Consider the following 57,292-nt stretch of genomic DNA (forward strand, 5'->3'; position numbering starts at 1 on the left):
AGTGTAACATGTTCATTTTGAACTTTTCATTGAAAAATGTTGACAAACTATTAGCTGGTTTAACTGGAACGACTATAGAATGAAATGGATATACAACAAAATAAATTACAATAAATCAGGAAGAGATGCATTTTTAAGAGAAGTGTATGGGGAAGGGGATACATTCTTGTATCTGCCACTGTATGTCGGGCTTCCGGTCTTCCCTCATGGACTTCATATCAAAAATCATGAAGTGGAATGGCAATACTATTTGTGGAAAGACAGTTTGAAAAGGGGGAGTTCAATTTCAGAGGAGAGTATGACTCTAGGATTGAATAGAAGGCTTGCTGCAGGTCACATTGAGCTACGTATCCTACCATTTGTGAAAAAAGATGAACTGATAAGGGATATTGTTAGGGAATATTTAAGAATCCTTGAAAAAGTGAAAGTGATTGACAGGGTAGGTGAAAATCAGTTCAAGCTTACGGGACCTTGGAGCTGCCCCGACCACTTCGGAGCTTTTGAACTGCATCGAGATGATTTTTTTTCAAAGTGGAAGCATATATTAAATCATGTGTAACTAAGATTGGATTGTTGCAGGAAATTCTTAGATAAGAGAGAATGTAACTATAAGGAATTTTCTGTAGATTTAGAATGGAGGATGTATATGACAAAAGATACAGCTGTGAAAAGTCTGCCTGGCAGAAAAGATGTAGAGGAAAAGTTAACGTGGAGACTGGAAGATATTTTTGAAAGTGATGATGCGTGGGAAAAGGAATATAAAGAAATAAAAGACTTATCAAAGAAGGCAGATGAATTTAAAGGTACATTGGGTGATAGTGCGGATCAACTTTACAATGCATTCGCGTTCCAGGATGAAATAATGGAACGGATGGGCAAGGTGTATACATATTCTCATATGCGCTATGACCAGGATACGACCAATTCGTATTATCAGGGACTAGATGATCGTGCCAAAAGTCTATATACCCAATTGGGGAGCAAGTTCGCATACCTGGTGCCTGAAGTGCTGACGATTGACGAGAACAAGCTTAATGGCTTCATGGAGGAAAAAGAGGAGCTGAAGAAGTATAGGCATGCATTAGAAGAAATCAATCTCCAGCGTCCCCATGTCCTTTCAGCTGAAGAAGAAGCGTTACTCGCCCAAGCGTCCGAAGTGTTCAGTGCTTCGAGTAATACATTTGGGATGTTGAATAATGCCAATCTTGAGTTTCCGAGCATTAAAGACGAAAATGGGGAAGAAGTGGATATTACCCATGGCCGTTTTATCCGATTCCTTGAGAGCAGTGACCGTAGTGTCCGAAAAGAAGCCTTTACAAAGGTATATGAGACGTATGGGAAATTCGAAAATACATTTGCCTCAACGTTAAGCGGTGCGGTGAAGAAAGATAATTTTATTGCGAACGTGAGACATTATGATTCTGCCAGACATGCGGCACTGTCCAACAATAATATTCCAGAAGAAGTATATGATAATCTTGTTGATACAGTCAGTAAGAATCTTCACCTGCTACAGCGTTATGTGAAGCTTCGTAAGAAAGTACTTGGCCTTGACGAGGTTCATATGTATGACCTGTATACGCCGCTTGTGAAGGAAGTCAAAATGGATATAAGCTATGATGAAGCTAAAGACATGATCCTTGATGGATTAAAGCCCCTTGGTGAGGAATATGCAAACGTCCTTAAAGAAGGCTTTGATAACCGCTGGGTGGATGTTGTCGAAAATAAAGGAAAAAGAAGCGGTGCGTACTCATCCGGGGCATATGGCACGAACCCGTATATCCTGATGAACTGGCAGGATAATGTCAACAATCTGTTTACACTTGCCCATGAATTCGGACACAGTGTCCATAGCTACTATACACGTAAGTCTCAGCCATATACGTATGGTCATTATTCCATCTTTGTTGCTGAAGTGGCATCCACTTGCAATGAAGCTTTATTAAATGATTATCTGTTGAATACAATCGAAGATGAGAAAAAGCGATTGTATCTCTTGAATCATTATCTTGAAGGTTTCAGAGGAACCGTATTCCGCCAAACGATGTTCGCAGAATTTGAGCATCTCATTCATAAGAAGGCACAAGAAGGCGAAGCGCTGACTTCGGAGTTTTTGACAAAAGAGTATTATGAATTGAATAAGAAATATTTTGGGGAAGATATTTCAATTGATGAAGAGATCGGATTGGAATGGGCCCGTATCCCTCACTTCTATTACAATTACTATGTTTATCAATATGCTACAGGATTCTCTGCAGCAACTGCCCTTAGTCAACAGATCCTCGAAGAAGGGAAGCCCGCAGTGGAGAGGTACATCGACTTCCTTAAGTCAGGAAGCTCCGATTATCCGATAGAAGTGTTGAAGAAAGCAGGAGTGGATGTGACAACATCCAAACCAGTAGAGGATGCATGTAAGGTCTTTGAAGAAAAACTGAATGAAATGGAAGAACTGCTTGATAAATTGCAATAAACAGGCGATATTGCCTAAAGAAACACCCCGCATGAAGGGCCAGCCCTTCATGCGGGGTGTTAGTCATTCTTGAAAGTTAACACGAGAGGTCCGTCCCTCATTTCATCGATTTGAACCCCCTGAAGCGATTGCGGTTTCCAAGGGAATGGATGAAGAGGAGGAGTGAGAGAAAGAGGATCGGTGATGTGATATAGATTGGAACCAGGTGCATGAGGCCAAGGATATTGATGAAGAAGCTGATCAGGATCAAGAGGATGAGGATTCCGAATTTCATCTTTACGTACATACCAATTCCCTCCGTACATTATCTTAATACCATGTATATGAAGGGGAAGAAGAGAACATGAATTGATTTTGACAATATTGTGAAATACCATACAAACAACTTGCCAATACAAGTGGATACGTGATATATTATCAGTGTGAAGTTGATCACAAGCAAACATATACCCCTTTGTTTGACCGTGAAAAATTTCTCCCATCCCCTTTGTTCGTATTGAAAAACCGATGTTGGAAACAACATCGGCTTTTCTTGTATTGGAGTGAATTTATTATATTGACATAATTAGTTGTTGATATATTTCCAAAAGGTCCCGTGCTTTGCAGGGATCTTTTTTACTTTTTGCTGAAGTGTCCATTTCTTCATTTGCTTTTCCACTTCTTCTATTGTTAGATCGTATACAACGGCTATTTCTTTGGATGCGACCACGCGATAATACTTCATGAAAACGTCCAGTGGAGGCAAGGGTTGCTTTTCGGGCTTTGATGCCAGCATCTCTTCTATAATATGAACATATACCTCATAAGAATATAAACCCGTGATCTTTAATCCTTCATCCTCAATATTCTCATTGAAAAAGACCAAGGTGGGGATCTCATCCACTTCCATCTCTGAAGTAATCTTGACATCGCATTGAAATGCCTTGGACGCCGAGGAAGAGTTTATATCGTTCATGAATTCATTGAGGTCGAGCTTCGCTGCCGCGGCACATTCCTTCAATACGTCAATATTCGAAATATCCTGCTTTTGAAGAAATAATCGCTCTTGTAAAAAACGTAAGAAGCGAATCCCCGAGTGCTTTCCTTGGAGCTCGGCTGCTTTGATCGCAAACGAAGCGATATAGGGTGAATCAATCGGATTATCGATCCACAGGCTCCCGTCACATGACATTCCGGAACGGCTTGCCGTTTTATCCCATTGCTGAGCCAGGTCTTCCTGTTTTCTCTTGGTTGCAAGATTTAAGGATGCAAGCTGACCGCTGAGAATATAGCGTATCCGAAAGTATTGTCCATACTCAATATGCAATTTCTTTAAGATTGGTTCAAGTGCCCAGCATTCCGGGCAAAGAGGGTCAACGAACATGTATATTTCCAGAGGTTTCTTCTCACGACCGCACCCTTTAAGGTGATGCCAGCTCGTTGTTCTAGTCAATGGCAGAACCCTTGGGTGTATCAGTATTCACCATATGATGGGCGGTTAATACAAGTCTGTGGAAAAAGTCATCTCTTACTGGACCCTCTAGATTGACCTCATCCATTGCTTCATGCATACATCCTAACCAAGCTTTAGCCCGGTCCTCTGTAATAGGAAAAGGGAGGTGCCTTGCACGCAGCATCGGGTGTCCATGTTCCTCAGTGTAAAGAGCAGGACCACCTAAATATTGAGTTAAAAATTGTTTTTGTTTACGGGATGTCTCGGTTAAATCATCCGGAAAGATCGGTGCAAGCTCAGGATGATTTGATACTCTTTCATAAAAAGCTTCAACGAGCATGGAGAGTTTCTTTTCGCCGATAAGATTATAGGGCATTTGTGGTTTCTCGACCATAAGAATGACTCCTTTTTACTTAGATTGTATGTTCATTCTAGCAAGCATTCATCCATATCTCAAACAAATCGCCTTACATCTGCCTTTTATTCCTAAATTAGTGTAGCCTGCTTTTATCTTCTTATCCTGGGATATGAGAAAAAGTGTTGTATGAAAGTAGTGGGTCTATTGGTTTGTTAGGCTTGCATTAAAAAGGTTGTTTTCGCAAAGATTGTTACTATCATATACAGACTAAGATTTGCGAATGCTCTGTCAATTAGGTTGTGGTGCAGGAGGGTGAAGGGAACAGTCCCGCTTTCCACGGACGTTCGGCCAAGCCTCCTCAGCAAAAACCGCTTCCGGGGTCTCGGCACGCCCGTTTTCCGTAGGAGTCTACGCAGTTCCCTTCACCCTCTAATGTAGTAAGTGGTTGACAGAGCAAACTGGTTTGTCAACCATCCGTTTAAAAAGAGTAGAGGACTATTAAATAAAATCAGTCACTGCAACGAATGAAAAATCAGTGACATACGAAATCTCCACATTTTCTTTGTGATAGTCCAACTTTACGTCAGTTGATTGGAGCGGAAGGTGCTCGACTCCTGCGGGAAACGCTGGACAGGTGAGACCCCGCAGGCGCAGCCGAGGAGGCTCACCGCCAGCCCCGCGGAAAGCGAGCACCTGTAGCGGAAATCAACCGCCACTCGCTACATCTAAAAGCAACAATGTATATGAAAATAGCCAATAAAAAAGACAAAACCAGCCTCGGGTAGGGAGACCGGTCTTGTCCGTCTTAAGAAATGTTAAGCAAAATAACGATCCGTTACTTTTTTTACATATGCTGTGGTTTCTTTGAACGGCGGGATGCCGTTGTATTTATCAACGTTTCCTGGCCCAGCGTTATAAGCTGCCAGGGCAAGGTGGACATCTCCATTGTATTTATCGAGCATTTGCTTTAAGTACTTGGTGCCCGCAAATACATTTTCTTCAGGATCAAAGATGTTGGTGACTCCGAGGCCCCTGGCAGTACTCGGCATGAGCTGCATTAATCCAGTGGCTCCTGCAGGGCTGACGGCAGACGGGTTGAAATTGGACTCCTGTTTAATGACCGATTGAATCAGTTTTTTTGGGAGGCCATAGTGATCAGATGCCCGGGTGATGATCTCATCGATATCCTGAGGAGCTGTTAAGTTTGGCTTGTTCACAGTCGAAAGCTGATGGAGGCTTGTAGTCAGGGATAAAGCTGGATTTGATTGTAGTACCCCATTGACTGCCCCCAGCGTATTTACTGGAGATACGTTTGTATGAATGGCCTGAGTTAAAAGTTGTTGAAACAGATCACTTGATCCACCGGTTCCATTTTTAATAGAAGAAACTGAACCTAAGCTGTTCAGGGCTTGTAGCTCCATCATCGTTTTCAATGCTTGAACATTCATGTATAGGACTCCTTATTGCTTAAACTGATATTCTTGTAGTATATCGGTCAAGACTCATCTTGTTTTAATTTTTCCGTGTAAAAACGTTGTATTTTATTTTCTGTCACACGGAATGGAATTTGGTGCTGCTCCAGAAGGTCAAGGAATATGGCTTCACCTGAAGTGCGCTCTTTCACTTCATATTCGAGCTCGTAATCCTCTTTTTGTAAGTAAGAGCTTTTATCGAAAACAAGAAGTCCATCCCGATAGTCAATTTCAGCCCGAGTGGTTGATAGTGTCCCGAAGTGTTTTAACGAAATAGGTGAGATGGAAAGAGCATTTAAAGCTTCTTTGACCTCTCCTTCGGGAAATATTCCCTCTTGCAAAAGAGAATGTGTTTGATTTTTTGATAGGGGTTGGTTCGTTTCTAATAGATCTTCTTTTAAGGGGGTTTTTAATGTTAATGTGTACACTCCGCTTTTCTCCCGGATTCTGAGGGCGGATCTTTTCTCTTTTAATCCATAATCAGGTGTATCGAAATAATGGTTGTCCTGGGTGATGAAGTTCTCCTCTTCTATCTGAAAGTATGATGTTAAGCGTGTGAATTCCTCCAGAGTAAGGAGATTCTTGAATTCTATTTCTATTTCCTGTGACATGACAAGCATCCTTTCTTATCAATCTCACTCTATTATCTCGTTAATAATAGGGAACTTCAATGTTTAGATGAAATGGTTGTCTTATGTTAAAATGATACTGATTGTTTAATGGAAGGATGAAGAAACGCATGAGGAAAATTGTTCAAATTCAACACACAACATATGAAAACGGTACATTACACTTACATACTGATCAGGAGGAGCTTATTCAAGGTACAACTGCAGCGGGTCAAATCATAGCAGACTCCGATCGCTATGCATTCGTATACTTAGTGGAAAATGCAGAGGAATATGTCTACTTATATTTGGAAGAGTCCATCTGGCCGGAATTGAAAAAGGCTCTCCATGAAAACGCGGAAGTGGTGGTGAAAAGTGAAAATACTTCCCTGGAATTAGATCGATTCGTTGAAGAACTTGACTATCTTGTAGGTAATATAGAAGGAAACGGGAACTACGGTGACGAAATGGTTAAAAAGGTAGAGAACGTATTTCTTGAAAAGTAGGCGCAAGAGAGGTGAGGGAAATGAATCACTGGGAACAATTTTTAGCTCCATACAAGCAAGCGGTTGATGAATTAAAGATTAAGCTTAAGGGGATGAGGGGAGAATATGAACTTCATAATACTCATTCTCCCATTGAGTTTGTGACAGGCAGAGTGAAGCCTATCGCAAGTATTCTTGATAAAGCCAATCAAAAAGGAATCAAACTATCTCATATTGAAACAGAAATGCAGGATATAGCAGGACTCAGAATGATGTGTCAATTCGTTGAGGATATCCATATTGTTGTGGAAAAACTACGCAGCCGCAATGACTTTAAAATCATTGAAGAAAGAGATTACGTAACCCACAAAAAACCTAGCGGGTATCGGTCCTATCATGTTGTCATTGATTATCCCGTCCAAACCATCCAGGGTGAAAAAAACATCCTGGTAGAAATTCAAATCAGGACGCTTTCTATGAATTTCTGGGCGACGATTGAGCACTCTTTGAACTATAAGTATAGTGGTCAAATTCCTGAACAAGTGCGTCTCCGGATCCAACGGGCTGCTGAAGCCGCCTTTAGGCTGGATGAGGAAATGAGCTTGATTCGGGAGGAGATTCAGGAAGCACAAGTCATTTTCACGAACAAAAAGGAGAAGGATCAGCGTAGGGGAAATTCTGAAGCAAAACAATCATGACAAGAAGGGGGTAAACGAATGAAGTTCGCGATTACATCAAAAGGTGATTCAAAATCCAATACGTTAATGCATAAAATGAGAACCTATCTACAAGATTTCAACTTAATTTATGATGATGATCAACCGGATATTGTCATTTCCGTCGGTGGGGATGGCACGCTTCTCTATGCATTCCACCGTTACAGATCGAGGCTTGATAAAACGGCTTTTGTCGGTGTACATACGGGTCACCTCGGCTTTTATGCCGACTGGGTGCCCGAGGAGATCGAGAAACTCGTCATTGCGATTGCTAAGACTCCCTATCAGATCATTGAATACCCGCTGCTGGAAACGATCATCCGTTATCAGCATGGCGGAAAGGAAACACGCTATCTTGCTTTGAATGAGTCGACCGTCAAGAGCGTCGAAGGAACCCTTGTCATGGATGTGGAAATCAGAGGGCAGCATTTTGAACGATTCAGGGGAGATGGTCTTTGTCTTTCGACTCCATCAGGCAGTACAGCTTATAATAAGGCTCTTGGAGGTGCGATCATACACCCGTCTTTACCCGCCATCCAATTCGCTGAAATGGCGTCGATTAATAATCGGGTTTTCCGAACCATCGGATCACCTCTTATTTTACCAGCGCATCATACATGCATGTTAAAGCCCGTGAATGGGCCGGATTTCCTCGTGACAATCGATCACCTTTCACTTCTTCATAAAGATGTAAAGAGCATTCAGTATCGTGTCGCGGATGAGAAGATTCGTTTTGCCCGCTTCCGTCCTTTCCCATTCTGGAAACGGGTGCATGATTCGTTTGTAGCGGATGAATAATGGCTAATGGTAAGATGAAGAATTATACGCTCCAATGGACAATTCCTTCAGACTATGAAGGAAAGTTGATGAGAGAGTTTCTTATCGATCAGCAGATTTCAAAGCGGACCCTGACAGCAGTCAAGTTTGATGGAGGAAGCATCACTGTCAATGGGAATGAAGAGAATGTGCGTTACTCCTTATCAACTGGGGATATACTTGAAGTGCGATTTCCAGAAGAGAAGCCGAGTCAAGCGTTAGTCGCGGAAGAAATACCTTTGTCAATTGTTTATGAAGACAATGATGTCCTCGTCGTTGATAAGCCTTCGGGAATGAAGACCATTCCAACTAAAGATGAACCGACAGGAAGCTTGGCAAATGCCATCTTAGGTTTGTTTGTTCAAAAGGGTATTTCATCAACGGTACATATCGTTACCCGATTGGATAAAGACACATCGGGACTTGTTTTAGTTGCAAAGCACCGGCACGTTCATCATCTTTTCAGCCTTCAGCAGAAGGGCAGGGAAATCAAAAGGACCTATGAAGCCCTTGCTGAAGGTGTGATGAACGGATTTGGAATGATTGAAGAGCCGATCGGACGGAAATCAGACAGTATCATTGAAAGAGAAGTGAGAGCAGACGGTCAGTATGCCTTGACCCATTACAGGGTGGAAGAACAGTTCCGTGATTTTGCCCACATCGAGTTAAGACCCGAAACCGGCAGAACCCATCAAATCCGGGTCCATATGTCATCGATCGGACACCCCCTGGTTGGAGATGATTTATATGGTGGGGGTTTAATGCTGATGGGAAGACAGGCTCTTCATTGCAGAAGTTTACACTTTTTTCATCCTGTTGAGAAAACCTGGATGACCTTTTTGGTCCCTATGCCTTTTGATATGAGGGCGGTGCTTGATAATGAAAAAAAGAGATCCTTTTCAGATTGACTGATAGGATCTCTTTTTTTTTATGAATGTTTTCAATCTAAGTCCCTGAATTTCTCCACCACCAAAGGCATGTCAGAAGCTACACTCACTACCTCGATTTCGGGGTATCTTAAAGCGGTAAGCTTTCCACCGAACACAGCTCCTGTATCAATATTAACCGTTTTGTTCACCATACGGGCTTCTTTCACGGGTGTGTGACCATACACAATCCAGGCATCTCCTTTATAGTCACGTGCCCAATCCTTCCTGACAGGTGTACCGTCTTCATTCTTTTCCCCGGTGATATCACCGTATAGGACAAACGTTTTGACACGATCATTCTGCTTACCGATTAATTCTTCCTTAATGCCGGCATGAGCTATGATCAGTCTGCCCTCATCCAATACATGATACAATGGGGATCGCTTATACAATTCCAGGAACATTTTCCTGTATTGATCCCTTTCCGTTTGCGGCAGGGCACTTAATTCCGCCACGGTAGTTTCAAGGCCGTGAAGGATCTTGACGTTGTTGCCTAAGAAATAGCGGTACAGTTTATTACAATGGTTACCGGGGACATAATAGGCTGATCCTGTCTGAAGTAATTTGTAGACTGTGGATATCGTTTGAAGTGAATGGTGTCCACGGTCAGTAAGGTCACCCACGAAGCCAAGATTCCTCCCTTCCGGATGAACAGGAAGGCCGGTGGTCCAGACATATCCAAGCTTTTTGGTCAAAGCCCGAAACTCTTCATAACAACCATGAATATCACCGATGATATCAATCTTCATCTCTATCCCACTTCCTTTGATGCCTTTTTTCTTTTCTTTTCCCGTATTTTATGACATATTAATGTTTCAGTATACATATTCTGAGTTTCGTCACTCAATAGATAGTATGACATTATAAATGGAAGGAATACATACATGGTTATTATTTCTTGAGAGACAATCGTCTCGAGATTTGCTAGTATTATTACGACCATATAGTTATGAAGGAGGGTTATATGATGTCTGAAATTACCCAAGATCAAGAAAGAGATAGAGATAGGGATAAGCAGGAAAGAGAGATGTATGATGAAGACCTACTCATTAGAGCCCTTCAAGACGAAGATCTGGATCTTTTCCGTTCAGAATTTGTGCAGTTACACTCTTATGATCAAGCGAAATTTTTCTCTAAAATAGATGAAGATTTAAGAAATCGTTTATACCATTATCTTTCACCGGAAGAAATGGCAGAGCTTTTTGAAAGCCTTGATATTGATGAAGAGGACTATCAGGATATTTTAGCTGAGATGAATCCTACATATGCGGCTGAAATGCTTTCCAATATGTATGCCGATGACGCGGTTGATGTATTGAATGAGCTGGATAAAGATCAGGTTGTCAGTTATTTGACGATCATGGATGATGAATCAGCGAAAGAAATAAAAGAATTACTCCACTATGAAGAGTACACAGCAGGAAGTATCATGACCACTGAGTTCGTGGCCATCTCGAAAAATCAAACAGTCCGTTCAGCCATGTATATATTGAAAAATGAAGCACCTAATGCTGAAACGATTTACTATATCTATGTAGTGGATGATGATAAAAAGCTAGTAGGGGTCATTTCCCTTAGAGATTTGATCATCAGCCACGATGATGTCATGATCGGGGAAATTATGAGTGGTCGTGTCATGTCTGTGGGGGTCAGTGAAGATCAGGAAGCAGTCGCACGGCAAATGAAGGATTATGACTTCCTTGCCCTGCCTGTTGTTGATTTTCAACAGCATCTTCTAGGAATCATAACAGTTGATGATATCATGGACGTTATGGAAGAAGAGGCATCCGACGATTACTCCAAACTTGCGGGTATCGCCGATTTGGATTCCATTGACCGAAGCCCTATAAATGCTGCCAAAAAGCGTCTTCCTTGGCTGATCGCCTTATTATTCCTCGGTATGTTTACAGCAAGCCTCATCGGACGGTTTGAAGATACGTTGGATAAAGTGGCCATTCTTGCCGTGTTCATCCCATTGATAGCCGGTATGGCTGGAAATACGGGGACTCAGGCACTGGCAGTCGCCGTTCGTGGGATTGCGACTGGGGACCTTGAAAAGGAAAACAAGATGTCCCTTGTCATTCGTGAAGCGGGTACCGGGCTTATTACAGGTACGACTTGCGGAATTGTAGTCAGTATTGTTGTGTATGTGTGGAAGGGTGAATTCTTCCTTGGGATCCTCGTTGGGGTATCCGTATTGATCTCTTTATTCGTTGCGACACTTGCAGGTACATTAGTACCCCTTCTTATGCACAAGCTAAAAGTGGACCCGGCCGTCGCTTCCGGTCCTTTTATTACGACGATCAATGATATAATAAGCATTTTAATTTATTTTGGATTAGCGACAATGTTTATGAATTACCTAATATAGAGAGAAGAGGGGGAGGAATGAATGGAACAACATGCATCCGTTTCATCGCTTGTCATCGTTATTCTGGTAGCTTTTTTAACTCCCATATTGCTACATCGATTCAAATTGAATTTTATCCCGGTTGTCATCGCAGAGATCATTATGGGATTGGTTATAGGAAAGAGCGGTTTTAATCTCGTCCATCAAGATATGTGGTTGGAAACCTTGTCTACCCTGGGGTTTATCTTCCTCATGTTCTTAAGCGGTCTTGAAATTGATTTTACCGCATTTTCAGGCAGGAAAAAGAAAAAAGAAATGTTACCTAATGGAAAAGAAGAACCAAATCGACTAAAATTGGCTATCATCATTTTTATCGGTATTTTCTTTGTATCACTTGGACTGTCTTATCTATTTGTCCTATTCGGACTCATTGATAATGCATTCCTTATGACGTTGATCATTTCGACGATTTCACTTGGTGTTGTCGTTCCGACGCTTAAAGAAGCCCATATCATGAAAAGTGCCATTGGGCAGATCATTTTACTCGTAGCAGTCATTGCAGACCTCGTAACGATGATCCTGCTTGCTGTGTTCGTGTCACTTTACGGGGAAGGGCACGGGAATATGTGGCTTCTTCTGATTCTCTTCGGTGTCGGGTTGATGTTGTACTTCCTTGCGAAGAGATTGAAGAACAACACCTTCATTAAAAGTTTATCGACAGGGACCGTTCAAATCGGTACACGGGCAGTCTTTACACTAATCATGCTGCTTGTGGCGGTTTCTGAAACGGTGGGAGCGGAAAACATCCTGGGAGCGTTTTTAGCAGGTGTGCTTGTATCCTTGCTTGCACCAAATCAGGAAATGGTCCATAAGCTTGATTCCTTTGGATATGGATTCTTAATTCCGATTTTCTTCGTGATGATCGGGGTGGAGCTGGATCTTGGGTCCCTGCTTAGTGATAAGAAGATGCTGTTACTGATTCCGTTATTGGTACTGGCATTCCTTGTTTCGAAGATCATCCCTGTCTACTTATTGAGGTATTGGTATGATACAAAAACTACGATTGCTTCCGCATTTTTGCTTACCTCAACCTTATCATTGGTGATTGCAGCAGCGAAAATCGCAGAAAGAATCGAAATCATTACTGCTCAAATGAGTGGGACACTTATCCTGGTCGCCGTGATCACATGTATCATTACACCGATCATCTTCAAGAAGCTTTTCCCGAGGGAAAGTGCAAAAGAGAAGAAGCTGAAGATTACGTTCCTTGGAGCCAATCAGTTAACGATGCCCGTATCAAGGGAACTTCAGTCATCTCTGTATGAGCCTGTCCTGTACCACACGAAACAGGATAAATCGGATCGAAGCATCGCCGATTCCCTGTTCACCATCAATGAAATTGATGATTATGAACTGGGTACGCTTGAAGAAAAGAATATCTTCGAATCAGATATCCTTGTGATTTCCACAGGTGATGAAGAATTGAACGCAACACTTGCAGTGACGGCTAAAGAGTATGGTGTAAACCGGGTGATTGTAAGGGTGGAAAGCCCTGATCTGCATGAAAGTCTACGTGAGCAGGATATTGAGGTTTACTCCGTATTCTTATCAACAAAAGCTTTGTTGCGGGCTCTCATCGAATCACCGTCCGTCATGAGCATCCTGACAAACCAGGAAACATCCCTATACGAAATCCGAATGTTAAACAGTCAGTTTGAGGGCATGACGCTCAGGAAGTTCCCATTCACGGGAGATGTCATCTTTGTCCGTATCTTCAGAGGAAAAGATTCCATCGTTCCCCACGGGGATACCGAACTTCACATGAACGACCGCCTCATTGTCACAGGCAGCAAAGAGTATGTGGATGAACTTAAACGAGAATTAGAATTCTGTGAATACTGCTAATGCATAATCCACTTCCCAAGAGAATATTTTCTTGGGAAGTTTTATTTTACAGAGGAGTTTTTACTTACATCACCTAATAGTAATATAAGGAATAATAAGGAGGAATGAATGATGTGGGAAAAGAGAATTATGGAAATCAGGGAAAAGGTAAGGGAAAGCCTCGAAGGATTATCATTTGCAAAACTGAATGAAAAACCTTCGCCAGAGGAATGGAGCATCGCACAGATTGTTCTTCATTTGGCCGGCGCAGAAACACGCTTTTTGACCTTGGCACTGGATTCAGCTGAAAGTCATTCGGGCAGGAGCGAAACGGATGTAGATTTATCCGTATTTGATGACCCGGCACAAAAATTAAAAGCACCGATCGAGCCCTCTACCAATAAACAAAGCAGGGAAGATTTATTGAAAGAACTTGATGAGTCACGATCCCTCACGACCCAATTTCTAATGAACTATACAAAAGAGGGATTAGATCGCCAATCGATGAATCATCATCGCTTCGGGAAGATGCCGATCTGGCAGGTTCTTGAGCTACTCGGTAAACATGAACAAAGACATTTGCAACAAATTGAAGATGTGAAAAAGAGAATAGGATAGGAATCTTCTTTTCTTTTTAACGGGTTTGAGTTAGAATTAGTAGTAGGTACTAATAACATGTATTAATTAGGAGGATAATAATGACTCTTTCATTAAAAGGAAAAACATATGTGGTAATGGGAGTTGCAAATAAGCGCAGTATCGCTTGGGGAATCGCCCGTTCTTTGCACCAATCCGGTGCACGTTTAATCTTTACATATGCAGGTGAGCGTTTTGAGAAGGGTGTCAGGGACCTTGCAGAAACACTTGAAGGCGGAGAAGATTCACTTGTGCTGCCATGTGATGTGACAAGTGATGCAGATATTGAAAAATGCTTTGCGACAATCAAGGAGGAAGTGGGTGTCATTCATGGTCTGGCCCACTGTATCGCGTTCGCAAACAAAGAAGAACTTGCAGGAGATTATATGAATACGACAAGAGACGGCTTCCTGCTTGCTCACAATATCAGCTCTTACTCCCTGACGGCGGTGGCCAAAGTGGCGAAGGACCTTATGACAGAGGGTGGAAGCATCGTCAGCATGACGTACCTTGGTGGAGAGAGGGTCATGCAAAACTATAACGTGATGGGTGTAGCGAAAGCTTCTCTTGAAGCAAGTGTGAAATATCTTGCGAGTGATCTTGGGAAACATGGTATCCGTGTAAATGCCATTTCTGCCGGCCCGATCCGTACGCTGTCAGCGAAAGGTGTGGGAGACTTCAACAGTATTTTGAAAGAAATAGAAGAGCGTGCTCCACTTCGCCGTAATACGACTCAGGAAGAAGTCGGGGATACGGCAGTGTTCCTGTTCAGTGATTACTCTAGGGGGATCACCGGGGAGAATCTACACGTGGATTCTGGGTATCACGTGTTAGGTTAATAGCATATTTAAAGGGCTGGGGAATTTACTTTCCTGGTCCTTTTTTTATTCTTCAGTCAAATCAGAAGGCACTTCCTCATTTATTCATCATTAACGTTGTGAATTCGTGAGGATTTTTAGGTAATAACGAAACCCCTGGGCGCCTTTTGCATACATATAAAAGTGGAGAACAATTAGGAGGTGTCTTAGTGAGAACAGAGAAAAAAGCGGGGAAGGAACCTTTGCTATATATTAACCAGCCAAGATTAGATGAGGTGAAAGGCAATATGCAGGTGACTTACCGTTCACCCAAGAAGCCGCAGATCAAAACTCAACCTGAGAACCAGATTTCATCAGCCACTGAACAGCTGGAAGCATCCGAGAGACAAGAGAGACAGGAAGAGAAATACTTTGACGAGCAATTATATATTCACCATGAAGATCAGGTGGAAGGAGCTAAAGTCGAAGCGGTAAAATCGATTCCTCAACCTCCCGAACGCAAAACGGCGGCCGCTACTTTTAGGAAATTGAAACCTTTCCGGGAGCTGTCGATCGAAGAAAAAATAGACTACATTTCGGAGAGCATCTACGGAAAGGTACCTTTTCCTTGTGAATTCTCAAATGGTCGGATATCAGTCAAGGGTGTCATGCTCAATGATGATGGTGATGCTATAACTGTAAAGAGCTTTCAAGGTGAAGAAGTGAAAATGAAAAAGAATGAGGTTGTATCCATTAAAATGATCGGCCTTCAATAAAAAAAAGAGCCAGGCGGGATACCCGGCTGGCTTTTTATCTAGACTTTAAAGGATCAGTCTTCGCATTCCAAGAATACGTGTACGTCTTTGATACATTGAATGGCACAGAAGCAATCCAGGTCAACTGTAATACATTCTCCTGTAAATATCCATTCAGTGTTGTTGCCCATGGTTTCCATTTCAGAACCAGAACCTGATCTTGAACCTGATTTAGAACCAGTCGTATCTGCATAGTCAGGCTTCAGCACTTGAAGAGTCGCACAGCAGTTATCGAATACTTCTTTCACCCGGAAAAATGGTGATTTCCAAGGGCATCCTTTGATATGCGCTTTAAAAGTCTCACCGTTTTTAAGATACAATTTGAAGATACGAGTATTCAAACGGTTAGTAGGACTCACCATTGAACCAAGTGGCTCAAGGAAACAATCGTTTTTACAATCGTTACACTCTTGATTTGCTTCGTCTTGGATATCTTTTATAGCACGGACGGCTTGACATACGCAACCACGATCTTTTGAACTTTTGTCTTTATCTCTTCCGCAACCCATATAGAAGTTCCTCCTTAAAATGAATTTCATTTACATTACTAACATATTGTCATGTAGGCAATTAGGTAACGGACATCTGCCCTCTTTTGGAAATTTGGGCTTGGATAATTTGAAATGTGAAGGGAGTTTTTTCATTGCAGCTGACTTTAGTGGAGTTGATTGCCCTTGGTTTAGCCGTCTTTCGACTGACCCATCTGATTGTATTGGATAAGATTACGGAGTTTCTAAGAGCGCCATTCTTTGATGAATCTATTGAAGTGGAAGAGAACGGTGAGGAAGCCATTTATCTTACACCTAAAAAAGGTGGCTTAAAGGGTTTTATAGGAGAGTTATTATCCTGTTACTGGTGTACCGGAATTTGGGCTTCCTGCTTTCTATATGGTGGGTTTTTCTTCTTTCCATTGTATTTCAACCCTCTCATCACCCTTTTAGCCGTAGCCGGGGTTGCGGCTATTTTAGAAGCGGCCGTCCAAAGTTGGAAAACTGATTGAAGACGTAGGTAATTAGTGGAAACAAGCTAGGGTTTCTTCACATATACTGAAAAGGGAAACAGGGTAAAGGAGGAAATGAAAAGTGAAGAAAACCTCTGGAAATACGAAGAAACAAGGAAACTCATCCACTAAGAAAAAAGGATGCGGTTGTGGATCGAAAGTGAAAAAAAGCTAAGACTGCTCAAACTGGGCAGTCTTTTTTTCATAAAAAATGACTTTATGAAAAAAATAATGGGTGAGTACAAAAAAATGAGGGATATAGCATGAACAAGAATTCAGTCATCATTCCACTTGCTTTATGTGTGTTGATCGGATGCGCTAATAAAGAAGATGGAAGCGACAGCAAGATAGCTCTTATGAAAAAAACCAATCCGCCGCCGATCGAATTAGTGGATAATCCTGAAACTGACAGCTACGGTCATGCCATTAAAAGGGAAATTTCCAAAATGGAGGAACTCTATGATGTGGCTGTCATCCAGGGAAAAGAAGAAACGCTGGTTGTATACAAAGTAAAACATCTTCACCGATTTAAAATGAAAAAGATCGAAAAGAAAATGGATCACTATCTGGAAGATAAATATCCTAAGGAAGATTTCATTTTATCCAGTGATTATAAAATCTTCCTCGAAACCATCCGCTTAAAGGAAAAGCTAAAAATCGGCTCGATTTCAAAGAAGGATGCCGAAACCAGGTTTCAGGAAATCGTGAAGCTTCAGAAAGAAAAAACGTAATAGGAGGGATGTTTGTGGGGAAAACACCTAAAACACCTGAACAGAAGAAGTATGAGCAGTTAGAAAAACAATATGAAACGAAGCGGCCCCTCCTTAAAAATGTATTAAAAGCATTCTTTGTCGGAGGCTTCATCTGTTTGATCGGACAGGCAATCACGTATGTGTATATTTATTTTTTTAATTTCACAGAGCAGACAGCAGGAAATCCTACGGTTGCTACAATGGTGTTTTTGGCCATGCTTCTGACGGGCTTCGGCGTTTATGACCATATCGGGCAATTTGGCGGCGCAGGCAGTGCGGTACCAGTAACTGGATTCGGGAACGCCGTGATTTCTGCAGCGATTGAGCATCGAACAGAAGGCCTCGTCCTCGGAGTTGGAGGAAATATCTTTAAACTGGCCGGTTCAGTCATTGTCTTTGGAGTGTTCTCAGCCTTTGTCGTTGCCTTGATCAAAACGATATTAATACAATTGGGGGTGATCTGATGCTGAAAGGTAAAAGGTCATGGGTGTTCTCATCAAATCCGGCAATCCTTTCAACAGGGGTTGTCGGCGGTCCTTTTGAAAAGAAGGGGAATCTTACTGCAGATTTTGACCAGTTTTATGATGATACTTGGATGGGGCAGGACACATACGAAAAAGCCAATCGAACTCTCATTGAGGATGCTGTTCAGATTGCCTTGGAGAAACAATCTCTTCAAAAGAGTGATATTCAATTTTTCTTGACTGGGGACCTGATCAATCAAATCACTCCTTCAAGCTTTGCTGCAAGAACAAATGGTATTCCATATTTCGGTTTGTTCGGAGCGTGTTCAACTTCCATGGAAGGCCTCGCTCTTTCAGCATTTTTAGTTAATTATCATGGAGCTCATCACGTGGTCACTGGAGCATCCAGTCACAATTCAGCAACCGAGAAGCAGTTTCGCTATCCTACCGAGTATGGTGGACAGAAGCCGCCTACAGCACAGTGGACCGTAACGGGAGCGGGTTATGCCGTGGTCGGCGAGGGTGCATTGGTCACCATTCCTACTCCAAGGGTTACGTCTGCCACCATCGGTAAAGTCATGGATATGGGCTTGAAAGATCCATTCAACATGGGAGGGGCGATGGCACCTGCAGCAGTGGACACGATAGCAGGTCATTTTCAGGATCTGGACAGAGATCCCTCCTATTACGATCTCATCATTACAGGGGATCTGGCGAAAATCGGGAGGCAAACAGCTCTTGAAATGCTGAAGCAAAAAGGCTACATGCTAAGCGACCAGCAATTTCAAGATTGCGGGATGCTGATATACGGGGAAAACCAGCCGGTCCAATCAGGGGCAAGCGGGCCTGGGTGTTCGGCTACCGTCCTTTACGGTCATTTATTGAATGAAATGAAGAAAGGTACCTATAAACGTATCCTGGTCATAGCGACAGGAGCATTATTATCACCCCTGACATTTCAGCAGGGCGAATCGATCCCTTGTATTGCTCATGCGGTTTCGATTGAATATTTGTAGGGCTTTTAAAGGAGGTTACAAAGTGTTAGCGATGTTTTTTTGGGCTTTTACGATAGGCGGTATCATCTGTGTAATCGGTCAATTACTGTTTGATGTAGCGAAATTAACCCCGGCTCACACGTTAAGTCTGCTCGTTGTTTCAGGCGCCATCCTCTCAGGGTTGGGACTTTACGAGCCTTTGATTGATTTTGCCGGGGCGGGAGCGACCATTCCGATTACGAGCTTCGGGAATGCACTTGTAAATGGGGCCATGCAGGAATCACAGGAACATGGGCTTGTCGGGGTACTTACTGGTATGTTCGAAGTCACAAGCTCAGGGATTTCTTCTGCTATCATATTCGGATTCATTGGAGCGCTTTTGTTTAAACCAAAGGGATGATTGAGGTGAGAATAGATGCCTGAATACTTACAGGTGGCATTACGCAGTATTTTTATCCTGCTTTCCTTGTTTGCCATCACCAAATTGTTAGGCAAGAAGCAGCTATCTAAATTATCCTTTTTTGAATATATCACAGGAATCACAGTGGGAAGCATTGCCGGAACGCTCTCAATGGACTTGAACCTGCCCTTAAGTGAAGGGTTGATGAGTATATTATTATGGTTTGCTTTTCCCCTGCTGTTTTCCTACCTATCCCTGAAGAGCATCCGCTTTAGAAGATTTGCTGAAGGGAAGCCGGCTGTATTCATAAAGGATGGAAATATCGATGAAAAGGCATTAAAAAAAGAAAAATATTCTGTAGATGAACTTTTGGAACAATTAAGGAAAAAAGACGTGTTCAGGGCAGCCGATGTAGAATTTGCATCACTTGATACAAATGGGGATTTAAGTGTCTTATTGAAAAAAGAAAAACAGCCTCTTGTTCGAGAAGATGTATTTGGAATATCACAAAAATCCACCCCACCACAAGCTGTCATTACAGATGGAAAAGTCGATCAAAAAGCGCTGTCCGAAGTAGGATTCCCCCTGCCATGGTTAGTGAAAGAATTATCAAAAAGGAAACTGAAGATAGAGTCCATCTTTCTGGCACAGTTAGATTCTGAAGGCAACCTGACCTTTGATCTGTATGATTGGACAAACACACAATAAAATATCCAATAGCCCATACGTTATCCTCACTTTGTACATATGTTATAAGAGACTAAAGGTAAAAGAGAGGTGAAATTATATGTATGGATATGGATACGGTGGCTGTGGATATGGCGGCGGCGGTTATGGTTCGACATTTGTATTGATCGTTGTGCTTTTCATTCTCTTGATTATCGTTGGAGCTAGCTTCTGTTAGAAAGGGGTACAAAAGGCAGAATCCTTAAGTTGAATGGATTTTGTCTTTTTGTTTTGTCCGAAAGGATATTATTTCATTTTAAATTCACGCTCCTGGGTTTTTGACATAAGATGCTTATAGTTAAAAGGAGGCGTGATGAAAATGAATAATAACTTTTTTAAGAATTTAGAGAAGAAGACAGGCGTTAACATGAACGAAGTGTTGGAGCTTGCTAACTCATTACAAAATGCGAACTTTAAAGATGAAGCAACGGTCAGAAGCGTCATCAAGCGTGTATCTAAAATTGCAAATAAACCTGTGAACAAGGAAATGGAAGATAAAATTGTCCAATCGATCGTCAACGACGGAAAGCAATTGGACTTCAGCACAATTTCCAATATGTTAAACAAGGGAAAGAAATAAAATAATCCTCACAAAGATAAGAAGAATGGACATAAAGAAACGTGAACTCACGTATTTTATGTTAATTCTTCTTTCTTTTTGATCGGAACTCATGTGTGGCTTTGAAGTTATGCGTCCACACGTTTCTCAAAATCCCAAATTGGGTACATAAAACCAAGGAGGTCATAACAATGGGATACATTGCGCCAATTCCTCACTATCAGTATAAACAATATCAGGAAAGAGATATGAAAGTTGATAAACACCCGTTCAGCTTTTTCCCCATACAGCCCATCAAACCACTGAAAAACAAATCACAAACCAACCCTGAAGCAACAGAAACCCGTTATGGAGACCATCATTCAAATCAACATGAAAATTCATACCAGCCAACTTTCAAAGCACCCATCCCTTCAAGTTTATTGGCTAAACTAACAGGAAAAGGGAATCACATTAACGAATATGTTTAGGGAACCGATTCTTTGGAGGTATGATCGTGAAACTTCAGAAATTCACAGAACATTGCTTTGCATTTACCGGTGCCGTTAATATCGGTTATTGTATGAAAGGGGGAAAGGGGCTTTTGATCGACAGCGGATTGGATGATTCATCCATGAAGAAGGTGATCAGGATATTGGAGGATGAAGGACATCCTCTTGATTATTGTGTGATCACCCATGCCCATGCCGATCATTTCGGAGGTGCCTGTCATCTTAAGAAAAAGTACAGCATACCAGTGTATGCCCCTAAATTGGAAAAAGCAATAATGGAGAATCCTATTTTGGAACCCATTTATTTATTCAATGGTGCGGTTCCTATACAAGATTTACGCAATAAATTCCTAGAAGGACAGGCAGTAGAGGTGGAAGGGGAGCTCATGGCTGGAAAGAACACCATTGGTCCGTTCACCTTTGATGTCATTGACTTACCGGGGCATTCGTATAGTCAGGCTGGACTTCTGGTCGAGGGTATTTTATATGCAGCAGATAGTTATTTTGGAAGTGAAACGTTAAAGAAGCACGTGATCCCCTTTATTGTAGATGCGGACCAAACATTGGATTCATTAGAAAAACTCCTTCACATCTCATGTGAAGGAGCGATCCCCGGGCATGGAAGCTTCGAAGAGAATTTAACTAAAACGGTGAAGGAAAATATGGATCTTCACGAAGAAAGATTGAACTCTCTATTAGCCTTGGTAAATGAAAGTCCAAACGGAGAGACATTCGACCGAATCTTTAGAAGATATTTGGACCTCGTCGGCATCTACGTAGCGAATGTGGGGCAGTGGCTACTGTTCAGAACATCGGTGACAGCCTATCTTACAAGCCTTGAACGCAAGAAACTTCTGTCATTTTCAATCGAAAAAAATGAACTCATGATCAATCCACTTTAATACCCTTGAACCAATAAGGTTTTTCCATCCTCCCATTCGGCGTAAAGGACGTCCTTGGAGGAGGGGAAGCCTTGTTTTTTTAATTCATTCATCAACCAAGCTTCTTCTTGCCCGGCAAGGGTCAAATTATCATAAACAATTTCCCCATCGACGATCAATGAAAGGGGGAGGGTGGCCGACTGGATGGGTAGTTGAAGATCCTGACGTTGTACCATGTCATAAAGAGGCTTCCGAATGACGCTCAACGTGCCATCTGATTCCAAAAGGGCATATTCACATTCTCTAACAGCGAATACATCCTTTGCCCGGAGTAAATGCTGAAGCTGATTCAAATCCAGATGATTCTTCTTCAGTTCATTATAATTTATTTTGCCTTTATTAATGATTAATGATGGAGTTCCTTCAAGCATATGTCGAAAACGCCTTGATTTCTGAGTGAAGTATTCCGTAATGAAGATCAAACTACCCCATATCGAGATGGCAGCAAGAATTTGAAACACGGTTGTTTCCCCGTCATAGAGGGAGTTCCCAACTAGTTCCCCAAGAATTAAAGCGGAAATGAAATCAAAAGCTGATATTTGAGTGATTTGTGTTTTTCCCAGGATTTTTGTCAAGATGAGCAATGCGAAATATCCAACGATCAATTCAATGGCTATAGATTTGATTTCCATGGATTCTCCCCCTTTCCATACACTTCTCCATTATCGACGAGAGCAGTTCTGAATATACGAAGAAAGAAATAAAAAAGAACATGAAATCTGGTTCAGAAACCAGATTTCATGTTCTTTTAAATATGTTTGCTCATTGTTTTATGAGGGATGCCTGCGTCAAGGAATTCATCGGATGTAACTTCATAGCCCAATCCTTCATAAAAAGGGATAGCGTAGGTTTGAGCGTTTAATTTCAATTGTGATAATGGCTGATTCTTTGCATATTCTTCAATACCGAGCATCAGTTCACGACCTGCACCTTTTCCCCTCATGTTTTTCAGGACGCAGATTCTTTCTACTTTGCCCATCCCGTCTAGAATACGGAATCGGCCGGCACCGACAGCGTTGTTTTGTTCATATAAAATGAAGTGAATGGAGTCATTCTCATGTTCATCAATCTCTTCTTCAAGGGGAACCTGCTGCTCTTCTACAAAAACGGTTTTTCTAATAGTAAAAACATCTTGGATCTGTTCTTCTGTGTTAGCAACTACAACGTTCACGTTATTCTTCCTTTCCTAATCGGAATGTTTCGTAAACGGTCCAGGAGCCATTTTCTAACTGATACAACAAGTGAAATCGGTCGATTGTTTCTTCATGATCGATTCCAAGCATGCTCAGTGATCCAAAGATATCCGAATGCTCATCATTTGAAAGTTTCTGGGCAATGGTGATATGAGGAACGAAAGCGAATTCCGGCTCGTCACCCATGAAATTCTGATTATGCATATCATCGTGCAACCCTTGCAGTTCAGGCTTAGACTCAACTTTGAAATAAATGACGTTATTCACAGGTTGAAAGGAGCTTACTTTATACACTTTTAAATTGAATGGATCGTATTTTTTTGAAATCGCGGAAAGTTTCCCGGCAATATCTTTGATTTGATCATCATCTGCGCTAAAGACGTTTTTTAATGTCAAATGTGGCGGGACCAATGCATAATGAGGATCATAGCGTTTCCTGTAAGAGTTCGCGATATCTTGTAGCTTTTTCGATGGGAAAATGACTATACCATAATTCATTTTCTTCAATCCTCCTCTATTTAACTATCATTGTAATAAGTACAGTATAGCAAATTTTTCAAAAATTTAATATAGGGCGAACGAAAGAGGAATGATGTGATTCCAGAGTGTTGACGTTCATAGCCGGCAAGGGTTGTCCCCTCGCCGGCTAGAAAGTCATCCTGATCAGCTGAACATCATTTTGACAGCGCGTTTTAAATCTGGCTGCCAATACTTCCATGTATGATCTCCGTCGAATTCATCGTAGAAAGAAGAGAACCCTTTGCTGTCGAATAATTCATGAAGCTGTCTGTTGGGTTGTAAAAAGTCCTTTATCTTCCCGTCAGTCGTCTTCACTTCGGTTTCCCCTTGGCCTATGATGTGGTAGATGCTTAGAAGATGAGGCTGTGTGAACCCTTCCACTGCATCCAGTACTTTCTCATCGACAAAAGGTGATTGAAGGAGAACCTTGCCAAATGTATGAGGGTATTTCAATGCGGTCATAAGCGACACCGTTGCTCCCAATGAATCTCCAACAAGGGCACGCCCCATACCCATATGATGGGTCGGATAATGCTCATCTAAATAAGGAACCAATTCATGTGCCAGAAAGCGGATATAAGCATCATTTTCCTCACCATGGGGGTGGTATTTCCTTCTTCGATCCTCAACGTCTTTATACGGTACCCCCACAATGATCATATTTTCAATTTCCCTGTTTGAAAGCAGTTCATCCGCGAGTCGCGGGATCCTTCCCAGTTGGAAGTAATCTTTCCCATCCTGAGCGATGAGCAGGGAATATTTATAAAGAGGAGAGAATGTTGCAGGCAAATAAACAAGCATCTTCATCTCCTCATTCAGTTCTTTACTAAAGAGGGTTAATTCGGTTACGTTTCCTCTTGCGGTTGTCATGACGATAGCCTCCTATAATCAGTGTTAACGTTTACAGGAAGATTGTATCATAATCTCTTACATAATACCCGAAAGCGAATTCCGATACGAATATTCAAAAAAGTGTTATAATTTTAATAGGAAAGTGTTTGTATAGAGAGGGGATTTAATATGAATAAACCTGTTCATTCAAAAGATGTGACCAAAGCTGCATTAAAAAGGCTTAAGGATCGTGGTGTTTCCATAGAGGATATAGCCGATATCGTCTATGAAATGCAGTATCCATATAATACTGATCTCCATATGGAAGATTGCATTGATAGCGTGAAAAAAGTGTTGTTAAAAAGAGAGATTCAGCATGCCATTCTGGTAGGAGTCGAATTGGATCAGCTTGCGGAGGAGAAAAGACTTTCAGAGCCCCTTCAATCAATTGTCGAAATGGATGAAGGACTGTTTGGAGTTGACGAGACCATTGCACTGGGAGCAGCCTTGGGATATGGAAGCATTGCCGTTACGACGTTCGGTCATCTGGATAAGAATAAAATCGGTATCATCAGGGAGTTGGATACGAAAAAAGGGAATGGTGTACATACCTTTTTGGATGATATTGTAGCGAGCATCGCTGCCAATGCATCTTCAAGGATTGCTCATACTCAAAGGGACCTGGAAGAAAATATTTCTGAAGAAGATAAGCTGAAGTTTGAGGACGAGGAATTGATCGGCTGAAACAAACACCTGATATATAACAGAAGGGACTGATGGATGCTCATACATCATCAGTCCTTTTTGTGAGGACAAATTTACGTCTCAGAAGAAAAGAAGTTGCATTAAATGGAAACGCTTTATACATTCCCTATGCATTTCCGTGCTCTTTGCCTTAGCCCCGGGTAAGGGTTTCGGCTGACTGGGGAATGATTCTAGAAGGGTTTTTATGAAAAATGTTAAAACTTTATGTATTTGATTTGACAAGATTGTTACAGGCTGTGTTACAATTATTTCGTTAACGTATAAAATTTAATAGGGGGAATTAGAATATGAAAAAACGCAGTTTATTTCTAAGCACTGCACTACTTCTAGTTCTATCTGTCATTCTTGCTGCTTGCGGCGGCGGATCAGGTGGAGGTTCATCATCTGATGGTGAAGGAAACAAAGAGGTTGACTTCATTGGTATTGCTACAGGTGGAACAGGGGGTACATATTACCCGTTAGGCGGAACATTCGCTAAGATTATCGAGGATGAAACAGGAATCAAGTCCTCAGCATCCACTTCAGGTGCATCTGCTGAGAATATGGCCGCTGTGAAAGACGGCAAAACTGAAATCGCTTTTACACAAACGGATATTGCTTCTTATGCTTCTGAAGGAACGGAAATGTTCAAGGATAACAAGGTGGAGAACGCAAGAGGTATCGCGACTCTTTATCCAGAAACAATCCAAATCGTTACAACGAAGGATTCTGGTATCAAATCAGTGGAAGACCTTAAAGGGAAAGTCGTTTCAGTTGGTGAAGCCGGTTCAGGTACACTATTGAATGCAACTCAGATCCTGGAAGTACACGGAATCAAACTGGAAGACTTAGAAGCTCGTAACCTATCATTCGATGATTCAACTACTGGTATTCAGGATGGTACAATCGATGCGGCGTTCATCACGTCTGGTACTCCGACTGGAGCGGTCGAAGGATTGGCTGCGACAGAAGACATCGCGATCGTACCTGTCGAGTCAGACAAAGTCAACGAGTTGATTGAGAAGTACCCTTACTATTCTGAAGATGAAATCCCTGCAGGAACGTACAGTAAAGTGGACGATGCCGTGACAACCGTGGCAGTTCGTGCCATGTTAGTGACAAACGCTGATATTTCAGAAGATGTCATTTATGATGTAACAAAAGCCATTTTTGAAAACACAGATCAAATCACCCACGCTAAAGGTAAGTTGATTAAGGCGGAAGACGGCCTTAAAGGTATGGGAATCGAATTACACCCTGGTGCAAAGAAATACTTTGATGAAAAAGGAATTTCAATGGAATAGGTTCACACCAGAAGATGAACAAAGGGATAGGCCGCTTACGGTCTATTCTTTTGTTTTGGTTTCAGCTAAAAGCCTAACAATGGAATGGTGGGGAATTCTTTATGAGGAAATATACATCCCTGGGAGCAATTCTCCTGATTCTATGTATCGGATTCAGCCTTTTTATACCCTTACATACCTTTTTGGTTGTAGAACCGAGAAGTACAACAGGGGACTCTGTCCTTTTCAGCCTCACCGACAATCATTCGTTTTCGGTTCGATATACTCACTCTATTCATTTATCAGAAGTAGAAGAGTTTTATGTGACGACATCCTCAAATCAAATTCAACAAACTAAATTACTTTATGAAGATACTGCCATTGGTATGCCGGCCAATGCAGAAGGAAATGAAATCTTTGAAGTGACGAAGGAAGGCAAGTATTTAATTTCTAATATGGAGAGAGTGTTTCCTTACATTGATATCAGGATTGGCCAAGTCGTCGCGAATCACCGTCTCGTGCTTGACGGGAGGGAATATCCTTTAGCAGACTATTTTGATAAAGGGTCTGTCGTTCGGGTTCAATTGAAGAAACAATCACTTTACAACCAGTGGAAAGGAGTGACTGTAGTTGGAAAAAGATAAAGAGTTTGAATCTTTGACTGCAGAGCAACAACAAGAGTTACTTGAAAAATACGATCCGGAATCTTCCACCAGGAAATTCCATCACGGAACGTTCAAATGGATAATATTCTTCGGGTTATTGGCATTTTCTTTATTTCAATTAGTAGCATCCATCTTCCAATTCATCCCACGGCAATTGCTTTTGTCTATACACTTAGGGTTCGCCCTTTCATTAGTGTTTCTGTTATTTCCTGCCCGCAAGAAATATTTGAAGAAAGACAAGATTGCCTGGTATGATATTGTACTTTCAGCCATTTCTGTAGGAATTGGTGCATACTGGCCGATCATGCAGGATGATATCGTCAGCAGGGTCGGATTGATGACTCAACTGGACTTTTATGTCGGTTTCGCTGCTATGATTCTTGTATTGGAAGCTACTCGACGTGCGGTGGGGTTACCGATTACGATCATCGCATCTGCATTTATCCTATATATGTATTATGGCAGGTTGATGCCTGGATTCCTGGCTCACAGGGGTTATGATTGGGACGATATCGTGAAAACGATGTTCTTCACAAGTGAAGGGATCTTGGGGACACCATTATATGTTTCAGCCACATTCATCTTCTTATTCTTATTGTTTGGGGCATTCCTTGTGAAGACTGGCGTCGGTCAGTATTTTAATGATTTGGCCGTGTCCATTGCTGGTAAACGTGTCGGAGGACCTGCAAAGGTTGCGATCTTCTCCAGTGCCCTTCAAGGGACCATCAGCGGGAGCTCCGTTGCGAACGTCGTGACATCGGGTTCCTTCACAATCCCTATGATGAAAAAACTGGGGTATCGTAAAGAGTTTGCCGGCGGGGTAGAGGCTGCCGCTTCAACCGGTGGTCAGTTGATGCCACCGATCATGGGAGCTGCTGCTTTCCTGATGGTGGAATTCATCGGCGGTATTTCGTATTGGGATATTGCCAAAGCTGCCTCTATTCCAGCCATTCTTTATTTCACAGGTATCTGGATCATGACACACTTTGAAGCGAAGCGGATCGGCCTTCGGGGTTTATCCGATGATGAGATGCCAGACCGTAAAGAAGTGTTCAAGAAAATTTACTTGCTGCTTCCAATCCTAACGGTCATCATTTTGTTAGTGAGCGGAATGAGCGTCATGCGTGCGGCACTTTGGTCTATTGTTGCCACAGTCGCCATTAGTGCGATTAGGAAAGATACAAGAATCGGTTTCAGGGATGCGGTAGATGCGCTTGTGGACGGGGCGAGGACAGCTTTGTCTGTAGCAGTGGCAACAGCCGCAGCAGGTATGATCGTAGGGGTCGTGACTAAGACTGGTCTAGGGTTGACCCTTGCGAATGGTCTGGTTGACCTGGCAGCGGATCTTACCAATTCCACCGAAGGTAAGCTGATCCTAACATTGGTGTTTACGATGATTGCGTCGATTGTACTCGGCATGGGTTCTCCAACTACGGCGAACTATGTCATCACATCCACGATCGCTGCTCCTGCAATCATATTATTGGGAGCACCTGAGTTAGCCGCTCACTTATTCGTATTTTATTTCGGTATCATTGCTGATATCACGCCGCCTGTGGCACTGGCTGCCTTTGCCGCCGCCGGGGTGTCGGGAGGAGAACCGATACGGACAGGGGTCAATTCTGCTAAGTTGGCCATTGCCGCTTTTATCATACCTTACATGTTCGTATTGTCCCCGGAATTGTTGATGATCGATACAACCATCCCGAGGCTGATATGGGTTGTCTTTACGGCCGTGACCGGGATGATGGCGATTGGGGCAGGTATGATCGGTTATTGGTATCGTAGAGTATTCGTCATCGAACGATTCCTTTGCGTAGCTGCAGGATTATTACTCATTTATCCAGAAGGCATGTCTGATATCATTGGTTTGGTTTTATTTGGAATCATGCTTGCACTGCAATTTTTCATTAAGAGAGAAGATAAGACACCAACAAGAGCAACAGCATAAAATAAATCAAGGCTGAGCCCACTATGGGTTCAGCCTTTTGTATTGGTAGGATCAGCGGAGGGTGGGGGGATAAGAAACTGCCAAAATGTCTTGAATTTTAAACCTGCGAATATCATTTCTGAAGAAGCAGTAAGCGGTGATATAGTCTTTTTCAATTCTCCTTACCAGTACCTTTCTCTTGGTACATTCAAGCCTTGCATTCATATAAATCATTTCAATCGGCTGTCGTTCTATCAAAGAACGCTGAATTTTGATCAACATTGGGCACCCCGGGTGTTATTGATACAAATAGTATATGCGAACAGGTGTTCTTTTATGCATTGGAAGATGAATTCAGAAAAAATTTACGATAAGTCATTGACAATTCTCATTATATGAATATAATAGAATATGTACCTTGCATCGCGACTTGTTAGCTCAGTGGGAGAGCACTTCCTTGACAGGGAAGGGGTCGTGGGTTCGAATCCCTCACAGGTCATACATATGGAAAAGCCTGCATCCTTTAGGATGCAGGCTTTTTTTGACGTCAAATGTGCAATGGGAATGAAAAAGGACTCTGCTGTGTTCATGAGAGAGTCCCTGTCAAAATAATTATTAAGATGATAGCATTTTTATTTTAATTCCAGTTCCTCTTCAAAATAAAATGTGCCTGGATGTTCTTTTACGATATATGAATACCGCTTCATGTTTTTTACATATTGCCACTTCATTACTGTCACTGTTTCGCCAGTTTCCTTGATTGTCACCATAGAACCATTGCTAAACCGATTTTTTGTGGATTTCATTGGGCACTCCCTTTCATCTTTGTTCATTATACCACAGTTTTCCCCTGATTTTAGAACCCCATGAGTGTTTATATTAGTAAAACGGTTACATCCGCCAAAAGGTCGATATCGTTGAATGAAAGAGGGGGAAAACAAGTGAATGGGTTAAAAAGACATATACTGATCACGGTATTCAGTACAATTATGTAGGAGGTCTGACTTTCAAAACTTCTCCTTCAAGAACTTGCTTATTTGTTTCATTACTGTTATTCTATAAAAGAATTATTTTTGTCCGGTATACGAGGGAAGAACACGATTTGGTTTTCACCTGATATCGCAAGAATAGTAATACATGGTGCTCAAATGCACTTTAGGAGGCAACAAACATGGAAAATGGTAAAGTAAAATGGTTTAACGCAGAAAAAGGTTTCGGATTCATCGAAGTAGAAGGTGGAGACGACGTATTCGTACACTTCTCAGCGATTCAAGGTGAAGGTTTCAAATCTCTTGACGAAGGTCAAGAAGTATCTTTCGACGTTGAACAAGGTGCTCGTGGACCACAAGCAGCTAACGTACGTAAAGCATAATCTAACTTTACAACTTCAAGAACAGGCTCATTCGTGAGCCTGTTTTTTTATGGGGATTTTAAGGGAATGGAGAAGAGGGACGGACCTTGAAAGGTCCGTCCCTCTATTTGGCTATACCTTTTTAATGGATATCGCGTCACGTAATTTTTGCAGGGAGGCTTTGGAAAGTTCTTTTCGTTTCTTCATGATGTTTACATAAAGGGCGTCAACGATACTCAGCTGACTGATTCTTGAAGCCAGTGCTTCTCCACGGTACTCGGTTTCCTGTGAGACTGTGAATAGTGGAATGTCCACTCTGTTGCTTAAAGGAGATTTAGCGAAGTGGGTGATGGCAATGGTCTTAATACGATTTTTCTTTGCAACCTCCAATACTTCCAATAAATCTTTGTTCGCTCCTGAGTGAGAGATAAAGACGATCACATCTTCTTCTGTTAGCTGAGAAGCCGATATGAGTTGCATATGGGAATCATTATAGGCGGTAGTGGCCATCCCTGTTCTTAGGAACTTATGATGGGCATCCATGGCAATAAAACCGGATCCCCCTGTACCGTAGAATTCGGTTCTTCTTGCATGAAGCATTGCATGAACTGCTTTTTGGAAGGCTTCCTCATCCAATATCCTCAATGAGTCTTCGAGGCTCCTCATATTGGATCGGAAAACTTTTTGGGCGATCACGCCTTCTGAATCTTGTTCATTGATGGTTTCATGGATATCTTTAATCGGCGTCACAATATCAGAAGCCAATGAAATTTTCATTGCCTGGTAGCCTTTATAGCCCAATCGTTTGCAGAATCTGAAAACTGTGGCATCTGCAATACCAAGATACTCTGCGACACCACTGATGGTTGTGTGGATAATTTTTTCAGGATTAGCAATAATAAAATCAGCAATCATCTTTTCTTTTTGACTAAGTTTCGAATAATGAGAACGGATTCGTGGAAAACAATGTTGAGCGTTTTCATCCATGGTTAAAGAAACCTCCTATGGGACATCTGTGAAAATAATTTTAACTCAATTAATGAAATAAAAAAATATTATTTCATAAAAATCCACCACGAAAATTTATTTCGTATTATAATAATAACGGTGAAGAGTTGTATTTATTCGTATTGAAAGGAATGATCGTTTATGACAAAACAACAAATAGGAGTCGTTGGAGTCGGAGTAATGGGTAAGAGCCTTGCTCTGAATTTTGAAAGCAGGGGCTATTCAGTTTCTATATATGATGTGTCAGATGAAAAGGTAAGAGAGGTACTGGATGAGCATAAGGGAAAGAATCTGGTTGGAACTCATGAAGTAAATGAATTTGTACAATCCTTGGAAGTACCACGTAAAATATTGATCATGGTACCTGCCGGGGATATTACTGATAAAGCAATTGATTCATTGCTTCCTCACCTGGATAAAGGCGATATTCTCATTGATGGTGGTAACACGTATTACGAGGATACAATCCGCCGCAACAAGGATTTGGATGAAAAGGGAATTAACTTCATTGGAGCAGGAGTTTCAGGTGGAGAAGAAGGTGCCCTATATGGCCCTGCGATTATGCCAAGTGGTCAGAAAGAAGCGTATGATCTGGTTGAACCTTTCCTCACTGCCATTGCAGCAAAAGTAAAAGGAGATGCCTGCAGTACATACATAGGTCCTGATGGATCCGGCCATTATGTGAAAATGGTACATAACGGAATTGAGTACAGTGATATGCAGCTCATTTGTGAAGCGTATTATCTGATGAAAAATGTACTTGGTTTAAATGCAAATGAGCTTCATGAGATTTTCAAAGAGTGGAATGAAGGTGAACTCGACAGCTATCTGATTGAAATCACCGCAGATATCTTTACAAAGGTGGATGAAGAAACAGGCAAGCCTCTTGTCGATGTCATTTTGGATACTGCCGGGCAAAAGGGTACCGGGAAATGGACGAGCATCAGCTCTCTTGAATTAGGTGTACCATTGTCGATCATCACCGAATCCGTTTTTGCACGCTTCATCTCAGCAATGAAGGAAGAACGTGTGAAGGCAAGCAAGATCCTGAGGGGTCCTAAGAATAAAGAATTTAAAGGAGACAAACAGGAATTCATCGAGATGATTCGTAAGGCATTGTACTTAAGTAAAATCTGTTCATATGCTCAAGGGTTTGCACAGCTTCAATCGGCTTCAGATGAGTACAATTGGAATTTGAAACCAGGCGAAATTTCTATGATCTTCAGAGGTGGTTGCATCATCCGCGCTGGTTTCCTGGAAGAAATCAAGAATGCCTATGACCGTGAACCAGGCTTAACGAATCTGCTCCTTGATCCTTACTTCAAGGAAATTGTAGAAAATTATCAGGATGAAGCCAGGGAGGTTGTGGCCACAGCCATCAAGTTGGGTATTCCTGTACCAGGCCTTGCCAGTGCATTGGCATATTATGATAGCTATCGATCTGAATCGCTTCCGGCAAATCTGCTTCAAGCCCAAAGGGATTATTTCGGTGCCCATACGTATCAGCGAATAGACAAAGAAGGCACCTTCCATACGGATTGGTTATCTAAATAATAGAATGAAGAGCCCTGTGGGGAATCCCACAGGGCTCTATTCATTCATCTTTCGTATCGTGTTTTTTCTTTTCGTCTTGCTGGTCTTTTTTTAGTTCGTCAATTGGAATAGGGTCGACGTTTTGCTCACTCTCATGCTGGTCGAGGATACTTTCATCGTCCTTCTCAGCATTCTCAGGGTTATGATTGGTGGTATTTTTCGGCATGATGCATGTTCCTCCTCATAATGATCGGTTCTTATACCTTACCCCCTCTGGAAAGCAGAAAACCTCTAAAAGGATAAAAAAAAGAAAGCCGCCTTTTGAAGGCGGCTTTCTGAAATGAGTTAGATTTTCACATCGATTTTAGCATTTTTCTTTAAATCTTCGACATGCTGAACGAGTTTTTCTTGTTTCTTCTGTTGTTCCAGCTGTGTTTTGATCTGTGGTTTTACATCTTCATACTTTGGTGCATCCTTAGATTGATCACTGCCTTGTTGGCTGGCATATTGATCATAAAACTTCTTCATTTCATCTTCGGTTACTTCGTCTACCTTGATTTCTTTATCAACGTAGTTCGTATATTTAATATTTTCAGCAATTTGGGTTTTTAGCTCGCCCATCGTAAATCCGGCTTTCTTCATGGCTTCTTCGAATTGCTTTTCATCTTTGTATTGCTTTTTCACTTCTTCTAGCTGTTTATTGATTTCATCCTCAGATGCCTTATAGCCCTTTTCATCTGCTTGTTGCATAAGAAGGGTTTGTCCTACCAGGCTATCGATGGTTTGATCTTTGATCTTCTTAACTGCATCCTTACTCGTTGGATCCTGACCCATTTGTTGGTACTGCATCTGTGATTGAGTCAACACGTTGTTGAAGTCTTCGCCTTTAATTTTTTCATCGTTGACAATGGCAACGACCTTATCTTTCTCTACCTTTTGTTCATCCATTTTCTTTTGCATTTCTTCCATCCTCTTCGCTTGCTCTTCTTGTGCCTTTTTGTCAGAGGCTTCTGTTTTCGGTTTATCGTCAGCTTTTTGGCTCTCCTCATCCGAACCGCAAGCGGCTAGTCCAATTGTTAATAATGCTAATAGTAAAGTCGTTAATAGTTTCTTCATAGTAGACTCCTTTCAGAACTAAGGTGTGATTTCCAAAAAAATCACTTAATGCGCATTTTAAATGAAAAAGCCTTAAAAAGAAAGTATTTAGGCTAAAAAGTATTGATTGTAATGAGGATGACACACAGGTAAACTGGTGCTCCTCCTTGTATTCACCTGTATGTATACGATTACAAAGAAGAAATCACCTCCAAATAGGATATGAATTTCAAATGATTATTACATTAAAAAAAGAGGCTGCTTAAATCGAGAATACTCCATTTAAACAACCTGAAAAAAATATTGGGGACCAAAGAATACTGTCAAACAACCTTCTATTTGAATTATAGAGAGAGGGGGGGATGAGCTCAACCAACATAAAAGGAGATGAGGACTGAACAGTGTCCATTTGAAGAGAGTATTCAATCTTCTTCTGCCCTTTTCAACGAAAATAATAATTATAGGCATATTCCAATGGGGAGGGATTTTCTTCCTTTTGTTGAATTGGTAACAGTATAACGATAAAAAGGAGAGAGAAGATGAAGCAACTGATAAGAGTGGGGACGATTTACATCCCGGTAAGTGATGTCCAAATGGCGAGTACATGGTATCAGGAAAAGTTAGGCGCCGAGCTGAACTATATGGACGAAGATAAAGCTATATTAGATCTTGCTCATCAAAGCATTTTTTTGGTGAGCTCGATAGAAGGAGAAAGCAGCAATTTTTTAGATAAGCGCCGAAATAAGCGATTTTCCTTAACGTTTGAAGTGGATGGTATAAGTGATTTAAACAACTTGAGAGAGTATTTGCTTGATCAGGAAGTGGAGACGGGGAAGATCGAGGACAGGGGCCACAGTGGACTTAATTTCGTATTCGCGGACCCTGATGGCAATCTATTTGATGTGTGGAGTGAATTAAGTCCACAGTTTAAAGAAGCCTTTAATGTGTAAAAGAAGAAACCATCTTGATGCTTGACTCTAAATAGAAGAAGAGCGATACTTGTAAAAGTTTAATAGATTTGCTTGTATTTCTAAAATAAATCGTATATGATGATGAAGAACACAACATTTTGTGTTCTTTTGAAATTAATTAACTATATATTGATTATAACCTGTGAATAGGGTGTCTGTTGAGACTTAAAAGGGAATCCGGTGTGAAACCGGAGCTGTCCCCGCAACTGTATGTGCCGACGAAATAAGGAACTGCCACTGTCGATAAGATGGGAAGGCCTTAGAGTAGAATGAAGCGCTAGCCAGGAGACCTGCCTTATTTATCACGTGTTATCTTCTTCGGGAATTGGGAGGATAAAGCGAGGATTGTAATAGGCTAAAGTCTATTTATATCTCCGTCTATATAAAGCCCATCCTTTTAGAAGGATGGGCTTTTTTTACTCCTTCCCCACTATTCAAAATGGGAGGAATCATTGTGTCAATCACAGTAAATGAACGGCTAAAAGAGGTAGAAGAGATTCTAAAAAGTCTGCACAGTCGGTTTCCGGATCTTTATTTCACCGAATACAATGAAAAGATTTGGCTCTATGCTGAACAACAGGACATGAATAAAGAAGGACTCTATCATTTTATGATCCTGACAGCAGTTGAACGTATCTCCGCACATGAACCGGATTGGACATATGTCGCCGCATCACTGTACATAAAGGATTTATATCAGAGGACGGCCTTATCAAGGGGGACGTCAGAAGAGAATCCGTACGGCTCCTTTTATCAAGTGGTCAAAGATTTAACTTCTTCACAATTATATACACCTGCCTTGCTTGATTGTTATAGCAAAGAAGAATTGGACTACTTGGGCTCCAAGCTGGATTCGACCAGGGATCATCTCCACACATACATAGGAATTGTTACATTGGCCGAGAGATATTTAACAAAGTCCCATGAAGGCGCCATTCTGGAGTTGCCACAAGAGCGATTTATGATCATAAGCATGACCCTGTTCAGGAACGAAGCGAAAGAAAAGAGAATCTCCTTGATTGAAGAAGCCTATTGGGCGCTTTCCAACTTGTATATGACGGTGGCAACCCCTACATTTGCGAATGCAGGGAAGAGTCATGGCCAGTTATCCAGCTGTTTCATAGATACTGTGGAAGATGACTTAAGAAGTATTTATGACAGCAATACAGATGTTTCCACATTGAGTAAAAATGGCGGGGGATTAGGAATTTATTTAGGAAAGGTCCGGAGCAGAGGAAGTGATATCAAAGGCTTTAAAGGGGTGAGCTCAGGTGTCATCCCCTGGATGAAGCAACTGAATAATACGGCGGTTTCCGTCGATCAATTAGGACAGCGCCAGGGGGCGATTGCCGTATATTTAGACGTATGGCATAAAGACATCTTTCCTTTCCTTGATACACGTTTGAACAATGGGGACGAAAGACAGCGGACACATGACCTTTTCACAGGAGTCTCAATTCCGGACTTATTTATGGAACAAGTGGAGGAGAGGAAAGATTGGTATTTATTCGATCCTCATGAAGTGAAAACAGTCATGGGATATTCACTGGAAGATTTCTATGATGAAAGGAAAGGCAAGGGATCATTTCGGGAGAGGTACTGGGATTGTGTAGATCATCCGCTGCTTTCCAGAGAAGTGGTTCCGGCCATTGACATTTTTAAGCGGATCATGATATCCCAGCTCGAAACGGGGACACCTTATATGTTTTACCGTGATACCGTTAACCGCCTGAATGCAAATTCCCATAAAGGAATGATCTATTGCAGTAATTTATGTACGGAAATTGCTCAGAATATGAGTCCAACCGTTATAGAAGAAGAAGTAATTAAAGATGGAAAAATTGTAACCTATAAGTCTCCTGGTGATTATGTCGTCTGCAATCTTGCTTCCATCTCTTTAGCTAAAACCATTATGGATGATGAGTTGAAGAGGGTTGTATCAATAGGAGTAAGGATGCTGGATAATGTAATTGATTTGAATGACCTTCCCGTCCTGCAGGCTCAAATGACCAATCAACGGTATAGGGGAATCGGGTTGGGAACATTCGGATGGCATCACCTTCTTGCTCTAAAGGGAGTGAAGTGGGAAAGCAGTCAGGCGGTGGACTATTGCGATTCTCTTTATGAAGAGATTGCTTATCACACAATAAAAGCCAGCTGCGAACTGGCGGACGAGAAGGGCGTATACCCATACTTTGAAGGATCTGAATGGTCCTCAGGAGAATATTTTGAGAAACGCGGATATTCCAGTATGAGATGGGCTGAATTGAAGGATAAGGTTTCTGCAAAAGGAATTCGTAACGGATATCTGATGGCTGTTGCTCCCAATTCCTCAACATCAATCATTGCGGGATCCACTGCGAGCATTGATCCGATCTTCAGGCTGGAGTATTCCGAAGAAAAGAAAGATTATAAGATTCCCGTCACCGCTCCTGATCTATCACCGAAAACAACCTGGTATTACAAAACTGCTTATCATGTCGATCAACATTGGAGTGTAAAACAGAATGTGAAAAGGCAGCGGCATATCGACCAGGGGATTTCGTTTAATCTGTATGTGAGAAATGACATTAAAGCGAAAGATTTATTGGAGCTGCATCTGGATGCCTGGAATTCCGGATTGAAGACAACTTATTATGTCAGGTCAACGTCGGTATCCGATTTTGAAGAATGCGAAAGCTGTCATAGCTAGACCAGGGAGGTAGAGTATAAGATGAATGAATTGAAACAAAGGGTCCTGATTGATTCAGAGGCACCTAATAAATCTACAGGAATCATTAACGGTGAAAGCTCAAATATCTTGAATTGGGATGATGTTCGATTTTCATGGGCCTATCCGAAATATAAGAGGATGCTTGGGAATTTCTGGACTCCTTTTGAAATTAACATGTCCAAGGATATCAAGCAATTTCCGACTCTCTCAATAAGAGAGCAGGAGTCATTTTTGAAAATAATAGGATTGCTCGCTCTTCTTGACAGCGTCCAAACCGACTATGCAGGTAAAGTGGCAGATTATTTAACGGATTCAAGCCTTAATGCCCTGATGATCATCCTGGCACAGCAAGAGGTTGTGCATAATCATTCTTACAGTTATGTTTTATCGAGCATCGTGTCAAAGAGCAAGCAGGATGAAGTGTTTGATTTCTGGAAGAAAGATCCTATCTTAATAAAAAGGAATGAATTCATTACAAATGGCTACAAAGGGTTTGTAGAATCACCAACGGTTGAAAATTTATTAAAATCGATCATATTTGATGTCATCCTGGAAGGGTTATTTTTCTATTCGGGCTTTGCCTTTTTTTACAATCTGGCCAGAAATCAGAAGATGGTGGCAACCAGTACGATGATCAATTACATTAATCGGGATGAACAGCTCCATGTCGGATTATTTGAGAAGATATATAAAGAGGTCTTGAATGAAAATCCGTCTTATCAAACGGAGGAGCTTCGTACCTTCGGAAAGGAAGCATTTAAACAGGCTGCCCTCCTTGAAATAGAGTGGGGGAGGGGAATCATTGGTTCCAATATGGAGGGTCTCTTACTGAGCGACCTGGAGGACTATATAAAATTCATGGCGAATAAAAGAGCGAAACAGTTAGGTTTTGACGAACCTTTCGAGGGTTACAGGACCAATCCTCTTAAATGGATCATAGCGTATCAGGAAGTGGATAGAGGGAAGACCGATTTCTTTGAACAAAAATCAAGACAATATACGAAAACGTCTGATGCAAATGGATTCGATGAACTGTGAGCAAGGAAGTCAAACCGGTCAAAAACAAAAAGCGAGTCAACCAGACTCGCTTTTTGTTATCTTTTTTCAATAAAAGGGCCATAATCCCTTCTTTTATGTTGAACGGCTACCCATTTCACCGTCGTGAATTCTTCGAGTGCCCATTCTCCGTTAAATCGTCCCAAGCCTGAATTTTTTTCACCACCAAATGGCATATGCGGTTCGTCATTAACAGGTTCATCATTAATATGGATCATCCCTGTCTCCACTTGATGTGCCAAATTCGTTGCTCTCTCAATGGAGGAAGAGTGGACTGCACCACTTAATCCATATGGATGTTCATTGGCTAAACGAACGGCTTCATCATCGTCTTCGAACGAGATGATGGCAGCCACCGGTCCGAATATTTCATTCTTTGCGATTGGCATGGAGTTCGTGACGTGTGTCAGAACCGTCGGGTGTAATAAGTTCTTATCCGCACTGCCACCGAGCACAACCTCTGCTCCTTGTTCTTTACTGCTTTCTATATCCTTCAGAATTCGCTCAACTTGATTTTGATCAATTAAAGGGCCGATATGAGTCGTTTTATCGGATGGGTCTCCTGCATTCAGTTCTTTCACTCGGGATACAAACCTATCCACGAATCTTCCATACAACCCTTTTTGGACCATGATCCGGTTGATGCTCATGCAAATCTGTCCCTGATGATAGAATTTACCGAAAAGAGCTGATTCAACAGCCTTATCGAGGTCTGCATCATCAAGTACGATAAATACATTATTTCCACCGAGCTCCAAAGCGGTTTTCTTGAGGGTTTTTCCTGCAAGCTCACCGATTCGGCGTCCCACTTCCGTTGAACCGGTGAAGGAAATCAATCGTGGGATAGGATGCGTCACGATATCATCGCCGATTTCCGAACCTTTCCCCACTACGACATTTAGTAATCCTTTTGGAAGTCCAGCTTCTTCAAAAATACTAGCAAATAAAAGTCCGCCTGTCACGGGAGTATGTGTGGCGGGTTTAACGACGACTCCGTTTCCCGTTGCCAAGGCAGTGGCAATGGATCGGACGGCTAAATGGAAGGGGAAATTCCATGGGCTGATGACGCCAACCACTCCAAGTGGTTCTCTATACACCCTGTTTTCCTTCCCCGGAACTTGAGAGGGTAAGATTTTTCCCTCCATTCTATATGGATAAGTTGCCGCTTCCTTCATGCTATTGATGGAAACGGTCACTTCCCCTGCAGCTTTCATATACGTGCTGCCGGACTCTTTGATGAGCCAGTCAATGATTAGATCCTTGTTCTCCTCAACAATAGAGACTGCCTTTTCCATGATGCTCCTCTTTGTTTGAGGGAGTTCGAGAGCCCAGGATTTTTGAGCTTCCTGTGCTGACAGATAGGCTTTATCGAGGTCCTCTTTACTGGCTGCTGTAATAGAGCCGATTTCCGTATGATTAAATGGATTCTGATTGGGAATGGAATTTTTGCTGCTTCCGTCCACCCATTCTCCATTAATAAATAGTTTATCAAATTGTGTATTCATCAACCTATTCCTCCTTGTTGTTTACATATCCTGTTGAGTAGGGCGGACAATGATCTCATTGACGTCCACATGACTTGGCTGCTCGACTGCATATGATATGGCTTTTGCGATGTTTTCACTGTCGAGTGGCTTCATTTCACGATCCTTGAATGCGGCTAGGATGTCCTCGTCTGTGATGGTCTCTGTCAATTCTGTCGCAACTGCACCCGGGCAGATGATGGTTGTACGGATGTTATGAGAAGCATTCATTTCTTGCCTTAATCCCTCTGTAATCGCACGGACCGCATATTTCGTCCCGCTGTAGACAGAGCTTCCGGGCATCACTTTATGACCAGCAACAGAAGAGATATTGATGATATGTCCTGATTTCTGTTTTTCCATATAAGGGAGGACAGCGGATATTCCATAGAGGACCCCTTTAATATTGACATCAACCATCTGATCCCATTCTTTAATCTTTCTTTTGTTGATTAAAGAAAGGGGCATGAGTCCGGCGTTATTGACCAATATGTCTATTTGTCCGGCTTCTTGGATTGTCATTTTCGCGAGCTGTTCCATTTCTTCTACGTTCGTCACGTCTGTGACATGATAGTAAGCCGTCCCGCCCATTTTTTCTATTTCATTTTTCAATTCTTTTAATCGTTCTTCACGTCTTGCCGCAAGCATCACCGTTATATTTTTTGATGCCAATTCCTTCGCAGTCGCCTGACCTATCCCGCTGCTTGCTCCTGTAATGATTGCTACTTTCTGATTACCCATCCTCATTTTCCTCCTAACGATATCATTAGATCTATTCACCTATATTGTTTACACAAATCCCATTCCATTTAAACAAAATTCAGAGAGTCGGGAAGGTTAGAGGTTTATGAGAAATAGTATTTCCAAATAAAAGAAAAAATGGTTTAATAATTCTTACCCTGGGAATATACATAGTAGATTGAATGAGAGGAGAGGTTGTTTACATGGCAAATCATTCTACAGAAGAAAAGATGGAGTCGAAGGTGGACAGTGCTTTAGGTAATATGTCCCAGGATAAAAAAGAGGATATTCTTTCTAACTTTGATCATTTCAAATCATACTTAGGTAACAAAGTTTCCTTAGCGGATAAGCTGGGGATGAGCGAAGAGCAGCAGGCAAAGGCAGCTCAGAAGGTAGGGGACTATCTTGCCGTTCATGAAGAACCGAAAAACAGGGAAGAAAAGTTATTATATGAACTTTGGAAAGCAGGCAGTAAGGAAGAACAGCATATGCTTTCTCACATGCTCGTGAAGCTGGTTCACTCAGAATCCTAACACAGTGTTCATAACGAAAGGGCATCCAGTCGGATGCCCTTTCAATTAATGAGTTTACATATGTATTTCGGGGTCTACCTGAACGGTGACATTTCCTTTAATGGCACGGGTGATCATACATGATTGTTCTGCTTTCACCATTAGTTTCTTTGCAAGTGTGATGTCTTTCTCTTCCGTCGCTGGACCCAGTGTCAGAATTGGGCGGTGGATGATTTCCTTGTAGGTTATGACCCCTTTAACGACTTCTACTATTCCTTCGGACGTCATGGTTAAGTCCGTTTTCTCTATACGGCTTCTTTCAAGCATAGCTGCAAGAGTGATGATATAGCAAGTTGCGGCTGCCCCAAGAAGCATTTCATCGGGATTTGTACCGATACCGGGACCGTCCATCTCTGTGGGGATCGATATTTTTGTATGGAAATTTTCTGAGCTCAGGGTACCTGTATCATTCCTGAGTCCTGGCCAATCAGTAGAGATATGAAACGAGTGTCTTGCCATACATATAAGCCTCCTAGAAAGCATGGTAAGAATATTGTATACACTTTTTATTGTGATGGCAAAGAAAAAAGACTCTACAGAGTAGAGTCTTCCGGTTTAGCATGTATTATGCTTTTGTTACGTTAGCAGCTTGGTCGCCACGGTTTCCTTGAACGATTTCAAAAGAAACTTTTTGACCTTCTTCTAAAGTTTTGAATCCTTCGCCTTGAATAGCTGAGAAGTGTACGAACACGTCGTCTCCACCTTCGCGCTCGATGAATCCGAAACCTTTTTCTGCGTTAAACCATTTAACTGTACCTTCTAACATAATGTTACCTCCTCGTGTGTTCTCCACACAATTGTATTACTATTCTTGCTCATGTAACTTCAAGGCGAAAAGCTTTAAAAACTTTGTCCATCCTTCCATTCCGAACAAAAATAATTCTCTTACATAATATCAGGTAAAATGACAAAAGGCAACCCCGATGAATGTCTTTAATGAGCAAGAATGATAGAAAGTGAGAATATTACATTAATTTAAAGGCTGCTAAAACCTGCCGATTGCAGTTTAATTAAAGATTGCTGCGAACATCCCATAGCTCCGGGAAAAACCTGTGATCAAGAACCTTTTTCAAGTAGCCTACTCCACTGGATCCACCAGTACCCATTTTATGGCCAATGATTCTTTCCACTGTTTTCATATGACGGAACCGCCATTGCTGCAGCCAATCTTCAATGTCTATCAGTTTTTCGGCCAGTTCATATAAATCCCAATATTGATCAGGATTTTTATAGACGGTTGTCCAGGCTTCGAGCACAGATTGGTCTTCTTGATAAGGTTTTTTATAATCACGTTTCTTGACATCTTCATGAATGGCTAACCCCGCATCTGCTAAAGCCATAATGGAAACATCATAGAGGGACGGTGCTTCATATGCCTTTTGAAGCAGAGCCAATAATTCTGGATCCTTTTTGTAAATTTCAAGCACATGCTTCGTTTTGTACCCAAGGGCAAATTCAATCATCCTGTATTGGTACGATTGAAAACCAGATGCTTGACCGAGACTGTCCCTGAATTGGACGTATTCTGATGGGGTGAGTGTTGACAGCACATCCCATGCATGAATGATCTGTGATTGAATCTTTGAAACACGTGCAAGCATTTTAAATGCCGGTGACAGTTCCCCTTTTTGAATGGACGAAATGCTTGCACGGATTTCATGAAGGATTAATTTCATCCATAGTTCACTGACTTGGTGTATAATGATGAACAACATTTCATCATGGTGACCTGATAACCTTTTTTGACTATCTAATAACGTATCGAGCCCCAAATATTCTCCATAAGTCATTCTGTTAATAAAATCGGTATATACTTCTTCATTCCCCATAGAGTCTTTCTTGTTTACCATTGATATTTCTCCCTTTCTTCTGCTTGATTCAGAGATGCAACTGATTGATCCCCCTTGATATATATTTCTTGAAGGGAACATGGAAATCCTCCCTTTATCTTCAATAGGGATCTTCCTTCTATGTATCACTATCTGTTAAATGTTAGTTCTGCATCATGAGAAACATGTTAAAATTAGAACAATTTAGAAATCATGCGAGGTGAATGATATGGAGAAGGTGTTCCTTTCTACCAAGTTCTATTTTCGACGTTTAATGAAAGAAGATTGGAGGGATGTTCATGACTATGCATCCCTGGAAGTGGTTTCAATGTTCCAGAGTTGGGGTCCGAATAATGCGCTGGAGACAATGTCATATGTTGATGACGTCTTAAAACATGAAAAAGTGGTTCCGCAAAGCAGGTATGTACATGCACTGGTTGATGGTGGGGTCGGAAGAGTGATCGGTGCGGGTGAGATTAACATCAATAGCTTTAAACATCGTTCCGGGGAGATCGGCTACATTCTTCATCCCGATTATTGGGGAAAGGGCTTAGGAACACTCGTAGCGATGAAATTGGTCGATAAGGGGTTCTCAGAATTAAATCTCCACAGGATTTCAGCTACTTGTGACCCTCAAAATATTTCTTCCCAAAAAGTGTTAGAAAAGGTCGGGATGACTCTTGAGGGAAGGATTCGCCATCACATGAAAATGAATGATGGTTGGAGAGATTCATTTTTATATGGGCTACTGGAAGAGGAGTGGAGAAAAGGGTAATCATGCACATAACATCTTTAACGGAATGCTGTGCAAAGTGGTTTAAATTGGATTGAATTGCAAATTAAAGGGGAAAATAAGAATATCCTTTCTTTATTAGGAGTCTAGATTATGAATTTTATGCACCATTCAAAGGCAGTTATCATTCGATTTTTCAAGGAGCGTTTCTTTGATCATTCTGCACAGTTGGCATATTACTTACTCTTATCCATCTTCCCTTTTTTGATTTCTGTGTTTTCATTGATCAGTTTTCTTCCCATATCCGAAACCAATGTGTTGCTTCTGATCAAGCCTTTTGCACCTGATAAATCATACGCGATCATTCAAAGCAATATTGAACGGATCCTTTACGACCAAAGAGGGGACGTTTTGTCCATTTCGATATTCTTTACCTTTTGGCTTTCGTCAATGGCTGTTCAATCGATGGTGCGTTCACTTAACCAGGCGTATCGTATTGAAAGGAAGAAGCCGTTTATCATCGCATTGTTTTATGATCTCTTGCTGACTGTCGGATTTATGATTCTTATCTCATTCTCCCTCATTGTTCCGGTAGTAGAGGAGTATATCCGTCATGCACGATTTACAGAAGGTAAGATTAATGGGGATTGGAGTCAGGCGTGGGTGATTGGTAAATGGGGGCTGAGCTCAGTCTTTATGTTCCTACTTTTCGTTTTTCTTTATATGGTCGTCCCAAGTAAGCGTATATCATTTCTTCATGTCATTCCTGGGGCTCTGGTTGCGACTTTCGGGTGGCAGGGAGTTTCCTGGATTTATGGAACGTATGTTAAATTGAATGATTACTCACAGTTTTACGGACAGTTGGGAAGTGTCATCACGTTGGTGGTCTGGTTTTATATTTCATCGACCATCCTCTTAATCGGGGGTTTGTTGAACGGTAGCATAGCGGAGAAAACGCTGAAATAGAAATCGCTTGGCTCGAAGCCAAGCGATTTTTTCTACTATGAGTACCTTTTCCCTTCACACCTGTCCCTCTTCTTTCATCATAACGACAAGCTTCTTTGATATGGTTAATAATACAAGGCCCAGGATAATGGCTGCAGCTCCAATGACAGCGAAAATTTCTAAATAACCCAAGGTTGCTGTGAGTGAAGCCAGCTGTCCAGCGAGGAGACTCGCCACTCCAATGGCAGCCATCCATACTCCCATTAGAAGCGACGCAATCTTAACAGGTGCTACTTTACTGACTAATGACAATCCTACAGGTGAAAGGAACAGTTCTCCAAGCGTATGAAGCAAGTATGTGAATATGATGAATAACAAGTTGGCTTTTTCCGTGATGTTCTGTTCATCGGAACCGGTCTGCATGACTGCGGGAATGAGGACCATGAACCCGAGACCCAAGAGGATCATCCCGATACCCATCTTTGTCGTCATATTCAGGTCTCCTCTTTTAGATCGTGATAGACGCAACCATACGCCTGAAAGAATCGGAGCGAGGATCACGATGAACAGGGGATTCACAGATTGGAACCAGGCAACAGGTATTGTGTAACCGAATACTTCCCGGTCAATAAAGTTCTTTGTGTAAAGGGTGAATGAACTTCCTGCCTGCTCAAATCCAGCCCAGAAAAATACGACGAAACAGGCTAGAATCAGGATGGCCGTTGTCCGCTGCTTTTCCTTCTTGGACAGTGGAATATTTCGGTCTTCATTTGCTTCTTCTGCCAGTTGTTTATTTGGTCTCAGCCCAACGGTTCCAAGATATTTGTTGTTCAATGAACTAAAGATGATCTGTCCGGTGATCATCCCTATGGAGGATGCAAGGAATGCCCATTTGAATCCGTAATGCATCGTTCCATCCGTCATGGTAGTGAGAAACAGGTCTTCAGCAAGGTAGCCGGCAATGAGTGGTGCGAATAGTGCACCAAGGTTAATGCCCATATAAAAAATGGTAAAGGCTGCATCTTTGCGTTTATCATTCCGTGGGTAGAGCTCACCGACGAGCGTCGAAATATTCGGTTTGAAAAATCCATTTCCAAGGACGAGGAGGGCAAGTCCCCCATACAAACCGATTTGGGAGTGGGTAAGGAAAATGGTGAAGTCTCCGCATGCCATTGTGATTCCACCAATGGTTATTGCCTTCCTCAATCCGATATATCGATCAGTCAACCACCCTCCCAAAATAGGAGTGAAGTATACACTGCCTGTATAAATACCATAGATGGACAAGGCCTTTGCAGGATCGACACCCAAGCCCCCGCTTACAAAAGCGGTTGTTAAATATAGAACCAGAAGGGCCCTCATTCCATAGTAACTGTAGCGTTCCCATAACTCAGTGAAGAACAACAGATATAAACCCTTAGGATGTTTCTTGCCTTGAGGTAAGCTGTCTAACGTTGATGAGTTCACTCTATCACTCCTGTCTTTAATCATTGTGATTCGTTTCGGTAGAAAAGGGAGCAGAACTTTTTTACAAATCCTCTCATAGTATTCCCGTTCTTTTCATAGGCATGTACAAAAAGGGGCGGTGAAAAATGTGTTTAAAGGATGTTTATATTGTGGCCACTCATCGTTAACGGAAAATGAGTTATTTATGAGGGAGGAATATGGAAGTGAACACGTGATGTATCCAAAAGGACAGAAGCTGGGGGGGAATGTCGTTTTCCTCAGTTGTGATGAGTGTGGATTTCTGCATCCTTTTCATGAGGGAAAACGGAAGAGATTTGAAAGGAACTTGAATAAAACCAGGAACATCCGCTGGAATATTCGGTGAAGAAGATTTGTAGTTATCTGACTAAAGACGATATAATAACGGAAGGGGGGGGAGTTAAATGAATACATATCCTGATACGAAGAAAACCATTCAATTGATAAAGGAACTTGTGGAAATTCCAAGTCCTTCAGGTAATACGAATAAAATCATGAGTTTTGTCGAGGAATATCTGTCAGATTTACATTTAGAGATGAGAAGGAATAGGAAGGGTGCCCTTATCATCACATTACCTGGCGAAGATACAGAAAGACACCGCATGCTAACTGCGCACGTAGATGCACTCGGTGCCATGGTCAAGGAAATAAAGAACGATGGCCGGTTACGCTTATCCATGATCGGTGGTTACAGATGGAATGCTGTGGAAGGGGAGTACTGCCAGATTGAAACTTCTTCAGGAAAAACATTCAGTGGAACCATTCTCATGCATCAAACATCCGTTCACGTTTACAAAAATGCAGGCGAAGCGAAACGAGACGAAACAAATATAGAAGTACGGATTGATGAAAAAGTGCGTAATGCCAAAGAGGTGAGGGAACTTGGCATTGAAGTGGGGGATTTCGTATCATTCGACCCCCGTGCTGAAATTACAGACAGCGGATTTATTAAATCCCGTCATCTGGATGATAAAGCGAGTGTAGGGATGCTCTTACAATTGATACGCCACATTCAATCTGAAGGCGTGACGCTTCCATATACGACGCATTTCTTGATTTCGAACAATGAGGAAATCGGTTATGGAGGGAATTCGAATATTCCTGATGAAACGATTGAGTATTTGGCTGTCGATATGGGGGCAATCGGCGACGGGCAAAGTACGGATGAATACTCGGTCTCCATATGCGCGAAAGATTCAAGCGGACCATATCACTACGGACTTCGCAAGCATCTAATTTCACTGGCAGAAGAGAATGCCATCGACTATAAGGTCGATATTTATCCTTATTACGGTTCAGATGCTTCAGCGGCGATCCGCGCAGGTTTTGATATTGTCCATGGTTTGATAGGTGCGGGAATCGACGCATCTCATGCCTATGAACGGACACATGAGTCTTCGATCCTTCACACTGAAACATTACTTTGGCATTATGTGCAATCTAAGATGGTCATTGAATGAACAAGGAGTCTTCCGTCATCCGTACTATGGGTGATGGGGGGCTTTTTTGGTTTCAATCGCGCAAATCTTGGGTAAGGTGACATTTGTGTGAGAAAATTTAGTTCTTAGTTTAGGAGGTATTTCTCTTATCAAAGCTAAGATGATAAGATAAAATAAAGAAACAATCTAACTAAATGAGGTATAAGAATGATTACATATAATCTGTTAGAAAGCATGAAATTAAAAACGATCTACGGTGAACTCCCTTCTGCCATCAGCGATATTCACGTTGACTCAAGAAAAGTGACTGACGGCACCATGTTTGTCTGCACTAGAGGATACACAGTGGATGGGCATGACTTTGCAGCAATGGCCGTTGAAAAAGGGGCCACTTTGATAGTGGCGGAAAAACAACTGGATATCGATTTAGAAAAAGCGGCATTAGTCGTAGTGAAGGATACATTCAAGGCGCTTGCTCAATTATCGAATAAATTCTATAATTATCCATCACAAAAACTCACTGTGTTCGGAGTGACAGGGACCAACGGGAAGACTACGGTCAGCAATTTGATCCACTCCATCCTGAAAAGCTCAAATCAACGCTCAGCATTATCAGGCACCATCGGTTTTAATCTTGATGGGGAGATGCTTCCAAGTGAAAACACGACATGCGACAATTTAACAAATCAGCAGATGATGCAAAGTGCGTTAGACAGGGGAATAGATAACTTCACACTTGAGGTATCCTCTCATGGCTTGGCTCTTGGAAGATTATGGGGGATCGACTTTGATGTGGTTGCCTTCACAAATCTGAGTCATGATCATCTGGATTATCATGGAACGATGGAGCATTATGGTTACGCAAAAGGTCTTTTATTCTCCCAATTGGGTCAGGACCTTCAAAATCCAAAGTATGTCGTGCTGAATGCAGATGATGAATGGTATCATCGCTACAGCTATATGACACCACATGAAGTCATCAGCTACGGATTGGAAGAAAACGCAGACTTCAGAGCTGTCAATGTCGAATACTTCAATGATTTAACCAGGTTCACATTAACTTCTCCCGAAGGAAGCTTCGATGTGGAAATGAAACTTTTAGGAAAATTCAATGTGTATAATGTATTGACGGCCATCGCTTGCCTTTATGCAAGGGGAATGGAAATATCCAGGCTCGTAGAGATTGTCCGTGATCTTCCTCCTGTAAATGGTCGGATGGAGAAGGTAGAGATGAAGGCGCCGTTATCTGTTTATATCGATTACGCCCATACTCCTGATGCCATCGAGAATGCCATACAATCAGTGCTCCCGTTTAAGGAGAAAAAAATCATCTTTCTTGTAGGTACCGGAGGAAACCGAGACAAGTCAAAGAGACCGACCATGGCAGAAAAAGCATCGTTGGCGGACTACGTCATCTTAACGACAGATGACCCACGATATGAAGAATACGACAGCATCCTGAATGATCTTGAAAAAGGGATGCAGCATGAACAATATGCCCTCATAGGTGATCGTGCAGAAGCAGTTAAGCATGCAATCGAAGTGAGTGAACCTGGAGATATCATCATCTTTGCAGGAAAAGGACATGAGGATTATCAAATCATCGAAAATACAAAGTATCCTCATAGCGATAAACAAATCGCCATAGAAGAGAGCAAGATGAAGTACGGGATAACTGAATAACGTGATGGGAGACAGACCACTAAAAAGCGGTCTGTCTTTTTTTGATAACGATAGACGAAATTCACAATCTTTGGTAAATTTAAACTATCTATTAAATGATGAAAGAATGACGCTAATGAAATTTTCATTATACTTGAATGATTATGAAACTGAAAAATTGTTTTCAACTTTAAGGTGGTTGTTCGTCTTGATTGCCACCCTATTATTTTACGTTCCTCCTTTTTCAGAAAATATCTCCACCAATAAGACGGTCTTCCCTTATCTGTTGGTATCCGGAGTATTGTATATGCTGGTGACTCAAATAGCCTTGATACGGGCAAGGGAGGACAAGCGCAGTCTGAAATTGATTCTGAAAGCGGGTATCGTTTTCGATTATCTGGCACTGATCTGGCTGATGTTCTTATCAGAAGGGATTCATAGTCCGCTTTATCCGATTTCCATATTATTCGTGATGCACGCGACGATTTATTGGAGAACAAAGGGGGCGCTGATTTCACTTGCAGCATTTAGCACAGCTTACATTGCGATGGGATTAGTGACTGTTGACATCACGGAATTTCACGAATATTTCACATTGACATTCAATCTGTTTTTTCTTTGGATCATTGGATTATTCGGTGCATTGATCATGCTGAGGGAGCGTGCCCAGCATGTTCAGAAAGAGGCCTATCATCATCTCGCCCATAAAGATTACTTATCAGGTTTATTAAATCACCGTTCGTTTCAGGAGAGGTTCAGAAGCAGGCTGGAACAAAATCAATGCTTCAACTTACTGATTGGTGATATAGATGATTTTAAGAAAGTGAATGATGAGTATGGTCATTTAACAGGTGATGATCTCATTCGTAAGGCAGGTGACGTTTTCCGTATTCACGCCGAAACTTATAATGGTCAGGCATTCAGGTATGGTGGAGAGGAATTCGTATTTATATTGCCGTACATGGAAGACAGTATCCTTGAAAGGTTTCTATACGTATTATACGATCGGTTAAAGGAGTTGGAGCCACTCCCTATCTCCATGAGCTTTGGTCATGCTCAATCTTCTGAAACCGCTGAACCCGAGAAATTGATTGCTCTTGCAGATCAAAGGCTCTATGTAGCCAAGAAATCAGGTAAGTGCAGGACTTGTCTGACAAATGACAAATTATTCATACCTGAAAATGAAATCCAAAATGAAAAAGAAGCGTGCCGTTAACGGCACGCTTCTTTTTTGATGAAGAGATATTATATGAACATTCCTGCAATGGCAGCACTTAATAATGAAGCAAGTGCACCTGCTGCGACTGCTCTTAATCCCAAGCGGGCAATATCTCCTCTGCGGTTCGGTGCAAGATTACCAAGTCCGCCAAGTAAAATCCCAAGTGAGGAAAGATTGGCGAAGCCGCATAATGCAAATGAAATAATCGCAACTGTTTTATCGGATAGGTTCCCGATCTCCGGAGCGAAAGCTGAATAAGCTACAAATTCATTAATGACAAGTTTTTGCCCAATGAAGTTTCCTGCTGTAACCGCTTCATGCCATGGTACTCCGATTGCGAAGGCAAGTGGTGCAAATACGTAACCAAGAATAAGCTGAAGTGAAAGGCTGTCAAATCCAAACCATCCACCAACCAATCCAAGTAATCCATTAATCAACGCAACTAACGCAATGAATGCAAGAAGCATCGCACCGATGTTTAAAGCTAATTGCAGCCCGACACTTGCACCGTTTGCAGCAGCATCAATCACATTGGCGGATTCCGAATCCGCTTCCATTTCAAACTCTTCAGGTTCAGGAGAATCATCTGTTTCAGGAACAAATAACTTGGCCATTACGAGACCAGCAGGAGCAGCCATGAAACTTGCAGCAAGCAAGTATTCCAAGGGAACTCCTAACAGAGAATATCCAACAAGGACTGAACCCGCGACAGATGCCAATCCTCCCGTCATGACGGCGAAGAGTTCTGATTCAGTCATCTTCGATAAGAAAGGTCTTACAACTAAAGGCGCTTCCGTTTGTCCAACAAAGATATTGGCAGCGGCAGACAATGATTCCGCTTTCCTGGTACCCAATAGTTTTGACAAACCTCCACCTAGAATCTTGATGAAGAATTGCATGATTTTAAGATAATAAAGGACTGAAATTAAAGCTGAGAAGAAAATAACGACTGGAAGTACATTAAATGCAAAAATGAACGCTATGTTAGATTCTTCAGTGTAAAGTCCACCAAACAGGAATGTGATACCCTCGTTGGAATAATTGATGATGGCATTCACCACTTCGGTCAAACCTTTAAGGGCGCCCTGTCCCCAAGACGTCTTTAATACGATAAAAGCGAAAAATAACTGTATGGCAAGCCCACCAAGGACTGTTCTGACATTAACCCGCTTCTTGTTCTTAGAAAATGCAAAAGCAATTCCCATTACGACAATGATTCCCATGATACCCCATAAATATTGCACTTCTTTCACCTCTTCGATAAGTATGATTGAAACTTGATGCTTTCGGTTTTTTATTTTACAATTCTTTCAGACGTCTGACAACCTACAAATGCAAGATTTGTCGAAAGTTGTACGGACAACAGTGTCGTTAGTATGCGCAAATACAGCGTTTTCATGAAAGGGGATACAAAAATGAAGATCAGAAAAAATTTTTTGGAAGGAATGGAACAAAAAGTATTTATTTATGAAAATAAGAAAGAAGAGTTTTTCGTCATTGCTGTTCCAGATATCCAATGGTCTTATTCATTTACATATGAAGAGGAACATATGCAAACGAAATTAATGCAATCTTTAAAGGAAAGGATCGCACCTGAGACAGCCGAGATCCTAAGTTCCCGTATCCTTCAATGGACAGCTGAGATGTAGAAGAAGGCTCACTGCGCATCCCTGAGGAAAGCAAGCACCTCTCGCTGTAAACAACCACTACTCGCCACATGCATGAACAACAATGTTTTCGAAAACAGCCTTTAGAAAAGATTCAGCCTTAGCATGGCACTGATTCTTTGTTGCATTGTTACTTTAGAACGAATATGATGAGAAAGTGAGAATGACGAGAAAGGATTTTATGAATGAAAATAGACTTTATACAGGAAGTTCAGTCGAGACGGACTTTCGCCATCATTTCCCACCCGGATGCCGGGAAAACAACTTTAACAGAGCAGCTTCTTCTATTCGGAGGAGCGATTCGTGCAGCTGGAACAGTTAAAGGAAAGAAATCAGGAAAGTTCGCTACATCTGACTGGATGGAAATCGAAAAGCAGAGGGGGATTTCGGTTACTTCTTCTGTTATGGCATTCGATTATAATGATTATCGTGTAAATATCCTGGATACTCCTGGTCATCAGGACTTTTCTGAAGATACTTACAGAACATTAATGGCTGTAGACAGCGCTGTTATGATTATTGACTCAGCAAAAGGGATCGAAGCCCAGACGCTTAAACTCTTCAAGGTTTGCCGAATGAGAGGCATTCCAATCTTCACCTTTATCAACAAGCTTGACCGCCAAGGGCGGGAGCCGTTGGAATTATTGGAAGAGCTTGAAGAAGTATTAGGAATTCAATCTTATCCGATGAACTGGCCGATTGGTATGGGTAAGGAGTTTTTAGGGATTTATGACCGCTTCCATAACCGAATCGAAAAATTCCGTGTGGAAGAAGACGATCGATTTATTCCTTTAAATGAAGAAGGCGAAATAGAAGGAGAGCATTCGCTTAAAGATAGCAATCTTTATCATCAAACACTGGAAGATGTATTACTTCTGAATGAAGCGGGTAATCAATTTTCACGTGAAAGGATTGCAAATGGGGAGCTATCTCCCGTGTTTTTCGGGAGTGCATTAACCAACTTTGGGGTACAAACATTCCTTGAAACCTATTTGGAATTTGCACCTTCTCCCCAGCCAAGAAATTCTGACGCAGGTGAAATTGAGCCGACGGCAGAAGATTTCTCGGGCTTTGTATTTAAAATTCAAGCCAATATGAATCCAGCTCACCGCGATCGAATTGCATTTGTACGGATTTGTTCAGGTCAATTCGAGAGAGGAATGACAGTTAACCTTTCCCGAACAGGAAAGTCCATAAAGCTTGCTCAATCCACTCAGTTTCTTGCAGATGACCGCAGTACAGTAAATGAAGCAGTCAGTGGGGACATCATAGGGGTTTATGACACGGGTACGTATCAAATCGGTGATACACTCGTCCAAGGGAAGCAGGGATTTCAATATGAAAAACTGCCTCAGTTTACACCGGAACTCTTTGTCCGTGTAACTGCAAAGAACGTAATGAAGCAGAAACACTTCCAAAAAGGGATTCTTCAACTCGTTCAAGAAGGTGCGATTCAATACTATAAGACCCGCACAGAAGATATCATCCTTGGAGCAGTTGGACAACTGCAATTTGAAGTATTTGAGCACAGAATGAAAAATGAGTACAATGTTGATGTGAAAATGGAGCCAATCGGATCTAAAATTGCCAGATGGATTGAAAATGAAGAAGATGTCAAGGAATCCATGTCCAGCTCCCGCAGCATGTTGGTAAAAGATCGTCATGACAATTTGGTTTTCTTGTTTGAAAATGATTTTGCCATGAGATGGTTCAATGATAAAAACCCTGATATTCGATTATACAGCTTAATGTAAATGAGTGAAGGCACCCCTCTGTTCCAGGAGGGGTGCTTTTGATTATAACTGGATTCCTTCTCACTTACGTTAATGAACCGATACTATACATATTTTTACAAATATCAAGTTATTTTTTCCTAAAATAAAGGGATATTCCTGGCGTTTTTTGGGTTAAAAGAATTAGTATGTGGGTATGGGTATTTTATGCAGTTTGATTGAAAGGAAGAGTGATGTAAATGGAGTATGCTTGCAAAAGCTGTGGAGTACAGATGGAATATCATGAGAAAGGATTCTTTTTCTTACATAATGAACGACCCCATCCAGTTCCGTTGACTGGAAACTTTCAAAAGGCGGGACCAAACACATATGCATTTCAATACGACGACCTGAATGAACTTTACGGGAGACTCTCAAGCATAGAATCATTGATGACTAGTGATGGATGGAGCTGCAGTATAAATTGTTCAAGGCAGCATGGAGCGTTCCTCCCTGCAAGGAAGTTCCTTCATTTGATTAAACATAGAAAGATGGTAAACGTCATACAACAGGGTGAGTTCAAGAGTCATCTTCAGCCCATCATTGCTCTTGATGATTTCAGTTTGTATGGATATGAATCTCTCTTACGTGCAGATAATGGCATAGACAGGATCAATCCAGCCGAGTTATTTGAAGTCGCATCTCTAACCGGCTTTCATTCCATGTTGGATCAGAAAGCAAGGAAATCAGCAATCGAGTGCAGACAAGGTCAAATCGAACCAGGGACGAAGAGTTTCATCAACTTTCTCCCTTCGACCATATATAACCCTGAATTCTGTTTGCGACATACCTTCAAGATTGTGAATGAATGCGGTGTGAACCCCAAAGACCTTGTATTTGAAGTAGTTGAAACTGAAAAGATTGATGATGTAAATCATTTGCGTTCTGTTCTTGACGTATATAAACGAGAAGGTATGAAAGTGGCTCTTGATGACGTGGGTTCAGGTTTTGCAACAGTCGAAATGTTAACATTGCTTAAACCGGATTATGTAAAGATTGACCGATCATTTATCGATCACTGTGACCAGGTTGAACAAAATCAGGAATTTCTACGGAAAGTGATGAAGATTGCAGGGGAATTAGACATTCTCGTCCTTGCAGAAGGAATAGAAAGAAGAGAAGAACTGCTCTTTTGTAAAGATATCGGTATGCACTATGCACAAGGGTATTTCATTGGGAAACCAACCGAAGAAGCGCTGATGCCATTTGCTGAGTCCCAATTCGTTTAAGCTGTACAAGCCTCGCCCATAAATCGGGTGGGGTGTATTTTTTAGGGGAATTTAAAGCATTTCCTTGACAAATCATAAGAACGTGATAATATACTACTATAAAATACTTTAGTGCATAAAAGCTTAAAAGCGTTCAAGAGAGAAAGAATCGAAAATTTCTCTTAACGTTACAATCACATATTTGTCTTGAACAACGCAGTAGGAATCAGTTGGACAGCAATCAGAGACTGGACGTCAGGTGGAAGTCCAGGCCGGCTTAATTCTGAATTACATTGTTCCTAAACACTCCATGGTGTTTATAAAAAAGACAACCTTTATGAAGTGGGGATAAATGGAAAAGTATGGTTGACCAGGGCTTTTTCGTTTATTTCAATTAGGGTGGTAACGCGGAGAACTCTTCGTCCCTATCGGGGGATGGAGGGTTCTTTTTGTATTCCTTCATCCATTCGAACAATACAAATACATCTAGATAAGGAAGTGTTACAATGTTAAACATTAAAAGCGTTCATAAACCTTCTGTTCCTGAAGCGTCCGCTGTATTACTGGCAGTACTCGGAATCATTAGTGTAAGTATCATAGGTGTTGGGTCGGTCCCACACATCCCCATCATCCTTTCTCTCTTCTTTTTAATGGTTTATGGTCTTCTCCGCAAAGTGAAATTCAAGGAGATCGAGCAAGGAATGATCGCCGGTGCACAGGGGGGATTGGGTGCCATTTTATTATTTTTCTTTATAGGACTCCTGGTAAGCAGCTGGCTGATCAGTGGAACCATTCCCACCTTAATGTTTTATGGATTTGAATTTGTAACACCGCATTATTTTTATGCTATTGCCTTCTTGCTTACATCTTTAAGCGGGATAGTGATTGGGAGTTCACTTACTACAGCCGCGACCATCGGTGTTGCGTTGATCGGTATTGGTGAAGCTATGGGATTATCTATGGCCATCACAGCCGGAGCGATTGTTTCCGGGGCGTTTTTCGGAGATAAAATGTCTCCATTGTCTGATACTACAAATCTTGCTTCGTCCATCGTCAAAGTGGATCTCTTTACCCATATCCGGAATATGGCATGGACAACGGTTCCCGCCTTCTTCATTACACTGATTGTCTTTGCGGTCTTATCACCCGGGGATGGACAGGTGGATTTCGAACAGCTGAATGCTCTCCAGGAAGGGTTAAAGCAAACGAACCTGATTCATTTGTATAGTCTGATCCCAGTTCTGTTGCTGGTGGTACTGATCATATACAAAACTCCGGCGTTATTGACTCTTGCAATTTCAATAGCCGTCTCTGTCTTATTATCTTCTTTTCACGGGGCATTAAAGGTAAGTGAACTCTTCCAGGTGTTGTTCTCAGGCTACACCTCCAAGACTGGGGTGGAATCCGTTGACTCCCTGTTAACAAGAGGGGGAGTGAACAGCATGATGTTTACCATCTCACTCGTTATATTATCTCTCAGCCTTGGAGGATTATTGTTTAAACTCGGAA

Annotated in this window: 62 protein-coding genes, 1 tRNA gene and 1 riboswitch (1 of these 64 cut by a window edge); of the genes, 41 read left to right on the top strand and 22 right to left on the bottom strand. The window is 41.7% G+C overall.

Going from position 1 to position 57,292, the window contains the following annotated elements; translation table 11 throughout:
• Positions 1–79: 79 nt before the first annotated feature.
• Positions 80–559 carry a hypothetical protein gene (locus tag SLH55_RS19585; protein ID WP_320324296.1) on the top strand — a complete coding sequence of 160 codons (480 nt, stop codon included), beginning with the start codon at positions 80–82 and terminating at the stop codon, positions 557–559.
• A gap of 87 nt (positions 560–646) precedes the next feature.
• Positions 647–2,470 carry an oligoendopeptidase F gene (gene pepF, locus SLH55_RS19590; RefSeq protein WP_320324297.1) on the top strand — a complete coding sequence of 608 codons (1,824 nt, stop codon included), beginning with the start codon at positions 647–649 and terminating at the stop codon, positions 2,468–2,470.
• Positions 2,471–2,567: 97 nt separating this feature from the next.
• Here pepF and SLH55_RS19595 read toward each other — a convergent pair whose 3' ends face one another.
• The 5 genes from SLH55_RS19595 to SLH55_RS19615 all read right to left on the bottom strand — a co-directional run bounded on the left by SLH55_RS19595 (position 2,568) and on the right by SLH55_RS19615 (position 6,343).
• Positions 2,568–2,756: a hypothetical protein gene (locus SLH55_RS19595; protein ID WP_219167038.1), complete on the bottom strand. Its 189-nt coding sequence runs from the start codon at positions 2,754–2,756 to the stop codon at positions 2,568–2,570.
• A 279-nt stretch (positions 2,757–3,035) separates the two neighbouring features.
• Entirely contained in the window at positions 3,036–3,902 is an 867-nt protein-coding gene (locus SLH55_RS19600) for a ClpXP adapter SpxH family protein (protein ID WP_320324298.1), read from the bottom strand.
• Positions 3,895–4,296 carry a globin gene (locus SLH55_RS19605; RefSeq protein ID WP_219166928.1) on the bottom strand — a complete coding sequence of 134 codons (402 nt, stop codon included), beginning with the start codon at positions 4,294–4,296 and terminating at the stop codon, positions 3,895–3,897. The genes SLH55_RS19600 and SLH55_RS19605 overlap by 8 nt, the downstream gene beginning before the upstream one ends.
• Before the next feature lie 779 nt (positions 4,297–5,075).
• Entirely contained in the window at positions 5,076–5,708 is a 633-nt protein-coding gene (locus SLH55_RS19610) for a lytic transglycosylase domain-containing protein (protein ID WP_219169389.1), read from the bottom strand.
• 47 nt (positions 5,709–5,755) lie between these two features.
• On the bottom strand, positions 5,756–6,343 hold the full coding sequence (locus SLH55_RS19615; RefSeq protein ID WP_320324299.1) for a CYTH domain-containing protein: 588 nt from the start codon (positions 6,341–6,343) through the stop codon (positions 5,756–5,758).
• 128 nt (positions 6,344–6,471) lie between these two features.
• Between SLH55_RS19615 and SLH55_RS19620 the strand changes: the two genes are divergently transcribed.
• The 4 genes from SLH55_RS19620 to SLH55_RS19635 are packed head-to-tail and all read left to right on the top strand — an operon-like array spanning position 6,472 to position 9,265.
• A complete protein-coding gene (locus tag SLH55_RS19620; protein WP_219169393.1) occupies positions 6,472–6,846 on the top strand; it encodes a hypothetical protein in 375 nt (124 codons plus the stop codon).
• 20 nt (positions 6,847–6,866) lie between these two features.
• Positions 6,867–7,523 carry a GTP pyrophosphokinase family protein gene (locus SLH55_RS19625; RefSeq protein ID WP_219169395.1) on the top strand — a complete coding sequence of 219 codons (657 nt, stop codon included), beginning with the start codon at positions 6,867–6,869 and terminating at the stop codon, positions 7,521–7,523.
• Positions 7,524–7,541: 18 nt separating this feature from the next.
• Positions 7,542–8,339 carry an NAD kinase gene (locus SLH55_RS19630; protein ID WP_060670229.1) on the top strand — a complete coding sequence of 266 codons (798 nt, stop codon included), beginning with the start codon at positions 7,542–7,544 and terminating at the stop codon, positions 8,337–8,339.
• Positions 8,339–9,265, top strand: a complete 927-nt coding sequence (locus tag SLH55_RS19635) for an RluA family pseudouridine synthase (protein ID WP_257475154.1) — start codon at positions 8,339–8,341, stop codon at positions 9,263–9,265. The genes SLH55_RS19630 and SLH55_RS19635 overlap by 1 nt, the downstream gene beginning before the upstream one ends.
• Before the next feature lie 32 nt (positions 9,266–9,297).
• On the opposite strand, the gene prpE is transcribed toward SLH55_RS19635, so the two are convergent.
• A complete protein-coding gene (gene prpE, locus SLH55_RS19640; protein WP_219169397.1) occupies positions 9,298–10,035 on the bottom strand; it encodes a bis(5'-nucleosyl)-tetraphosphatase PrpE in 738 nt (245 codons plus the stop codon).
• A gap of 278 nt (positions 10,036–10,313) precedes the next feature.
• Here prpE and mgtE point away from each other — a divergent pair, with 278 nt between their 5' ends.
• The 5 genes from mgtE to SLH55_RS19665 all read left to right on the top strand — a co-directional run bounded on the left by mgtE (position 10,314) and on the right by SLH55_RS19665 (position 15,729).
• A complete protein-coding gene (gene mgtE, locus SLH55_RS19645) occupies positions 10,314–11,657 on the top strand; it encodes a magnesium transporter (protein ID WP_257475156.1) in 1,344 nt (447 codons plus the stop codon).
• A 21-nt stretch (positions 11,658–11,678) separates the two neighbouring features.
• A complete protein-coding gene (locus SLH55_RS19650; protein ID WP_219169401.1) occupies positions 11,679–13,541 on the top strand; it encodes a monovalent cation:proton antiporter family protein in 1,863 nt (620 codons plus the stop codon).
• A gap of 111 nt (positions 13,542–13,652) precedes the next feature.
• A complete protein-coding gene (locus tag SLH55_RS19655) occupies positions 13,653–14,138 on the top strand; it encodes a DinB family protein (protein ID WP_320324300.1) in 486 nt (161 codons plus the stop codon).
• 80 nt (positions 14,139–14,218) lie between these two features.
• Positions 14,219–14,995 carry an enoyl-ACP reductase FabI gene (fabI, locus tag SLH55_RS19660; protein ID WP_219169405.1) on the top strand — a complete coding sequence of 259 codons (777 nt, stop codon included), beginning with the start codon at positions 14,219–14,221 and terminating at the stop codon, positions 14,993–14,995.
• Between the two features lie 188 nt (positions 14,996–15,183).
• Positions 15,184–15,729 (top strand): CotO family spore coat protein, encoded by a 546-nt coding sequence (locus tag SLH55_RS19665; protein ID WP_320324301.1) that lies wholly within the window; start codon positions 15,184–15,186, stop codon positions 15,727–15,729.
• 53 nt (positions 15,730–15,782) lie between these two features.
• Here the strand turns inward: SLH55_RS19665 and SLH55_RS19670 are convergent, their stop codons facing one another.
• Entirely contained in the window at positions 15,783–16,277 is a 495-nt protein-coding gene (locus SLH55_RS19670; protein ID WP_219169409.1) for a CotY/CotZ family spore coat protein, read from the bottom strand.
• A 134-nt stretch (positions 16,278–16,411) separates the two neighbouring features.
• On the opposite strand from SLH55_RS19670, the gene SLH55_RS19675 reads away from it, so the two are divergent.
• The 10 genes from SLH55_RS19675 to SLH55_RS19720 all read left to right on the top strand — a co-directional run bounded on the left by SLH55_RS19675 (position 16,412) and on the right by SLH55_RS19720 (position 22,057).
• Positions 16,412–16,768, top strand: coding sequence for a DUF1360 domain-containing protein (locus tag SLH55_RS19675; protein ID WP_219169410.1), 357 nt, complete (start codon positions 16,412–16,414; stop codon positions 16,766–16,768).
• Between the two features lie 263 nt (positions 16,769–17,031).
• Entirely contained in the window at positions 17,032–17,499 is a 468-nt protein-coding gene (locus SLH55_RS19680) for a sporulation protein (RefSeq protein ID WP_320324302.1), read from the top strand.
• A gap of 8 nt (positions 17,500–17,507) precedes the next feature.
• A complete protein-coding gene (spoVAC, locus tag SLH55_RS19685) occupies positions 17,508–17,984 on the top strand; it encodes a stage V sporulation protein AC (protein WP_219169413.1) in 477 nt (158 codons plus the stop codon).
• Positions 17,984–19,000, top strand: coding sequence for a stage V sporulation protein AD (gene spoVAD / locus SLH55_RS19690; RefSeq protein ID WP_219169414.1), 1,017 nt, complete (start codon positions 17,984–17,986; stop codon positions 18,998–19,000). The genes spoVAC and spoVAD overlap by 1 nt, the downstream gene beginning before the upstream one ends.
• 22 nt (positions 19,001–19,022) lie before the next feature.
• Positions 19,023–19,379 (top strand): stage V sporulation protein AE, encoded by a 357-nt coding sequence (gene spoVAE, locus SLH55_RS19695; RefSeq protein WP_219169416.1) that lies wholly within the window; start codon positions 19,023–19,025, stop codon positions 19,377–19,379.
• A 15-nt stretch (positions 19,380–19,394) separates the two neighbouring features.
• Positions 19,395–20,087, top strand: coding sequence for a DUF421 domain-containing protein (locus tag SLH55_RS19700; RefSeq protein ID WP_219169418.1), 693 nt, complete (start codon positions 19,395–19,397; stop codon positions 20,085–20,087).
• 79 nt (positions 20,088–20,166) lie between these two features.
• Entirely contained in the window at positions 20,167–20,283 is a 117-nt protein-coding gene (locus tag SLH55_RS19705) for a YjcZ family sporulation protein (RefSeq protein ID WP_082051146.1), read from the top strand.
• A 141-nt stretch (positions 20,284–20,424) separates the two neighbouring features.
• Positions 20,425–20,685 (top strand): stage VI sporulation protein F, encoded by a 261-nt coding sequence (locus SLH55_RS19710; protein WP_219169420.1) that lies wholly within the window; start codon positions 20,425–20,427, stop codon positions 20,683–20,685.
• A 170-nt stretch (positions 20,686–20,855) separates the two neighbouring features.
• Complete coding sequence (locus tag SLH55_RS19715; protein WP_219169421.1) at positions 20,856–21,134, top strand: hypothetical protein; 279 nt, start codon at positions 20,856–20,858, stop codon at positions 21,132–21,134.
• A 26-nt stretch (positions 21,135–21,160) separates the two neighbouring features.
• Entirely contained in the window at positions 21,161–22,057 is an 897-nt protein-coding gene (locus tag SLH55_RS19720; RefSeq protein WP_219169423.1) for an MBL fold metallo-hydrolase, read from the top strand.
• Here SLH55_RS19720 and SLH55_RS19725 read toward each other — a convergent pair.
• The 4 genes from SLH55_RS19725 to SLH55_RS19740 form a co-directional block, all read right to left on the bottom strand.
• On the bottom strand, positions 22,054–22,728 hold the full coding sequence (locus SLH55_RS19725) for a DUF421 domain-containing protein (RefSeq protein WP_219169425.1): 675 nt from the start codon (positions 22,726–22,728) through the stop codon (positions 22,054–22,056). The genes SLH55_RS19720 and SLH55_RS19725 overlap by 4 nt on opposite strands.
• 116 nt (positions 22,729–22,844) lie before the next feature.
• Entirely contained in the window at positions 22,845–23,267 is a 423-nt protein-coding gene (locus tag SLH55_RS19730; RefSeq protein WP_219169427.1) for a GNAT family N-acetyltransferase, read from the bottom strand.
• Position 23,268: 1 nt separating this feature from the next.
• On the bottom strand, positions 23,269–23,787 hold the full coding sequence (locus SLH55_RS19735; RefSeq protein ID WP_098352815.1) for a YjcG family protein: 519 nt from the start codon (positions 23,785–23,787) through the stop codon (positions 23,269–23,271).
• A gap of 165 nt (positions 23,788–23,952) precedes the next feature.
• Positions 23,953–24,678: an esterase family protein gene (locus tag SLH55_RS19740; RefSeq protein ID WP_320324303.1), complete on the bottom strand. Its 726-nt coding sequence runs from the start codon at positions 24,676–24,678 to the stop codon at positions 23,953–23,955.
• A 150-nt stretch (positions 24,679–24,828) separates the two neighbouring features.
• On the opposite strand from SLH55_RS19740, the gene SLH55_RS19745 reads away from it, so the two are divergent.
• The 5 genes from SLH55_RS19745 to SLH55_RS19765 all read left to right on the top strand — a co-directional run bounded on the left by SLH55_RS19745 (position 24,829) and on the right by SLH55_RS19765 (position 29,760).
• Positions 24,829–25,383 (top strand): phosphatidylglycerophosphatase A, encoded by a 555-nt coding sequence (locus SLH55_RS19745; protein WP_219169431.1) that lies wholly within the window; start codon positions 24,829–24,831, stop codon positions 25,381–25,383.
• 308 nt (positions 25,384–25,691) lie between these two features.
• Positions 25,692–26,687, top strand: coding sequence for a TAXI family TRAP transporter solute-binding subunit (locus tag SLH55_RS19750; RefSeq protein ID WP_219169433.1), 996 nt, complete (start codon positions 25,692–25,694; stop codon positions 26,685–26,687).
• 101 nt (positions 26,688–26,788) lie between these two features.
• Positions 26,789–27,310, top strand: a complete 522-nt coding sequence (locus tag SLH55_RS19755) for a DUF1850 domain-containing protein (protein WP_219169435.1) — start codon at positions 26,789–26,791, stop codon at positions 27,308–27,310.
• A complete protein-coding gene (locus tag SLH55_RS19760; RefSeq protein ID WP_219169437.1) occupies positions 27,297–29,282 on the top strand; it encodes a TRAP transporter permease in 1,986 nt (661 codons plus the stop codon). The genes SLH55_RS19755 and SLH55_RS19760 overlap by 14 nt, the downstream gene beginning before the upstream one ends.
• A gap of 406 nt (positions 29,283–29,688) precedes the next feature.
• Positions 29,689–29,760: transfer RNA gene (locus SLH55_RS19765), tRNA-Val, on the top strand.
• A gap of 133 nt (positions 29,761–29,893) precedes the next feature.
• Here SLH55_RS19765 and SLH55_RS19770 read toward each other — a convergent pair.
• Positions 29,894–30,067: a hypothetical protein gene (locus SLH55_RS19770; RefSeq protein WP_219169439.1), complete on the bottom strand. Its 174-nt coding sequence runs from the start codon at positions 30,065–30,067 to the stop codon at positions 29,894–29,896.
• 365 nt (positions 30,068–30,432) lie between these two features.
• Here SLH55_RS19770 and SLH55_RS19775 point away from each other — a divergent pair, with 365 nt between their 5' ends.
• On the top strand, positions 30,433–30,633 hold the full coding sequence (locus SLH55_RS19775) for a cold-shock protein (protein WP_034763533.1): 201 nt from the start codon (positions 30,433–30,435) through the stop codon (positions 30,631–30,633).
• A gap of 111 nt (positions 30,634–30,744) precedes the next feature.
• Here the strand turns inward: SLH55_RS19775 and SLH55_RS19780 are convergent, their stop codons facing one another.
• Positions 30,745–31,599 (bottom strand): MurR/RpiR family transcriptional regulator, encoded by an 855-nt coding sequence (locus tag SLH55_RS19780; RefSeq protein WP_219169441.1) that lies wholly within the window; start codon positions 31,597–31,599, stop codon positions 30,745–30,747.
• A 162-nt stretch (positions 31,600–31,761) separates the two neighbouring features.
• Here SLH55_RS19780 and gndA point away from each other — a divergent pair, with 162 nt between their 5' ends.
• Positions 31,762–33,174, top strand: coding sequence for an NADP-dependent phosphogluconate dehydrogenase (gndA, locus tag SLH55_RS19785; protein WP_219169443.1), 1,413 nt, complete (start codon positions 31,762–31,764; stop codon positions 33,172–33,174).
• A 40-nt stretch (positions 33,175–33,214) separates the two neighbouring features.
• On the opposite strand, the gene SLH55_RS19790 is transcribed toward gndA, so the two are convergent.
• Both SLH55_RS19790 and SLH55_RS19795 read right to left on the bottom strand, forming a co-directional pair.
• The gene (locus tag SLH55_RS19790) at positions 33,215–33,379 is read right to left on the bottom strand and encodes a hypothetical protein (RefSeq protein ID WP_320324304.1); all 165 of its coding nucleotides are present in this window, start codon (positions 33,377–33,379) and stop codon (positions 33,215–33,217) included.
• A 119-nt stretch (positions 33,380–33,498) separates the two neighbouring features.
• Positions 33,499–34,269, bottom strand: a complete 771-nt coding sequence (locus SLH55_RS19795; RefSeq protein ID WP_320324305.1) for a SurA N-terminal domain-containing protein — start codon at positions 34,267–34,269, stop codon at positions 33,499–33,501.
• A gap of 518 nt (positions 34,270–34,787) precedes the next feature.
• On the opposite strand from SLH55_RS19795, the gene SLH55_RS19800 reads away from it, so the two are divergent.
• The 3 genes from SLH55_RS19800 to SLH55_RS19810 all read left to right on the top strand — a co-directional run bounded on the left by SLH55_RS19800 (position 34,788) and on the right by SLH55_RS19810 (position 38,970).
• Complete coding sequence (locus SLH55_RS19800; protein WP_320324306.1) at positions 34,788–35,198, top strand: VOC family protein; 411 nt, start codon at positions 34,788–34,790, stop codon at positions 35,196–35,198.
• A 153-nt stretch (positions 35,199–35,351) separates the two neighbouring features.
• A riboswitch (cobalamin riboswitch) is annotated at positions 35,352–35,532 on the top strand.
• 126 nt (positions 35,533–35,658) lie between these two features.
• Positions 35,659–37,911, top strand: coding sequence for a ribonucleoside-diphosphate reductase subunit alpha (locus SLH55_RS19805; protein ID WP_320324307.1), 2,253 nt, complete (start codon positions 35,659–35,661; stop codon positions 37,909–37,911).
• A 21-nt stretch (positions 37,912–37,932) separates the two neighbouring features.
• A complete protein-coding gene (locus tag SLH55_RS19810) occupies positions 37,933–38,970 on the top strand; it encodes a ribonucleotide-diphosphate reductase subunit beta (RefSeq protein ID WP_320324308.1) in 1,038 nt (345 codons plus the stop codon).
• A gap of 56 nt (positions 38,971–39,026) precedes the next feature.
• Here SLH55_RS19810 and SLH55_RS19815 read toward each other — a convergent pair whose 3' ends face one another.
• Both SLH55_RS19815 and SLH55_RS19820 read right to left on the bottom strand, forming a co-directional pair.
• The gene (locus SLH55_RS19815) at positions 39,027–40,493 is read right to left on the bottom strand and encodes an aldehyde dehydrogenase family protein (protein WP_320324309.1); all 1,467 of its coding nucleotides are present in this window, start codon (positions 40,491–40,493) and stop codon (positions 39,027–39,029) included.
• Between the two features lie 21 nt (positions 40,494–40,514).
• Positions 40,515–41,252, bottom strand: a complete 738-nt coding sequence (locus SLH55_RS19820; protein ID WP_320324310.1) for an SDR family oxidoreductase — start codon at positions 41,250–41,252, stop codon at positions 40,515–40,517.
• A gap of 203 nt (positions 41,253–41,455) precedes the next feature.
• Here SLH55_RS19820 and SLH55_RS19825 point away from each other — a divergent pair, with 203 nt between their 5' ends.
• Positions 41,456–41,785 carry a DUF3243 domain-containing protein gene (locus SLH55_RS19825; protein WP_320324311.1) on the top strand — a complete coding sequence of 110 codons (330 nt, stop codon included), beginning with the start codon at positions 41,456–41,458 and terminating at the stop codon, positions 41,783–41,785.
• A 54-nt stretch (positions 41,786–41,839) separates the two neighbouring features.
• Here SLH55_RS19825 and SLH55_RS19830 read toward each other — a convergent pair whose 3' ends face one another.
• The 3 genes from SLH55_RS19830 to kynA all read right to left on the bottom strand — a co-directional run bounded on the left by SLH55_RS19830 (position 41,840) and on the right by kynA (position 43,674).
• Positions 41,840–42,283: an SACOL1771 family peroxiredoxin gene (locus SLH55_RS19830; RefSeq protein ID WP_320324312.1), complete on the bottom strand. Its 444-nt coding sequence runs from the start codon at positions 42,281–42,283 to the stop codon at positions 41,840–41,842.
• Between the two features lie 106 nt (positions 42,284–42,389).
• Positions 42,390–42,590, bottom strand: coding sequence for a cold-shock protein (locus tag SLH55_RS19835; RefSeq protein WP_034763568.1), 201 nt, complete (start codon positions 42,588–42,590; stop codon positions 42,390–42,392).
• A gap of 244 nt (positions 42,591–42,834) precedes the next feature.
• Complete coding sequence (gene kynA, locus SLH55_RS19840) at positions 42,835–43,674, bottom strand: tryptophan 2,3-dioxygenase (protein WP_226677628.1); 840 nt, start codon at positions 43,672–43,674, stop codon at positions 42,835–42,837.
• A gap of 208 nt (positions 43,675–43,882) precedes the next feature.
• On the opposite strand from kynA, the gene SLH55_RS19845 reads away from it, so the two are divergent.
• Complete coding sequence (locus SLH55_RS19845) at positions 43,883–44,428, top strand: GNAT family protein (protein ID WP_320324313.1); 546 nt, start codon at positions 43,883–43,885, stop codon at positions 44,426–44,428.
• A 111-nt stretch (positions 44,429–44,539) separates the two neighbouring features.
• Positions 44,540–45,352, top strand: coding sequence for a YihY/virulence factor BrkB family protein (locus SLH55_RS19850; protein ID WP_226677626.1), 813 nt, complete (start codon positions 44,540–44,542; stop codon positions 45,350–45,352).
• Positions 45,353–45,406: 54 nt separating this feature from the next.
• Here SLH55_RS19850 and SLH55_RS19855 read toward each other — a convergent pair whose 3' ends face one another.
• Positions 45,407–46,798: a peptide MFS transporter gene (locus SLH55_RS19855; protein ID WP_320324314.1), complete on the bottom strand. Its 1,392-nt coding sequence runs from the start codon at positions 46,796–46,798 to the stop codon at positions 45,407–45,409.
• A 422-nt stretch (positions 46,799–47,220) separates the two neighbouring features.
• Here SLH55_RS19855 and SLH55_RS19860 point away from each other — a divergent pair, with 422 nt between their 5' ends.
• From SLH55_RS19860 to SLH55_RS19870, 3 genes are all read left to right on the top strand, one after another.
• Positions 47,221–48,276 carry a M42 family metallopeptidase gene (locus SLH55_RS19860; protein WP_320324315.1) on the top strand — a complete coding sequence of 352 codons (1,056 nt, stop codon included), beginning with the start codon at positions 47,221–47,223 and terminating at the stop codon, positions 48,274–48,276.
• Positions 48,277–48,462: 186 nt separating this feature from the next.
• Positions 48,463–49,938 carry a UDP-N-acetylmuramoyl-L-alanyl-D-glutamate--2,6-diaminopimelate ligase gene (locus SLH55_RS19865; RefSeq protein ID WP_320324316.1) on the top strand — a complete coding sequence of 492 codons (1,476 nt, stop codon included), beginning with the start codon at positions 48,463–48,465 and terminating at the stop codon, positions 49,936–49,938.
• Between the two features lie 115 nt (positions 49,939–50,053).
• On the top strand, positions 50,054–51,133 hold the full coding sequence (locus SLH55_RS19870) for a GGDEF domain-containing protein (RefSeq protein WP_320324317.1): 1,080 nt from the start codon (positions 50,054–50,056) through the stop codon (positions 51,131–51,133).
• 29 nt (positions 51,134–51,162) lie between these two features.
• Here SLH55_RS19870 and SLH55_RS19875 read toward each other — a convergent pair whose 3' ends face one another.
• On the bottom strand, positions 51,163–52,380 hold the full coding sequence (locus SLH55_RS19875) for a NupC/NupG family nucleoside CNT transporter (RefSeq protein WP_219169302.1): 1,218 nt from the start codon (positions 52,378–52,380) through the stop codon (positions 51,163–51,165).
• Between the two features lie 171 nt (positions 52,381–52,551).
• Here SLH55_RS19875 and SLH55_RS19880 point away from each other — a divergent pair, with 171 nt between their 5' ends.
• The 4 genes from SLH55_RS19880 to nhaC form a co-directional block, all read left to right on the top strand.
• The gene (locus tag SLH55_RS19880) at positions 52,552–52,785 is read left to right on the top strand and encodes a YueH family protein (RefSeq protein WP_219169300.1); all 234 of its coding nucleotides are present in this window, start codon (positions 52,552–52,554) and stop codon (positions 52,783–52,785) included.
• Positions 52,786–52,988: 203 nt separating this feature from the next.
• On the top strand, positions 52,989–54,557 hold the full coding sequence (locus SLH55_RS19885; RefSeq protein WP_219169298.1) for a peptide chain release factor 3: 1,569 nt from the start codon (positions 52,989–52,991) through the stop codon (positions 54,555–54,557).
• A 251-nt stretch (positions 54,558–54,808) separates the two neighbouring features.
• Positions 54,809–55,804 carry an EAL domain-containing protein gene (locus SLH55_RS19890; RefSeq protein ID WP_320324318.1) on the top strand — a complete coding sequence of 332 codons (996 nt, stop codon included), beginning with the start codon at positions 54,809–54,811 and terminating at the stop codon, positions 55,802–55,804.
• 485 nt (positions 55,805–56,289) lie between these two features.
• A protein-coding gene (nhaC, locus tag SLH55_RS19895; RefSeq protein WP_219169294.1) for a Na+/H+ antiporter NhaC crosses the window boundary here: on the top strand, positions 56,290–57,292 show its 5' portion. It continues 404 nt past the right edge of the window; only the first 1,003 of its 1,407 coding nucleotides appear in the window; the start codon lies at positions 56,290–56,292; its stop codon lies beyond the right edge, outside the window.

It is taken from the genome of Rossellomorea sp. YZS02, from assembly GCF_033963925.1.
GTDB lineage: Bacteria > Bacillota > Bacilli > Bacillales > Bacillaceae_B > Rossellomorea.

Coding starts and splice junctions, on each gene's coding strand:
- SLH55_RS19585 (WP_320324296.1), top strand. CDS start 80: ATGAAATGGATATACAACAAAATAAATTACAATAAATCAGGAAGAGAT.
- pepF (WP_320324297.1), top strand. CDS start 647: ATGACAAAAGATACAGCTGTGAAAAGTCTGCCTGGCAGAAAAGATGTA.
- SLH55_RS19595 (WP_219167038.1), bottom strand. CDS start 2,756: ATGTACGTAAAGATGAAATTCGGAATCCTCATCCTCTTGATCCTGATC.
- SLH55_RS19605 (WP_219166928.1), bottom strand. CDS start 4,296: ATGGTCGAGAAACCACAAATGCCCTATAATCTTATCGGCGAAAAGAAA.
- SLH55_RS19610 (WP_219169389.1), bottom strand. CDS start 5,708: ATGAATGTTCAAGCATTGAAAACGATGATGGAGCTACAAGCCCTGAAC.
- SLH55_RS19615 (WP_320324299.1), bottom strand. CDS start 6,343: ATGTCACAGGAAATAGAAATAGAATTCAAGAATCTCCTTACTCTGGAG.
- SLH55_RS19620 (WP_219169393.1), top strand. CDS start 6,472: ATGAGGAAAATTGTTCAAATTCAACACACAACATATGAAAACGGTACA.
- SLH55_RS19625 (WP_219169395.1), top strand. CDS start 6,867: ATGAATCACTGGGAACAATTTTTAGCTCCATACAAGCAAGCGGTTGAT.
- SLH55_RS19630 (WP_060670229.1), top strand. CDS start 7,542: ATGAAGTTCGCGATTACATCAAAAGGTGATTCAAAATCCAATACGTTA.
- SLH55_RS19635 (WP_257475154.1), top strand. CDS start 8,339: ATGGCTAATGGTAAGATGAAGAATTATACGCTCCAATGGACAATTCCT.
- prpE (WP_219169397.1), bottom strand. CDS start 10,035: ATGAAGATTGATATCATCGGTGATATTCATGGTTGTTATGAAGAGTTT.
- mgtE (WP_257475156.1), top strand. CDS start 10,314: ATGTATGATGAAGACCTACTCATTAGAGCCCTTCAAGACGAAGATCTG.
- SLH55_RS19650 (WP_219169401.1), top strand. CDS start 11,679: ATGGAACAACATGCATCCGTTTCATCGCTTGTCATCGTTATTCTGGTA.
- SLH55_RS19655 (WP_320324300.1), top strand. CDS start 13,653: ATGTGGGAAAAGAGAATTATGGAAATCAGGGAAAAGGTAAGGGAAAGC.
- fabI (WP_219169405.1), top strand. CDS start 14,219: ATGACTCTTTCATTAAAAGGAAAAACATATGTGGTAATGGGAGTTGCA.
- SLH55_RS19670 (WP_219169409.1), bottom strand. CDS start 16,277: ATGGGTTGCGGAAGAGATAAAGACAAAAGTTCAAAAGATCGTGGTTGC.
- SLH55_RS19680 (WP_320324302.1), top strand. CDS start 17,032: ATGAACAAGAATTCAGTCATCATTCCACTTGCTTTATGTGTGTTGATC.
- spoVAC (WP_219169413.1), top strand. CDS start 17,508: ATGTTTGTGGGGAAAACACCTAAAACACCTGAACAGAAGAAGTATGAG.
- spoVAD (WP_219169414.1), top strand. CDS start 17,984: ATGCTGAAAGGTAAAAGGTCATGGGTGTTCTCATCAAATCCGGCAATC.
- SLH55_RS19700 (WP_219169418.1), top strand. CDS start 19,395: ATGCCTGAATACTTACAGGTGGCATTACGCAGTATTTTTATCCTGCTT.
- SLH55_RS19705 (WP_082051146.1), top strand. CDS start 20,167: ATGTATGGATATGGATACGGTGGCTGTGGATATGGCGGCGGCGGTTAT.
- SLH55_RS19710 (WP_219169420.1), top strand. CDS start 20,425: ATGAATAATAACTTTTTTAAGAATTTAGAGAAGAAGACAGGCGTTAAC.
- SLH55_RS19715 (WP_219169421.1), top strand. CDS start 20,856: ATGGGATACATTGCGCCAATTCCTCACTATCAGTATAAACAATATCAG.
- SLH55_RS19725 (WP_219169425.1), bottom strand. CDS start 22,728: ATGGAAATCAAATCTATAGCCATTGAATTGATCGTTGGATATTTCGCA.
- SLH55_RS19735 (WP_098352815.1), bottom strand. CDS start 23,787: ATGAATTATGGTATAGTCATTTTCCCATCGAAAAAGCTACAAGATATC.
- SLH55_RS19740 (WP_320324303.1), bottom strand. CDS start 24,678: ATGACAACCGCAAGAGGAAACGTAACCGAATTAACCCTCTTTAGTAAA.
- SLH55_RS19745 (WP_219169431.1), top strand. CDS start 24,829: ATGAATAAACCTGTTCATTCAAAAGATGTGACCAAAGCTGCATTAAAA.
- SLH55_RS19750 (WP_219169433.1), top strand. CDS start 25,692: ATGAAAAAACGCAGTTTATTTCTAAGCACTGCACTACTTCTAGTTCTA.
- SLH55_RS19755 (WP_219169435.1), top strand. CDS start 26,789: ATGAGGAAATATACATCCCTGGGAGCAATTCTCCTGATTCTATGTATC.
- SLH55_RS19770 (WP_219169439.1), bottom strand. CDS start 30,067: ATGAAATCCACAAAAAATCGGTTTAGCAATGGTTCTATGGTGACAATC.
- SLH55_RS19775 (WP_034763533.1), top strand. CDS start 30,433: ATGGAAAATGGTAAAGTAAAATGGTTTAACGCAGAAAAAGGTTTCGGA.
- SLH55_RS19780 (WP_219169441.1), bottom strand. CDS start 31,599: ATGGATGAAAACGCTCAACATTGTTTTCCACGAATCCGTTCTCATTAT.
- gndA (WP_219169443.1), top strand. CDS start 31,762: ATGACAAAACAACAAATAGGAGTCGTTGGAGTCGGAGTAATGGGTAAG.
- SLH55_RS19790 (WP_320324304.1), bottom strand. CDS start 33,379: ATGCCGAAAAATACCACCAATCATAACCCTGAGAATGCTGAGAAGGAC.
- SLH55_RS19795 (WP_320324305.1), bottom strand. CDS start 34,269: ATGAAGAAACTATTAACGACTTTACTATTAGCATTATTAACAATTGGA.
- SLH55_RS19800 (WP_320324306.1), top strand. CDS start 34,788: ATGAAGCAACTGATAAGAGTGGGGACGATTTACATCCCGGTAAGTGAT.
- SLH55_RS19805 (WP_320324307.1), top strand. CDS start 35,659: ATGGGAGGAATCATTGTGTCAATCACAGTAAATGAACGGCTAAAAGAG.
- SLH55_RS19810 (WP_320324308.1), top strand. CDS start 37,933: ATGAATGAATTGAAACAAAGGGTCCTGATTGATTCAGAGGCACCTAAT.
- SLH55_RS19815 (WP_320324309.1), bottom strand. CDS start 40,493: ATGAATACACAATTTGATAAACTATTTATTAATGGAGAATGGGTGGAC.
- SLH55_RS19820 (WP_320324310.1), bottom strand. CDS start 41,252: ATGGGTAATCAGAAAGTAGCAATCATTACAGGAGCAAGCAGCGGGATA.
- SLH55_RS19825 (WP_320324311.1), top strand. CDS start 41,456: ATGGCAAATCATTCTACAGAAGAAAAGATGGAGTCGAAGGTGGACAGT.
- SLH55_RS19830 (WP_320324312.1), bottom strand. CDS start 42,283: ATGGCAAGACACTCGTTTCATATCTCTACTGATTGGCCAGGACTCAGG.
- SLH55_RS19835 (WP_034763568.1), bottom strand. CDS start 42,590: ATGTTAGAAGGTACAGTTAAATGGTTTAACGCAGAAAAAGGTTTCGGA.
- kynA (WP_226677628.1), bottom strand. CDS start 43,674: ATGGTAAACAAGAAAGACTCTATGGGGAATGAAGAAGTATATACCGAT.
- SLH55_RS19845 (WP_320324313.1), top strand. CDS start 43,883: ATGGAGAAGGTGTTCCTTTCTACCAAGTTCTATTTTCGACGTTTAATG.
- SLH55_RS19850 (WP_226677626.1), top strand. CDS start 44,540: ATGAATTTTATGCACCATTCAAAGGCAGTTATCATTCGATTTTTCAAG.
- SLH55_RS19860 (WP_320324315.1), top strand. CDS start 47,221: ATGAATACATATCCTGATACGAAGAAAACCATTCAATTGATAAAGGAA.
- SLH55_RS19865 (WP_320324316.1), top strand. CDS start 48,463: ATGATTACATATAATCTGTTAGAAAGCATGAAATTAAAAACGATCTAC.
- SLH55_RS19870 (WP_320324317.1), top strand. CDS start 50,054: ATGAAATTTTCATTATACTTGAATGATTATGAAACTGAAAAATTGTTT.
- SLH55_RS19880 (WP_219169300.1), top strand. CDS start 52,552: ATGAAGATCAGAAAAAATTTTTTGGAAGGAATGGAACAAAAAGTATTT.
- SLH55_RS19885 (WP_219169298.1), top strand. CDS start 52,989: ATGAAAATAGACTTTATACAGGAAGTTCAGTCGAGACGGACTTTCGCC.
- SLH55_RS19890 (WP_320324318.1), top strand. CDS start 54,809: ATGGAATATCATGAGAAAGGATTCTTTTTCTTACATAATGAACGACCC.